At 65.3% G+C, this 56524-nt stretch carries 54 protein-coding genes (1 of these 54 cut by a window edge); 21 read left to right on the top strand and 33 right to left on the bottom strand.

Annotated elements, in window-relative coordinates; translation table 11 throughout:
* From U5768_RS14490 to U5768_RS14480, 3 genes are all read right to left on the bottom strand, one after another.
* A protein-coding gene (locus U5768_RS14490; protein WP_322031088.1) for a YqaE/Pmp3 family membrane protein crosses the window boundary here: on the bottom strand, nucleotides 1–139 show its 5' portion. It extends 56 nt beyond the left edge of the window; 139 of the gene's 195 nt are visible here — the first part of the coding sequence; its start codon is at nucleotides 137–139; the stop codon falls past the left edge of the window.
* Nucleotides 140–184: 45 nt separating this feature from the next.
* Nucleotides 185–379: a DUF1653 domain-containing protein gene (locus tag U5768_RS14485; RefSeq protein WP_322031087.1), complete on the bottom strand. Its 195-nt coding sequence runs from the start codon at nucleotides 377–379 to the stop codon at nucleotides 185–187.
* Between the two features lie 116 nt (nucleotides 380–495).
* The gene (locus U5768_RS14480) at nucleotides 496–1164 is read right to left on the bottom strand and encodes a TetR/AcrR family transcriptional regulator (protein WP_322031086.1); all 669 of its coding nucleotides are present in this window, start codon (nucleotides 1162–1164) and stop codon (nucleotides 496–498) included.
* Nucleotides 1165–1242: 78 nt separating this feature from the next.
* On the opposite strand from U5768_RS14480, the gene U5768_RS14475 reads away from it, so the two are divergent.
* Nucleotides 1243–1866, top strand: a complete 624-nt coding sequence (locus U5768_RS14475) for a glutathione binding-like protein (protein WP_322031085.1) — start codon at nucleotides 1243–1245, stop codon at nucleotides 1864–1866.
* A gap of 73 nt (nucleotides 1867–1939) precedes the next feature.
* Here the strand turns inward: U5768_RS14475 and U5768_RS14470 are convergent, their stop codons facing one another.
* Nucleotides 1940–2665: a GntR family transcriptional regulator gene (locus U5768_RS14470; protein ID WP_322031084.1), complete on the bottom strand. Its 726-nt coding sequence runs from the start codon at nucleotides 2663–2665 to the stop codon at nucleotides 1940–1942.
* Nucleotides 2666–2928: 263 nt separating this feature from the next.
* Between U5768_RS14470 and U5768_RS14465 the strand changes: the two genes are divergently transcribed.
* The 7 genes from U5768_RS14465 to U5768_RS14435 all read left to right on the top strand — a co-directional run bounded on the left by U5768_RS14465 (nucleotide 2929) and on the right by U5768_RS14435 (nucleotide 9807).
* On the top strand, nucleotides 2929–4170 hold the full coding sequence (locus U5768_RS14465) for a cyanate transporter (RefSeq protein ID WP_322031188.1): 1242 nt from the start codon (nucleotides 2929–2931) through the stop codon (nucleotides 4168–4170).
* A gap of 249 nt (nucleotides 4171–4419) precedes the next feature.
* On the top strand, nucleotides 4420–4755 hold the full coding sequence (locus U5768_RS14460; RefSeq protein ID WP_322031083.1) for a hypothetical protein: 336 nt from the start codon (nucleotides 4420–4422) through the stop codon (nucleotides 4753–4755).
* A gap of 363 nt (nucleotides 4756–5118) precedes the next feature.
* Complete coding sequence (locus U5768_RS14455) at nucleotides 5119–5778, top strand: NAD(P)H-dependent oxidoreductase (RefSeq protein ID WP_322031082.1); 660 nt, start codon at nucleotides 5119–5121, stop codon at nucleotides 5776–5778.
* A gap of 365 nt (nucleotides 5779–6143) precedes the next feature.
* Nucleotides 6144–6383 carry a transcriptional regulator gene (locus tag U5768_RS14450; protein WP_322031081.1) on the top strand — a complete coding sequence of 80 codons (240 nt, stop codon included), beginning with the start codon at nucleotides 6144–6146 and terminating at the stop codon, nucleotides 6381–6383.
* 64 nt (nucleotides 6384–6447) lie between these two features.
* Entirely contained in the window at nucleotides 6448–7368 is a 921-nt protein-coding gene (locus U5768_RS14445) for a ferritin-like domain-containing protein (RefSeq protein WP_322031080.1), read from the top strand.
* Nucleotides 7369–7424: 56 nt separating this feature from the next.
* Entirely contained in the window at nucleotides 7425–8879 is a 1455-nt protein-coding gene (gene iaaH / locus U5768_RS14440) for an indoleacetamide hydrolase (RefSeq protein WP_322031079.1), read from the top strand.
* A 160-nt stretch (nucleotides 8880–9039) separates the two neighbouring features.
* The gene (locus U5768_RS14435) at nucleotides 9040–9807 is read left to right on the top strand and encodes a CDP-diacylglycerol diphosphatase (protein WP_415913900.1); all 768 of its coding nucleotides are present in this window, start codon (nucleotides 9040–9042) and stop codon (nucleotides 9805–9807) included.
* A gap of 3 nt (nucleotides 9808–9810) precedes the next feature.
* Here the strand turns inward: U5768_RS14435 and U5768_RS14430 are convergent, their stop codons facing one another.
* Nucleotides 9811–10287 (bottom strand): MarR family transcriptional regulator, encoded by a 477-nt coding sequence (locus U5768_RS14430; RefSeq protein WP_322031078.1) that lies wholly within the window; start codon nucleotides 10285–10287, stop codon nucleotides 9811–9813.
* 96 nt (nucleotides 10288–10383) lie between these two features.
* On the opposite strand from U5768_RS14430, the gene U5768_RS14425 reads away from it, so the two are divergent.
* Nucleotides 10384–10860 carry a carboxymuconolactone decarboxylase family protein gene (locus tag U5768_RS14425; protein WP_322031077.1) on the top strand — a complete coding sequence of 159 codons (477 nt, stop codon included), beginning with the start codon at nucleotides 10384–10386 and terminating at the stop codon, nucleotides 10858–10860.
* 22 nt (nucleotides 10861–10882) lie between these two features.
* Here the strand turns inward: U5768_RS14425 and U5768_RS14420 are convergent, their stop codons facing one another.
* The 3 genes from U5768_RS14420 to galU form a co-directional block, all read right to left on the bottom strand.
* A complete protein-coding gene (locus U5768_RS14420; RefSeq protein WP_322031076.1) occupies nucleotides 10883–12211 on the bottom strand; it encodes an ATP-binding protein in 1329 nt (442 codons plus the stop codon).
* The gene (locus U5768_RS14415) at nucleotides 12208–12945 is read right to left on the bottom strand and encodes a response regulator (RefSeq protein WP_322031075.1); all 738 of its coding nucleotides are present in this window, start codon (nucleotides 12943–12945) and stop codon (nucleotides 12208–12210) included. The genes U5768_RS14420 and U5768_RS14415 overlap by 4 nt, the downstream gene beginning before the upstream one ends.
* Before the next feature lie 160 nt (nucleotides 12946–13105).
* Nucleotides 13106–14050, bottom strand: a complete 945-nt coding sequence (gene galU / locus U5768_RS14410; protein ID WP_322031074.1) for a UTP--glucose-1-phosphate uridylyltransferase GalU — start codon at nucleotides 14048–14050, stop codon at nucleotides 13106–13108.
* Nucleotides 14051–14296: 246 nt separating this feature from the next.
* Between galU and U5768_RS14405 the strand changes: the two genes are divergently transcribed.
* Both U5768_RS14405 and U5768_RS14400 read left to right on the top strand, forming a co-directional pair.
* Entirely contained in the window at nucleotides 14297–14854 is a 558-nt protein-coding gene (locus tag U5768_RS14405) for a carboxymuconolactone decarboxylase family protein (RefSeq protein WP_322031073.1), read from the top strand.
* A 36-nt stretch (nucleotides 14855–14890) separates the two neighbouring features.
* Complete coding sequence (locus U5768_RS14400) at nucleotides 14891–15736, top strand: helix-turn-helix transcriptional regulator (RefSeq protein WP_322031072.1); 846 nt, start codon at nucleotides 14891–14893, stop codon at nucleotides 15734–15736.
* 91 nt (nucleotides 15737–15827) lie between these two features.
* Here the strand turns inward: U5768_RS14400 and U5768_RS14395 are convergent, their stop codons facing one another.
* The 4 genes from U5768_RS14395 to U5768_RS14380 are packed head-to-tail and all read right to left on the bottom strand — an operon-like array spanning nucleotide 15828 to nucleotide 21498.
* Nucleotides 15828–17837 carry an acetyl/propionyl/methylcrotonyl-CoA carboxylase subunit alpha gene (locus U5768_RS14395; RefSeq protein WP_322031071.1) on the bottom strand — a complete coding sequence of 670 codons (2010 nt, stop codon included), beginning with the start codon at nucleotides 17835–17837 and terminating at the stop codon, nucleotides 15828–15830.
* A 39-nt stretch (nucleotides 17838–17876) separates the two neighbouring features.
* Nucleotides 17877–18665, bottom strand: coding sequence for an enoyl-CoA hydratase/isomerase family protein (locus tag U5768_RS14390; RefSeq protein WP_322031070.1), 789 nt, complete (start codon nucleotides 18663–18665; stop codon nucleotides 17877–17879).
* Between the two features lie 18 nt (nucleotides 18666–18683).
* On the bottom strand, nucleotides 18684–20291 hold the full coding sequence (locus tag U5768_RS14385) for a carboxyl transferase domain-containing protein (protein ID WP_322031069.1): 1608 nt from the start codon (nucleotides 20289–20291) through the stop codon (nucleotides 18684–18686).
* Nucleotides 20292–20316: 25 nt separating this feature from the next.
* A complete protein-coding gene (locus U5768_RS14380; RefSeq protein ID WP_322031068.1) occupies nucleotides 20317–21498 on the bottom strand; it encodes an isovaleryl-CoA dehydrogenase in 1182 nt (393 codons plus the stop codon).
* A 194-nt stretch (nucleotides 21499–21692) separates the two neighbouring features.
* Here U5768_RS14380 and U5768_RS14375 point away from each other — a divergent pair, with 194 nt between their 5' ends.
* The gene (locus U5768_RS14375) at nucleotides 21693–22418 is read left to right on the top strand and encodes a TetR/AcrR family transcriptional regulator (RefSeq protein ID WP_322031067.1); all 726 of its coding nucleotides are present in this window, start codon (nucleotides 21693–21695) and stop codon (nucleotides 22416–22418) included.
* 31 nt (nucleotides 22419–22449) lie between these two features.
* On the opposite strand, the gene U5768_RS14370 is transcribed toward U5768_RS14375, so the two are convergent.
* From U5768_RS14370 to U5768_RS14345, 6 genes are all read right to left on the bottom strand, one after another.
* A complete protein-coding gene (locus tag U5768_RS14370; RefSeq protein WP_322031066.1) occupies nucleotides 22450–23937 on the bottom strand; it encodes a chemotaxis protein CheW in 1488 nt (495 codons plus the stop codon).
* A complete protein-coding gene (locus tag U5768_RS14365) occupies nucleotides 23934–24473 on the bottom strand; it encodes a chemotaxis protein CheD (protein WP_322031065.1) in 540 nt (179 codons plus the stop codon). Before U5768_RS14365 ends, U5768_RS14370 begins: the two co-directional genes overlap by 4 nt.
* Nucleotides 24457–25299 carry a protein-glutamate O-methyltransferase CheR gene (locus U5768_RS14360; protein WP_322031064.1) on the bottom strand — a complete coding sequence of 281 codons (843 nt, stop codon included), beginning with the start codon at nucleotides 25297–25299 and terminating at the stop codon, nucleotides 24457–24459. Before U5768_RS14360 ends, U5768_RS14365 begins: the two co-directional genes overlap by 17 nt.
* Before the next feature lie 15 nt (nucleotides 25300–25314).
* On the bottom strand, nucleotides 25315–27012 hold the full coding sequence (locus tag U5768_RS14355) for a PAS domain-containing methyl-accepting chemotaxis protein (RefSeq protein WP_322031063.1): 1698 nt from the start codon (nucleotides 27010–27012) through the stop codon (nucleotides 25315–25317).
* A gap of 348 nt (nucleotides 27013–27360) precedes the next feature.
* On the bottom strand, nucleotides 27361–28803 hold the full coding sequence (locus U5768_RS14350; RefSeq protein WP_322031062.1) for a DUF3443 family protein: 1443 nt from the start codon (nucleotides 28801–28803) through the stop codon (nucleotides 27361–27363).
* A gap of 17 nt (nucleotides 28804–28820) precedes the next feature.
* Nucleotides 28821–29285 (bottom strand): DUF2844 domain-containing protein, encoded by a 465-nt coding sequence (locus U5768_RS14345; protein WP_322031061.1) that lies wholly within the window; start codon nucleotides 29283–29285, stop codon nucleotides 28821–28823.
* 398 nt (nucleotides 29286–29683) lie between these two features.
* Between U5768_RS14345 and U5768_RS14340 the strand changes: the two genes are divergently transcribed.
* Both U5768_RS14340 and U5768_RS14335 read left to right on the top strand, forming a co-directional pair.
* Complete coding sequence (locus tag U5768_RS14340) at nucleotides 29684–30082, top strand: hypothetical protein (RefSeq protein ID WP_322031060.1); 399 nt, start codon at nucleotides 29684–29686, stop codon at nucleotides 30080–30082.
* Nucleotides 30083–30109: 27 nt separating this feature from the next.
* Nucleotides 30110–30658 (top strand): glycine zipper family protein, encoded by a 549-nt coding sequence (locus tag U5768_RS14335; protein ID WP_322031059.1) that lies wholly within the window; start codon nucleotides 30110–30112, stop codon nucleotides 30656–30658.
* 88 nt (nucleotides 30659–30746) lie between these two features.
* Here the strand turns inward: U5768_RS14335 and U5768_RS14330 are convergent, their stop codons facing one another.
* Complete coding sequence (locus U5768_RS14330; protein WP_322031058.1) at nucleotides 30747–33917, bottom strand: transglycosylase domain-containing protein; 3171 nt, start codon at nucleotides 33915–33917, stop codon at nucleotides 30747–30749.
* A 225-nt stretch (nucleotides 33918–34142) separates the two neighbouring features.
* Between U5768_RS14330 and U5768_RS14325 the strand changes: the two genes are divergently transcribed.
* Complete coding sequence (locus tag U5768_RS14325; RefSeq protein ID WP_322031057.1) at nucleotides 34143–34475, top strand: hypothetical protein; 333 nt, start codon at nucleotides 34143–34145, stop codon at nucleotides 34473–34475.
* Nucleotides 34476–34765: 290 nt separating this feature from the next.
* A complete protein-coding gene (locus tag U5768_RS14320) occupies nucleotides 34766–35023 on the top strand; it encodes a hypothetical protein (RefSeq protein ID WP_322031186.1) in 258 nt (85 codons plus the stop codon).
* A gap of 38 nt (nucleotides 35024–35061) precedes the next feature.
* Here the strand turns inward: U5768_RS14320 and U5768_RS14315 are convergent, their stop codons facing one another.
* Nucleotides 35062–35796, bottom strand: coding sequence for a response regulator transcription factor (locus U5768_RS14315; RefSeq protein WP_322031056.1), 735 nt, complete (start codon nucleotides 35794–35796; stop codon nucleotides 35062–35064).
* Nucleotides 35797–36193: 397 nt separating this feature from the next.
* Here U5768_RS14315 and U5768_RS14310 point away from each other — a divergent pair, with 397 nt between their 5' ends.
* Together U5768_RS14310 and U5768_RS14305 are read left to right on the top strand one after the other, a co-directional pair.
* Complete coding sequence (locus U5768_RS14310) at nucleotides 36194–37495, top strand: MFS transporter (protein WP_322031055.1); 1302 nt, start codon at nucleotides 36194–36196, stop codon at nucleotides 37493–37495.
* Nucleotides 37496–37646: 151 nt separating this feature from the next.
* Complete coding sequence (locus U5768_RS14305) at nucleotides 37647–39107, top strand: MFS transporter (protein WP_322031054.1); 1461 nt, start codon at nucleotides 37647–37649, stop codon at nucleotides 39105–39107.
* A gap of 64 nt (nucleotides 39108–39171) precedes the next feature.
* Here U5768_RS14305 and U5768_RS14300 read toward each other — a convergent pair whose 3' ends face one another.
* The 3 genes from U5768_RS14300 to U5768_RS14290 form a co-directional block, all read right to left on the bottom strand.
* Nucleotides 39172–39441: a hypothetical protein gene (locus U5768_RS14300; RefSeq protein WP_322031053.1), complete on the bottom strand. Its 270-nt coding sequence runs from the start codon at nucleotides 39439–39441 to the stop codon at nucleotides 39172–39174.
* Between the two features lie 95 nt (nucleotides 39442–39536).
* A complete protein-coding gene (locus tag U5768_RS14295; protein ID WP_322031052.1) occupies nucleotides 39537–39968 on the bottom strand; it encodes a DoxX family protein in 432 nt (143 codons plus the stop codon).
* A 243-nt stretch (nucleotides 39969–40211) separates the two neighbouring features.
* On the bottom strand, nucleotides 40212–40373 hold the full coding sequence (locus U5768_RS14290; protein ID WP_165822769.1) for a hypothetical protein: 162 nt from the start codon (nucleotides 40371–40373) through the stop codon (nucleotides 40212–40214).
* A 198-nt stretch (nucleotides 40374–40571) separates the two neighbouring features.
* On the opposite strand from U5768_RS14290, the gene U5768_RS14285 reads away from it, so the two are divergent.
* Nucleotides 40572–41405, top strand: a complete 834-nt coding sequence (locus tag U5768_RS14285; protein ID WP_322031051.1) for a helix-turn-helix transcriptional regulator — start codon at nucleotides 40572–40574, stop codon at nucleotides 41403–41405.
* Nucleotides 41406–41551: 146 nt separating this feature from the next.
* On the opposite strand, the gene U5768_RS14280 is transcribed toward U5768_RS14285, so the two are convergent.
* Nucleotides 41552–42013, bottom strand: a complete 462-nt coding sequence (locus U5768_RS14280; protein ID WP_322031050.1) for a universal stress protein — start codon at nucleotides 42011–42013, stop codon at nucleotides 41552–41554.
* Nucleotides 42014–42754: 741 nt separating this feature from the next.
* Here U5768_RS14280 and flhD point away from each other — a divergent pair.
* Both flhD and flhC read left to right on the top strand, forming a co-directional pair.
* Nucleotides 42755–43075 carry a flagellar transcriptional regulator FlhD gene (gene flhD, locus U5768_RS14275; protein ID WP_028202636.1) on the top strand — a complete coding sequence of 107 codons (321 nt, stop codon included), beginning with the start codon at nucleotides 42755–42757 and terminating at the stop codon, nucleotides 43073–43075.
* A gap of 11 nt (nucleotides 43076–43086) precedes the next feature.
* Complete coding sequence (gene flhC, locus U5768_RS14270) at nucleotides 43087–43689, top strand: flagellar transcriptional regulator FlhC (RefSeq protein ID WP_322031049.1); 603 nt, start codon at nucleotides 43087–43089, stop codon at nucleotides 43687–43689.
* A gap of 132 nt (nucleotides 43690–43821) precedes the next feature.
* On the opposite strand, the gene U5768_RS14265 is transcribed toward flhC, so the two are convergent.
* The 9 genes from U5768_RS14265 to U5768_RS14225 form a co-directional block, all read right to left on the bottom strand.
* Nucleotides 43822–45147, bottom strand: a complete 1326-nt coding sequence (locus U5768_RS14265) for an Nramp family divalent metal transporter (protein WP_322031048.1) — start codon at nucleotides 45145–45147, stop codon at nucleotides 43822–43824.
* A 52-nt stretch (nucleotides 45148–45199) separates the two neighbouring features.
* Complete coding sequence (locus tag U5768_RS14260) at nucleotides 45200–46390, bottom strand: acyl-CoA dehydrogenase family protein (protein WP_322031047.1); 1191 nt, start codon at nucleotides 46388–46390, stop codon at nucleotides 45200–45202.
* Nucleotides 46391–46478: 88 nt separating this feature from the next.
* Nucleotides 46479–47135, bottom strand: a complete 657-nt coding sequence (locus U5768_RS14255; RefSeq protein ID WP_322031046.1) for a methionine ABC transporter permease — start codon at nucleotides 47133–47135, stop codon at nucleotides 46479–46481.
* On the bottom strand, nucleotides 47128–48243 hold the full coding sequence (locus U5768_RS14250) for a methionine ABC transporter ATP-binding protein (RefSeq protein ID WP_322031045.1): 1116 nt from the start codon (nucleotides 48241–48243) through the stop codon (nucleotides 47128–47130). The genes U5768_RS14255 and U5768_RS14250 overlap by 8 nt, the downstream gene beginning before the upstream one ends.
* A gap of 31 nt (nucleotides 48244–48274) precedes the next feature.
* The gene (locus tag U5768_RS14245) at nucleotides 48275–49123 is read right to left on the bottom strand and encodes a MetQ/NlpA family ABC transporter substrate-binding protein (RefSeq protein ID WP_322031044.1); all 849 of its coding nucleotides are present in this window, start codon (nucleotides 49121–49123) and stop codon (nucleotides 48275–48277) included.
* Nucleotides 49124–49329: 206 nt separating this feature from the next.
* Nucleotides 49330–50889: an efflux transporter outer membrane subunit gene (locus U5768_RS14240; RefSeq protein WP_322031043.1), complete on the bottom strand. Its 1560-nt coding sequence runs from the start codon at nucleotides 50887–50889 to the stop codon at nucleotides 49330–49332.
* Between the two features lie 23 nt (nucleotides 50890–50912).
* Nucleotides 50913–54098: an efflux RND transporter permease subunit gene (locus U5768_RS14235; protein ID WP_322031042.1), complete on the bottom strand. Its 3186-nt coding sequence runs from the start codon at nucleotides 54096–54098 to the stop codon at nucleotides 50913–50915.
* Between the two features lie 143 nt (nucleotides 54099–54241).
* Nucleotides 54242–55468, bottom strand: coding sequence for an efflux RND transporter periplasmic adaptor subunit (locus U5768_RS14230; RefSeq protein ID WP_322031041.1), 1227 nt, complete (start codon nucleotides 55466–55468; stop codon nucleotides 54242–54244).
* A gap of 69 nt (nucleotides 55469–55537) precedes the next feature.
* Nucleotides 55538–56431 (bottom strand): alpha/beta hydrolase, encoded by an 894-nt coding sequence (locus U5768_RS14225; RefSeq protein ID WP_322031040.1) that lies wholly within the window; start codon nucleotides 56429–56431, stop codon nucleotides 55538–55540.
* Nucleotides 56432–56524: the final 93 nt, after the last annotated feature.

The following is a 56524-nucleotide window of genomic DNA, read 5'->3' as shown; positions in this document are numbered from 1 at the left end:
GCGAGTACACCGCCCAGATCGCGGCGGGAATCCAGCCGATCAGCGTGATTTGAAGGATCAGGCAGACGATGCCCGCAACCGGACGCCCAATCGTGAAGAACAGGAGCCAGGGCAGGATCAGCGCAATCAGTAAACGCATTCGACGAAACCTCTAAAGCGTGGAAAAAGACGGGTGTGGAAAGGATCAGTTGACGGGCGCGAAGCGCGGCACGAGCGCGCCTTCGTATTCGACGAGTTCGAAGAACACCGTGGAGGGCCGCGTCCAGATCGTACCGCTCGCCGCGCGATACACGATCATCGTGACGGGAGGATCCGATTCGAGCGTCGCCTCGCATACCAGTTCGTAAATGCCACCCTTGTAGTGCCTGTAGCGCACCATCGTGTTCCCCTCTTCGAGTGCGCAGGCCGTCCCCGCGCGACTGCGCCAGTGTAGCAAGGGAAAACGGCGTGCGGCCCCGCTGCGCTGGACGTCGTCAAACAACGCGAAACGCGACATTACTTCGCGCGCCGGGCCGCCGCGCGCGCGTCGGACGCGGCTGGCGCCGACCCGCAAATGAGCGCGACGCCCGCCACCGCCATGGCGCGCAGCGAGGCCCGCGAATCGCCGGCCCGCGCGCGCAGCGCCGTGCTGTGCAGCAGCGCGGAGGCGAGCCGCGCGAGCACCGGCGCGTTCGCTTCGGGCGGCAGTTCGCCTTGCGCGAGCGCTGTGCGCAGGCGCCGCTCGAACGCCTTGTCGAAGCTGCGTAGACCGGCGGCAAGAAGCTCGCGTATCGCATCGTCGTTGACGGCTTCCACCGCCGCCGTGCCGATCAGCAGGCAGCCGCGCGCCGCCTCGTGCGGCGGCAGATACCAGTCGAGCGCGCGGTCGAATACGCACATCAGCGCATCGCGCAGCGGCAACGCGCTGTCCAGCGCGGCGTCCATCGCCGCGCGCCCTGCCTCCACGTACCGCTCCATGGTTTGCAGATAGAGCGCGTGCTTGTCGCCGAACGCGCCATAGAGGCTCGGCCGGTTCATGCCGGTCGCCTCGCTCAGGTCGTCGAGCGATGTGTTCGCATAGCCATTGCGCCAGAACGCATCGCGCGCGCGCGCAAGCGCCTCTTCCGGGTCGTAGGCGCGCGGGCGCCCACGCGGACGGCCTTCCTTTTTTGTACTGGATTGCATATAAATGTTGAACAGGTTATTTTTGTTCACTATAGTACAAAACTTCGACAAGCCAGAAAAACCGAACGGAGGATGACGATGGATTTGTATTTCGCCCCGCTGGCGTGCTCGCTCGCCACCCGCATCGCGCTCTACGAGGCAGGCGCGCAAGCGCGTTTCATTCAGGTCGATACACACACGAAACAGCTCGCCGAAGGCGGCGACTTCTTCGCCGTCAACGCGCTCGGCCAGGTGCCGGTTCTGCGCGAGGACGACGGCTGGACGCTCACCGAAAACTCGTCGGTGCTGCCGTGGGTGGCCGACCGCTTTCCCGAGGCGCGGCTCGCACCGCCAGCGGGCACGCGCGAACGCGCGCGCCTGCATCAGTGGCTGGGCTTTATCGGCACTGAACTGCATAAGGCCGTGTTCGTGCCGCTGCTCGCCGAGGACACCGACGAGGCGGTCAAGAACTATTCGCGCGAGAAAATTCCGCGCCGCTTCGATCTGCTCGCGCATCATCTCGAATCACGAACCTTCCTGCTCGACGCGTTCAGCGTGGCGGACGCCTACCTCGTGACCGTGCTGAACTGGGCGCCGTATGCGGGCATCGATGTGTCGCAATGGCCAGCCGTTGCGACCTATGCGCAACGCGTGCGCGAGCGGCCTGCCGTTGCACGGGCCTTCGCCGAGGAGTACGAAATATTCAGGCGCACGCGGCACTGAGGCATGACGAGCCGGGCATTTTCACGCCCGGCAAACGCTTTTTTGTTGTGCTTTTGACGAGGCTGGCGCGCGTTCAGCCGTTCGCGAGATCCGCGAACACCGCCTTGAGATCGCGGCCGGCACGCGCGCGCGCCTGCTGCACCACCCGCTCCTCCAGCTCGGCCAGATGCGCGCGCATCGTGGCGAGCGCCGCCGCGAGGTTTCCGGCCTCGAGCGCTTCGATGATCTGCGCATGCTCGTCGGGCGCGCACATCGACGCCTTCGACGGATCGAACAAGGCCTTGTAAAGCTCCGTTTTCGCGACCAGTTGCGCCAGCGCTTCCACGAGCGCCGCACCGCCCGCCTGCTCGGTCAGCAGCAGATGAAACTGCCCTGCCAGGCGCACCGCCTCGTCCACGCGCGCCTCGCGCAACGCCTTCTTTTCGCTGCGCACATGGGCCGCTAGCTTGCGCCGCATGGCGGCGTCGAGCGTGCCGCACAGGCTCACCATCACACCCGCTTCGGCCACCTGGCGCGCGCGGTACACGGCGCGTATGTCGTCCTCCGACGGCGACGGCACGAAAGCGCCGCGATTGGGTTCGAGCACGAGCTTGCCCTCGTAGCCGAGGCGCGCCAGCACCTTGCGCAGCGCGCCGCGCGTGCAGCCGAACGCCGCCGCGAGTTCGCGCTCCACCAGTTGCTGGCCCGGCGCGAGCTTGCCCTCCAGCAGCGCGGAAGAAATCGACGCATGGACATGCGCTTCGACATCGGTCGGTTCATCGATGTCGCGGGGCGAAGCGAGGCGGGAGGTTTGGGCCATGGAAAAACGCGCGCTATCTGGATCAGGTCGCTGGATCAGACCGAATTGTAGCGAGCGGCATGGCGAGGCGATATAGACGCGCGCCCATACTCGATCCCCCATGCCGGACATAGCGGCTCCAGCCTGATTGTTGACAATTATTTTGTATAATGGTCAACCATGCAGCAGTAAAAAGGTTGACCGCATTGAACCCTCAAAACCGTTCCGTTCGTTCCCGATCGCCGGCCGTCGAGACGACCAGCGTACTTGCGTGGTACGCCGCCATCGTCGCGATCGGCCTGAATCTGCGGCCGCTGCTCACCTCGATCAGCCCCCTCATGACGACCATTCGCAACGACACCGGTCTGAGCTTCTACGGCGCTTCGCTGCTCACGAGCCTGCCCGTCGTCGCGATGGGCCTCGGCGCGTTCGGCACCGGGCTGCTCGCGCGCAGGCTCGGCGAAACGCGCGGCGTCGCGCTCGGGCTCGCGGCCATTGCCGCGGCATGCGCGGCCCGCGCGTTCGCCACTAGCGGTGGCGCGCTCATGCTCACGGCGGCTGCGGCCGGCGCGGGCGTCGCGGCCATCCAGGCGCTGCTGCCCGCCGTCATGAAGCAGCGCTTCGCCGCACGGGTGCCGCTCGCCATGGGGCTGTTCTCGGCGTCGATCATGGGCGGCGGCGGCCTGGGCGCGAGCCTGAGCCCGCTTGTCGCGCGCGTCGCCGGTTCGTGGCATGCGGGGCTTGCGGTGTGGGCGCTGCCCGCGCTGGCCGCCCTCGCGATCTGGGGGGCGCTGAACGGCGGGATCGGCGGCGGGCAGCGCGCGCAGCAGGCCGCCGCCGCGCCCTCGCACGAACATGACCGCGCGGCGACGGTGCCGGTCTGGCGCAAGCGCCGGGCGTGGACGCTTGGCCTGCATTTCGGGCTCGTCAACGGCGGCTATACGAGTCTCGTCGCGTGGCTGCCCGCTTATTACCAGCAACACGGCGCGAGCGTCGAGGCCAGCGGCTCGCTGCTCGCCGCGATGACCGTGTTTCAGGCCGCGAGCGCGCTGCTTTTGCCGCTGGCCGCGGCAGCGTTCGCAGACAGGCGCCCGTGGCTCATTCTGGGCCTGTGCGCCCAGTTGGCCGGCGTGATCGGGCTCGCCGCCTGGCCCGAGGCTGCGCCGCTGGTGTGGGTCGCGGCGGCGGGCGCGGGGCTTGGCGGCGTGTTCTCGGTCACGCTCGTCACCGCGCTCGATCATTCGGCCGACCATCGCGTGGCCGCGCGCCTCGTCGCCTTCGTTCAGGGTCTGGGCTTCGTGATCGCGGCGCTCGCGCCCGTCGTGGCGGGGCGCGTGCGCGACATCACGGGCGGCTTTACGGGCGCGTGGATCATGCTCGCGGTATCGATCAGCGCGATGATCGTGCTCACGTTCGCCTTTTCGCCGCACAGCTACGGGCGGTGGCTTGGCGTCCATGGCCCGGCCGCGTCCGGCTCGGCGGCCGATGGAGCGGGGTCGCAGAAGCGGGCTGCGCTCGACGCCTGAGCCTGCGCTAAACGCCGGTCGGATTCCGCTCCGGCGCAAGCCCGGCGAGGCTCCCCGCAGGGCCGCGGCGCGCCCATGCAACAGATCGCCCGCAGCACGTCGTGAAACGTTTGCATAAGCGCCTGTATGAATGTACAGTGCGTGGCAGCCGGCCGTTCGTGCCCCCGGTCGCCGCGCCGGGTCATGCCGCCCCATCGCCTCTTGCTGCGTGGCGCGGCCCGGCCAGTACATCGAAACGGAGAACACGACGTGCGATTCTTCATCACGGGGACCTTGCTGGGCGTCCTCGCGTCCACCGCGCTCGCCGGGGAACACTACATCGAAATCTGGAATCCGCCGGAAGCGCGCACGCCCTCGGCGCATGCGGGCAATGCCGGCAAGAAGGCGGCGCATCGCGGCACGAAGCGCAAGCTCGCCTCCGCCGACAAACTCACCACCCGCAAGGTCGCCGAACCGGCAGTGCGCGCTCCCGCGCCCACGCTGCCCGCCACGCCGGGCGCCCCCGTGCGCACCGCGCCCGGCAACGGAACCCTGCCGGAAATTCCGCCGCAAATCGGCCCAGACGGCAACGTGCTCACAGTGTGAGCCGCGCGTAGCCGCACCAGATAACCCAAGGCCTCGCAGACTTCGAAGCGCCGCCCCTTTCCGTCTCCAGAAAAAAAACAGCCCCGTCACCGGAGAGGTGCGGGGCCGAATCCCATGTCAAGGAGATGTCATGGAGGAGACGGGTTCATCGTAGCCCGGCCCCGCCGCGCGCCCAACCAATGGTTTGGCATATGCATTTCGGGCCGCATGGCACTGCGCAACGTAGTGCTGCGGGCATATGGTTAGAACAAAAAGTCGTTTCGCGCAGCACGGCGCGCTCTCTAAGATGACCCTTTTGAGGTTTCATGGCTGGTTCGCGCCATAACGCTCGACCCACGCCTCATCGCATTTCAGGGAGTCGCCTTGAGCTTTTCCGATTCGCAACGCCGCCCGCTCGTGGTGGGCATTGGCGGCACTACGCGCGCCGCTTCGTCGACCGAGCGCGCGCTCGCTTTCGCGCTGCGCGGCGCCGAAGAAGCCGGCGCGCGTACGCAATTGTTCGGCGGCACGTTCCTGCACACGCTGCCACACTATGCGCCCGAAGCCGCCACTCGCACCGACGCGCAACTCGAACTGATCGAAGCCGTGCGCGCCGCCGACGCCGTCGTCATCGCGACGCCCGGCTATCACGGCGGCGTATCCGGGCTCGTGAAGAACGCGCTCGACACGCTCGAAGAACTGCGCGCCGACCACCGCCCTTACCTGGACGGCCGCGCCGTGGGCTGCATCGTCACGGCCTACGGCTGGCAGGCCGCGGGCTCGGTGCTGACCTCGCTGCGTTCGATCGTGCACGCGCTGCGCGGCTGGCCTACGCCGTTCGGCGCGGGCATCAACACGCTCGAAACGCGCTTCGAGAGCGCGCAGCAGTGCTCCGACGCGAAAGTCGCCGAACAGCTTGCCACGGTCGGCCGTCAGGCGGCGCAGTTCGCGCTTGCGTTCGGCGGCCAGGGCCAGCCCGCGACGGCGTTCGCGAACGCCGCGAACGCGACCCGCACCGAAAAGCGCCTGAGCCTCGCTGTCTGACGCACGCCACGATTTCCCCTGCCTGCCCGCACGCCGCCTCACACGCCGCCGCCGCGCGTGCGGGGCGGGAAACGTTCCCTGGCCCACATTGCCAGCGTCGCGCGATGCGCCTCGCGTGCGCCATCCCACAGACTGCGCCTTGCGCCCGGTTCACATTGAAGCCGGATTCTCCCCTCGCCTCATCCCGATCATGCTGCTGACCGTTCCAGGCCACACGTGATTTGCTTGCGACGAAAGATTGGTTCCATCGGCCTGCGGCGGCCCGTACGCTGGTCCGTGCCGGCGCAATGTATGGACAGCGAAACATACGCGTCACGCAGAGAGAATCCGACCGAATCAGCAGTCGATCAGCAGGAAGCGCGGTCATGCACACACTATTACGCTACAAAGGCTACGTCGTCGCCCCCAGCGCGCAGCAGCTCCCGAACGGACTCTTCGCCGCCAATCTCACCATTGGCACGCAGACGGACGCGCAACCGGGTTTGCAACCGGGTTGGCAACATTCCTTCGACGAACTCGATTACTTCTTCGAAGAACGGCACGCGCTCGCCTACGCGTGCCGCTGGGCGCGCATGTGGATCGAGCAGCAGCGCCGCTGCGCGTGAGCGCGCCCCCTTCCTTACTGTTGTGACAGAATAGGAGTCATACCCCGTTCATCTCTAGACGCTCATGTCCGATACCCTGACGCATCCGGACGAAGGCGCAGCCTTCATGTCCGAGCAGGACACCGCGCTGCGGCGCTGGACTCACGCCACGCCAGGGCCCATCAAGATCGGATCGGACGAACATCGCAAGATGTTCTGCCGCATGCTGCTCGACACCCACGATCCCTACCGCCCCGCGGTGCTCGACTGGCCAAAGCTCGAGCCCGACGCGCTCCGGCGCCTCACGTCGCTGCCGATCTGGGACATCGCCGTGCAGACCGAGGGCCGCGCCTCGATTCGCGTGCAGACTTACGCCCAAACACTGCGCGACCCGCTGCTACGCGAAGCGATCGAAATGGACGCCGCCGAGGAGGCGCGCCACAAGGTCGTGCTCTCGCACCTCGTGCAGGCCTATGGCATCGAACTTGCGCCGGAACCTCCGTATCCGCCGCCCAAAAAGTCGGAATGGGCGTGGATGTTCACCGGTTATAGCGAATGTATCGACAGCTTCTTCGCGTTCGGCCTGTTTCGCTCCGCGCAGCGCTCGGGCTTTTTTCCCGCAGACCTCGTCGATACCTTCGAGCCCGTGATTCAGGAAGAGGCGCGCCATATCCTCTTCTTCGTGAACTGGGTGACGTGGTATCGCAAGACCATGCCATGGTGGCGCAGGCCGTGGCACGCCGTGCGCGTCGCCGCAATCTGGTTCATGCTGGTGTGGGAGCGGCTCGCCATCGCGCGAGGCATCGACGCCGAGGGCCACGCGCGCGACTCGAACTTCCTGCCCGCGAACCGCGAGGTGCTGGGCGACTCGCTCGAACCGCGCGAGTTGATCGAACTCTGCCTCGCGGAAAACGACGCGCGCATGAGCGGCTACGACGCGCGCCTGTTGCGGCCGACGCTCGTCCCCGCGCTCGCACGCTTCGCGCTGCGCCTCTTGAAGAAGTAGCGCCAAGGTAACGCCGTTGCCGGCATGGCCGCATGGCCGCACGAGGAGATCGCTGCATGACCTGGACTGTCGACCAGCAACTGGAACTGAGCGCGACGCAAGCCGTCGAGGCCATCCACGCGGGGCAACTGAAAGCCGCCGACTACGTGGCGACGCTGCTCGCGCGCGCGGAAGCGCTCTCCAATCTCAATGCGTTCACCGTGCTCGACGTGGAAGGCGCGCTCGCCGCCGCGCAACGCATCGACGCGCTCGGCGCAAGCGAGCGCGCGCGGCTGCCGCTCGCGGGCCTGCCCGTGATCGTGAAGGACAACATCAATACGCGCGGCCTGCAGACCTCGGCGGGCACGCCCGCGCTCGAAGATTTCCTGCCCGCGCGTCACGCACCTTCGGTGCAACGTCTTGTCGATGCCGGCGCGATCCTGCTCGGCAAGGCCAACATGCACGAACTGGCGTTCGGCATCACCAGCACGAACCTCGCGCCGCATGCGGGACCGGTGCGCAACCCCTGGGACCCCGAACGAATTCCCGGCGGCTCGTCGGGCGGCACGGCGGCCGCCATTGCGGCGCGCATCGTGCCCGCCGGACTCGGCACCGACACCGGGGGCTCCACGCGCATTCCCGCCGCGCTATGCGGCATTGTCGGCTTGCGCCCGAGCGTGGGCGACGGCGGCACGCAACGCCGCTATCACGATCCGCTCGCCGTCGTGCCGATCAGCCATACGCGCGACACGGTCGGGCCGATGGGCCGTACCGTAGCCGATGTCGCGCTGCTCGACGCCGTGATCACGGGGCACGGTCCGCTCTCGCAGGCCGCCGTGACGAATCTGCGCATCGGCCTGCCCGCGCCGCTCTGGGAAGGGCTCGAAGCCGCGCTCGAAGACGTCGCGCGCGCCGCGCTCGCGACGCTCGAAGCCGCTGGAGTCACGTTCGTGCCGGTCGAAATGAGCGAACTGCTCGCGCTGAACGACCGCGTGAGTTACGCAATCGCGCTGCACGAACCTATCGAAGATCTCGCCGCATGGCTCGCGGCGAACCACACGGGCGCACAGAGCGTGGCCGCCGTGGCCGCGCGTATTGCGAGCCCCGACGTGCGCGCGGCCTACGACGCCGTGCTCGCCGATGCGCGCGGCGGCGACTACCACGCCGCGATGACGGTATGGCGGCCGCGTCTGCAGCAGCTTTATGCGCAGACCTTCTCGGCGGGCGGTCTCGACGCGCTGCTCTTTCCCACGACGCGGCTCGCCGCCGTGCCGATCGACGAGCTGAACGGGTCGTCGCGCGTGTCGATCGACGGTGCGGCACCGATCGACGAGATGGAGGCTTATCTGCGCAACACCGATCCCGCGAGCAACGCCGGCATTCCGGGCCTGGCGCTTCCGGCTGGCCTGATCGACGCTCGCTTGCCGGTCGGGCTCGAACTCGACGGGCCGGCCGGCGGCGACCGAAGGCTGCTCGCGATCGGCCTTGCGTTCGAAGCGATTCTGGGAACGCTGAGCGCCCCGGAGATTTGAGCACAGGCATCGGCAACCGGGGCAACCGCGCGAGAGCAAGGGTCACGGGCATTGCGCTACACTGCGCGCTGACTTTTTGTCACCCCGTGCGCCGCGGCGCATCCGATCGACCGAACCCCGACACCTCGTGCCAATACGATCCTTGCGCGTTGCCCCTTTCATGCGGATGTCCCGGCTTGCCGCCGCCACGGCGGCAGTCGTTGCGCTCGCCACCACCGGCGCCTGCGTGCGCCTCTCCGCGGTCGACTCCAACGGCCTCTGGAAAGTCGTCGGCGGCCAGTGCGTGCCGAACATGCGCGACAAGGGCCAGCCCGGCCCCTGCACGACCGTCGACTTCCACAAGCGCTATGCCGTGCTCAAGGACATCGCGGGACGCGCGCAATATCTCCTGATTCCCACCGACCGCGTGGCCGGCATCGAAAGCCCCGAGATTCTTTACGGCGGCGCGCCGGAATACTGGGTAGGGGCGTGGGGCGCGGGGCGCTTCGTCGAGGCGAAATTGGGCATGCCGCTCGCCGCCAATCAACTCGGCGCCGAAATCAATTCCTCCGAGCGACGCACGCAGAATCAACTGCATATTCACGTCGATTGCATGCGCCCCGACATGACGAAAGCGCTCGCGCCGTATGGCGATATCGCGCCGGGCACGTGGCGCTGGACCACGCTCGACGGCTCGCGCTACCGCATCACGCGCGTGACGAGCCTCTCGGACGGCAACAACCCCTTTCGCGTGGTCGAGCGCGCTCTCGGGCCTAAACAGACCATGGCCATGCAGACGATACTCGTGACCGCCGCAGGCCCCGACGCGCAGCGCGACGGCTGGCTCGTCGTGAACAGCGGGCTCGACGTCGATGGCGGAACCGGCACGGCGGAAGGCCTGCTCGATCATTCGTGCAGCCTCACGCAAGCGAAAAGCGCGGCGAACTAGCGCCTAGCCCGCGTCGTCCTCGCGCGCGACGCTCACCAGCCAGCGCCGTATCACCTGCTCTTCTTCGGCCGTGAAGCCCGCGGCCATGCGCGCTTCCAGCTTCTTCACGCGCGCGCGGCACTGCTTGAGCAGCGCTTCGCCGTCGCCCGTCACGTCGATCTGCTGAATGCGCCCGTGCACCGCGTGCGGACGGCGCGCAATCGCGCCGCCGCGTTCGAGATTCGCGACGATCACGCTCACCGTTTGCGGCGTGAGCGCGGCGAGCCTCGCGAGATCGGCGCCCGAGATGCCAGGGTAGGCGGCCAGCAGGGTCAGCACGACGAACTGCGGTGGCGTGACGCCGAGATCGTCGAGCGCGCGCTCCATGCGCAAACGGTGCGCCGCGCCCGCCTGGCGCAGCAGGTAGCCGAAATAGCCCGCCTCGCCGCGCTTGCCCTCGCCCACTTCCGGAATGACGCTCGCTTGCGCGCCCCTGTTCATAGCCGGGTCTTTCTTCGCTGTCTTGCGCATGATGTCAGAGTTCGAATATTATGTTCGTGCTCTGATATTAACCGCCAAACATCGCGAGGTCCAGTCATGCCCAGCGCTTCTCCCCGCATTGCCTACGAAACTTTCGTGCGCGAGGCCGCCCCCGTGGCCGCCGCGCTCTCGGCCATGAGCAAGGCCGTCGACGCCTCCGGGCTCGAAAAGCCGCTCACCGAACTGCTGAAAATCCGCGCCTCGCAAATCAACGGTTGCGCGTTCTGCATTCAGTACCACCTCAATATCGCCCGCGAAAAAGCCGTGCCGGGCGTGAAGCTCGATCTTGTGGCCGTGTGGCACGAGGCGCCGCAATTCTTCAGCGAGCGCGAACGCGCAGCGCTCGCTTATACCGAAGCGCTGAGCGCGAAACTCCATGAAGGCGTGAGCGATGCGCTTTACGACGAAGTGGCGCGCCAATTTCCAGGCGAGCAGATGGCCTTCCTGACCGCTGCCGTGGCGAACATCAATGCGTGGAACCGCATTGCCGTGGCGCTGCGCTTTGCGCCACCGGTGCGCGACGAAGCGGGCTGAGGAAGTTCGCGCAACGCGCGTATCAGCCGTGCGCGACGCGAAAGTCAAGCTGCACGAGCAACCCGCCATCGGCATGGTTCCCGACGCTGCATTGACCGCCGTTGTCGCGCACGAGCCGCGCGACGATGGCCAGCCCGAGGCCGCAGTGGCCTTCGCCGCCACGCGCCGCGTTCAGGCGTACGAACGGTCTCATGGCGGTCGCAATCCGTTCCGGCTCGATGCCCGCGCCGTGATCGCGCACGCGTAGGCGGTACGATCCGTTTTCAATCGCCGTCGAGATTTCGACCGGTGGCGCGCCATACTCGAGCGCGTTATCGACCAGATTCGTGACGAGCCGGTCCAGCGTGACCTGCGGCAGCTCGAAACGCGGACCGGCCCGCAAATCGAGCGCGAATAGCGGGCCGTTGCCGCCTTCGATTTCATCAGGATTCCCAAACTGGCTTTGCAAAAAGCCATCGACGCTCACTAGCTTGCCCGCATCGGGCGACTGCTGCGCGAACTCCAGAAACTGCTGGACGATGTGGGTGAGCGAATCGACGTCGCGCAGCATGCCGTTGCGCTCCGACTCATCGGCCATCAGCGTCGCGCGCAGTTTGAGCCGCGTAAGCGGCGTCTTGAGATCGTGCGCGATGCCGCTCAGCATCACCACGCGGTCGTCTTCGGCTTCGTTCACGCAGCGCATCATGTCGTTGAACGACGCGCTCACGTCGCGCAGTTCGCGCGGCCCTCGGCCTTCGAGCGGCGCAATGCGCTCGCCCGTGCCGAACCGGCGCGCCGCCTGCGCGAGACCCGCGAGCGGCTTCTGGATCTGCCAGGCAGCAAGGAAAGAGAGCGTGAGCGCCGCCAGCAGCATCGAAATCCCTTCGATGACAAAATGCGGCGGCGGCGGAATATCGACCGGCACGACGACCCATGCCGTGCTGCCGGGAAAGCGCACCCACAGTTGCGGCGGGCGCGCCTCATCCACGGCGAACGTCGTGCCGGGCGGCAATTGTTCGCGGAGATGGCGCGTCAAATCGACTAGCGGCCGCTGCGTAGGTTCGTGCAGATGCACGTCCGTGGGCACGTTCCACACCGGCACGCGGTGCACGCGCAGCACGTCGCTCAGGTCGCGCTCCTTCGGCGGTTCGAGCGCACCGCCGGGATGCACCGGAGGAAGCAGCGTGCCGCCGCCCGCGTGCTCTTCGCTCGCCACGCGCAGCGCGAGCAGCACGCCGCGCGCGAAACCATCGACCTCATGGCGCGGCGGCTGGCGCGCAAGCAGCAAAAACCAGCCGAGCTGCATGGAAAGCAAAACCGCCGCCGAGAGCAACGCCATGCGGCCGAACAGCGTATTCAACGGACTTCTCACTGAATGGCTGCGCCGTGCGCCTCCGAATAATTCGCCGGATCGGGCACGAATATATAGCCTTTGCCGCGCACCGTCTGAATGTGGCGCGGATTCGACGGGTCCGTCTCGATCACGCGGCGCAAGCGCCAGATCGGCACGTCGAGGCTGCGTTCGTGAAACTCGCGCTCGTCGCGATGCACGATATCGTGGATCAGCGTGCGCGAAAGCACTTTGTACGGGTGCGTGGCGAAGACTTTCAGCAACGCGAATTCGCTTTCTCTAAGCGGAATTTGCGTGTCGGCGCAGGAAAGCGTGCGCATCGTGAAGTCGAGTTCGAAGTCGCCGAACCGGTAGCGACGCCGCGCTTCCGGCGCGCTGGCCGTAGATGGACCGCGCCGCCGCAAGATGTTCTGGATGCGCACGAGCAGTTCGTGCGGATCGAAGGGTTTGGGCAAATAGTCGTCCGCGCCGAGCGAAAGCCCGCGAATGCGGTCGCCCACCGCGCCGCGCGCCGTGACGAAAATAACCGGAATATCGTCGCCGGCCGCGCGCAAGGCCGCAATGGCCTCGAGGCCATCGGTTTCCGGCATCATGATGTCCAGCACCACAATGGACGGACGCTCGCGCTCGAGGCGGCGCTGGAGGTGGACGCCGTCGTGCAGCACGGCGGTATCGAAATTATGCGAGCGCAAGAAGCGGCTCAGCAGGTCGCGCACGACGGGATCGTCGTCGACAATGAGGACGCTTGGGTTCATCCCGCGATTTTAAAGCAGCGAGGCGGCCGGAACCTTGCGCCGTTTCTTACCGTTCCTTTCCTCGCATCGCCCTTGAAAAAGGGCGGAATCGCCGCCGCGAGGCTCGCGAATCTCGCGAATCTCGCGAATCGTTCAATTGTCCTATGCAACGGGGCATGGTTCAGTGCGCGAGTCTGCGCGCACCAGCAACCGGCTGGCTCAGCAGCGAACCTGTCGTCCATGCGCCCAGTTGCGCCGCGCCCATACGCTCGCGCAGCCACGCGTCGAAAGTCTCCCGCAATTCCGGATGCCGCAAGGCGAAGTCGACCGTCGCCTGCACATAGCCGAGCTTGGTGCCGCAGTCGTAACGCTTGCCGACGAACTCGTAGGCCAGCACCTGCTCCTCTTCGCGCATCGAGTGAATGGCGGGCGTGAGTTGAATTTCGCCGTTCGCGTCCGGTTTCAACGCGCGCAAATGCTCGAAGATACTCGGCATAAGCACGTAACGCCCGGCCACGCCGAACCTCGACGGCGCCAGTTCCGGCGTAGGTTTTTCAACGATGCGGGTCACGCTGATCACGCGCTCGTCCCAATGTCGGCCGTCGATCACGCCATAACTCGTCGACTCGCACGACTCGAATTCTTCAATGGCGAGCACCGAGGAATCGTAATGACTGAATATATGGACCATTTGCGCGAGAACCGGGGGCTTGCCGTCGAGCAGATCGTCGGCGAGCACGACCGCAAACGGTTCGTCGCCAATGAGCTTTTCCGCGCACAGCACGGCGTGCCCTAAACCGAGCGGTTCGGCTTGCCGAACGTACACGCATTCGACATTGGCCGGCTTGATGCCCTCCACGAGTTCGACGAGATTTTGCCTGCCGCGCGCCCTCAGTACATGTTCGACTTCATAGGACCTGTCGAAATGATCTTCAATGACGCGTTTTCCACGGCCCGTCACAAAGATCAGTTCCGTAATGCCTGCGCCGATCGCTTCTTCAACGGCATATTGAATGAGCGGTTTGTCGATAACCGGCAGCATTTCTTTCGGACTCGCCTTCGTCGCGGGCAGAAAGCTCGTATCGATTCCCGCCACCGGGAACACAGCTTTACGAACACCAAGCATGATGACCTCACGTCTGGTAGAGAGAAGCATCGAGACCACAGCAAGATTTATAATCCGACCCCGCAGAGATAGGTCTGCTAAAAGCCAGACACCATGATCGCATTGTTTTTTGCTGCATATGCATCGGCACGCAATTCCCGCGCCGCACGGCGATTACATGGCATGTAATTGGCGAACCGCGCCGCCGCTTCTACTCTTTGCCTGTCGCGCCGCCAATCGGGCGGCGCTCAACAACGAGGAGTCAGCATGTCCATCTACACCCAGTACACGATCGAGTCCGCGCCCGCCCAATCGCAACCCGCCCTTCAGCAACTGCAGCAGACGTTCGGCATGATCCCGAACATCGCGGCGAAAATGGCCGCTTCGCCGGTGCTGATCAGCGGCTTTCTCAGCGTGTTTCAGCGTGTGCATTCGAGCAGCCTGACCGAGCCGCAGATCCAGACATTGCTGCTGACCAACGCGGTCACGAATGCATCGGAATGGCCCGTGGCGTTTCATACGGCGCTGGCCTTGAAGGAAGGCGTGAGTCCCGCCGATGTCGAAGCGATGCGCCACGGCCGCGCGCCCACGGATGCGCAACTAGCCGCGCTATCCATGCTTGCGCGCACGCTGATCGAAAAGCGCGGCCGCATCTGCGGCGAAGATCAACAGCGCTTTCTCGATGCGGGTTTCAGCGCCGAGCAAACGCTGGAAGTGATTGCGGTCGTCGCCGCATCGACCATCACGAACTACGCGGCGAGCGTCACGCATCCGGCGCTCGAAGCGCAGTTCGAGCAATACGCGTGGCGTGCGCGTGCGGCGTAAGTCCGCTATCGTCGCCCACATCAACCCGGAGAACCGATGAGCCCCACGCCCGCCGCCCCCAATGCGCAGCAAAACGACCTTGGCTCCCTGCTGCGCTATTGGCGGGATGCGCGTGGCGTGAGTCAACTCGATTTGTCGCTGGACGCGGGAATCTCCCAGCGGCAGATCAGCTTTATCGAAAGCGGGCGCAGCGTACCGGGCCGCGACACGCTGCTAGCCCTCGCGCAGACGCTCGAAGTACCCCTGCGCGAGCGCAACGCCCTCCTGCTCGCGGCGGGATATGCGCCGGTTTATTCGGAAGCCCCGTGGAACGCGCAGGAAATGCAGCACGTCGTGCGCGCGCTGGAGCGTGTTATTCGACAGCATGATCCGTTTCCGGCCATCGTCATGGACCGGCACTGGAACGTGCTGATGACCAACGACGCCGCGCCGCGCTTCTTCGGCCGCTTCATCGATATGGCGGCGCGCGAAGGCCGGCGCAACATGCTGCATTTGATGTTCGATCCGAAGGGCATGCGCCCCTTTCTCGCGGACTGGGAGAATGTGTCGCGCAGCCTGCTGCAACGGGTCTATCGCGAAGCGGTGGGCCGCGTGATCGACGACGAAACACGCGCGCTGCTCGACGAATTGCTCGCGTACCCCGGCGTACCGCGCGACTGGAAAGCGCATCGCGGATCGACCGGCACGCCCACGCTGCCCGTCATTCCACTGAGTTTCATCAGCGACGGCCGCGTGCTTCGCTATTTTTCGATGGTGACGAGCGTGGGCACGCCGCAAAACGTCGCCGCGCAGGAATTGCGCCTCGAATGCATGTTCCCCGCCGACGACGAGACCGAAGCGCAACATCGGGAACTGCTCGCGGCGCAGGCTAAGGAGCGTTGAGGGATTACCAGGCGCCCCCCCAGGCGCACGCGCGAAAAAAAAGGCGCTCCGCCGCGGCGGAGCGCCCCAGGGCAAAACGCTTCACGCCGCTTCAGGCGGCTTCGAGCACGAGCAATTGCGCACCGTCGGCCACCTGATCGCCTACGCCGTACAATACTTCGGTGACCTTACCAGCCGCCGGCGCGCCGATCGTGTGTTCCATCTTCATCGCTTCCATGACGATGAGCGGCGCGCCCTTCTCGACCACGGCGCCCGGCTCCACCAGCACCGCGATCACCTTGCCCGGCATGGGCGCGGTCAGGCGGCCCTCGCCGTGCTCCGCGTCGGCGGCGTGCGCAAGGAGGTTCTGCCATTCGAACGCCATCGCCGTGCCGAGGCAGAAAACATGAAACACGTCGCCGTCGATGAATACGCGACCCGTCACGCGTTTGTCGCCGATAGTCGCGCCGTATTCGTCCGCGCCCTCCCCGCGCCACCACGTATAGCGCGCTTCGTGCCCCGCGTAGCCGAGCGTCTCTTCGCCGCCGTCGTGCGTATGCGCCACCGTGAACGCGGTATCGCTTTCAATGTCTCTCCAGGAGAGCGATTGGGCGAAGCCGCTATTCAGGCGCCAATGCGAAAGCGACTGCCACGGCGAAGCGCCATGCGCCGCGCCGCCCTCGCGGCCGAGGAGCGCCGCGCACGCGAGCGCAAGCGCTTCGCGAACCGGCTTCTGCTGCGGTGAAAAGAGCGCGTCGTGGTGACGCTCGATCAGGCCCGTGTCGAGATCGGCTTTGGCAAACGGCTCGCAGGTCACGAGCCGGTGCAAAAACTCCACGTTCGTATGCGGTCCCACCACCTCACACGCTTCGAGCGCCCGCTCCATGCGCGCCAGCGCGTCCTCTCGCGTCGCGCCGTGCACGATCAGTTTGGCGATCATCGGATCGTAGAACGGCGTGATGGTGTCGCCTTCGCGTACGCCGCTGTCGATGCGCACGTTCGCGCGCTGGCCCGCTTCGCCGAGACGGAACTCGACGCCTTCCGGCATGCGCAAATGCTTCAGCGTGCCCGTGGACGGCAGGAAACCTCGCGCCGGGTTTTCCGCGTAAATGCGCGCCTCCAGTGCATGGCCCGTGATCGAAAGCTGCGACTGTTCGAGCGGCAGCGGCTCGCCCGCGGCCACGCGCAATTGCCATTCAACGAGATCGAGGCCCGTGACCATCTCCGTGACGGGGTGCTCGACCTGCAGCCGCGTATTCATCTCCATGAAGTAGAAGTCGGCACCCGTCATGATGAATTCGACCGTGCCCGCGCCCACGTAATGCACGGCGCGCGCGGCCGCCACGGCAGCCTCGCCCATGGCCCGGCGCACGTTGTCTTCGAGGCCCGGCGCGGGCGCTTCTTCGAGGACTTTCTGGTGACGGCGCTGCACCGAGCAATCGCGGTCGAGCAGGTAGACCGCGCCGCCCTGCCTGTCGGCAAACACCTGCACTTCGACGTGGCGCGGGCGCGTGAGGTACTTCTCGATCAGCACCCGGTCGTTGCCGAAGCTGCTGGCCGCCTCGCGTTTGCACGAGGCCAGCGCCGCTGCGAAGTCTTCGCTGCGCTCGACCACTCGCATGCCCTTGCCGCCGCCGCCCGCGCTCGCCTTGAGCAGAACGGGGTAGCCCATCGCGTCGGCTTCGCGCTGAAGCAGCGCGGGGTCCTGGTCGTCGCCGTGGTAGCCCGGCACGAGCGGCACGGCCGCCGTATGCATCAGCGCTTTCGCGGCCGCCTTCGAGCCCATGGCGGCAATCGCCTCGACCGGCGGCCCGATGAAGACGATGCCCGCCGCTTCGCACGCGTGGGCGAAATCTTCGTTCTCCGAAAGAAAGCCGTAGCCGGGGTGAATGGCTTGCGCACCCGTGGCGCGCGCCGCCTCGATAATGCGCTCGATACGCAGATAACTTTGCGCCGCGGCCGCTTCGCCGATATGCACGGCTTCGTCGCAGGCCGCGACGTGCTTGGCGTTCGCGTCGGCGTCCGAATACACGGCCACGCTCTTCACGCCAAGCCGCCTGCAAGTAGCCGCCACCCGGCATGCAATTTCGCCGCGGTTGGCGATCAGGATTTTGTTGAACATGTGCTGTCCTCGCTTCGTTCCCTGCTTCTTGCCTGCTCTTTATTGATCGCGCCAGCGCGGCGTGCGCTTTTCCAGGAACGACGACACGCCGTCGCGTCCTTCCTCGCTTGCGCGAATACGTGCAATGCGAACGGCGGTGTCTTCGATCAACGCGTTATCGATCGTTTGGCCCGCTACATCCTGCACGAGTTGCTTGCACTCGCGCACGGCGTTCGGACTGTTCGCGCAAAGCGTTTCGGCAATGCGTTGCACAGTCGAATCGAGTGCTGCCGCGCTCACGGCTTCGCTCACGAGACCGAGCCGCTGCGCGGTGGCGCAATCGAAGGCTTCGGCGGTTACGAAGTAGCGGCGCGACGCCTGCTCGCCGAGCGCGCGAATCACGTAAGGCGCGATCGTGGCGGGCATAAGACCGAGGCGCGCTTCGGAAAGGCAGAAGTGCGCGGTTTCCACGGCCACCACGATGTCCGCCGCGCACACGAGGCCCATGCCGCCCGCGTAGGCGTCGCCATGCACGCGCGCGACGACCGGCTTCGGGCAGCGATAGACAGCCGATAACATTTGCGCGAGACGCATGGCGTCGGCGCGATTTTCCTCGTCGGAATAGCCGGCCATCTTGCGCATCCAGTTCAGGTCCGCGCCCGCGCAAAAGGCCTTGCCGTTGCCGGCGAGCACGATCGCGCGCACGTCATCGCGCGCGCCGAGCGCGGTGAATGCGGCCGTGACGTCTGCGATCATCGCCTCGTTGAACGCGTTGCGCACGTCGGGCCGATTGAGCGTGACCGTCGCCACGTGTCCGACAATTTCAACAGTGAGCGTTTCGTATGGCATTGTCTGGTCCTCGATGCGTCACATGCGGAACACGCCGAAGCGCGTATCTTCGATAGGCGCATTCATCGTGGCGGAAAGGCCGAGGCCGAGCACGTCGCGCGTTTGCGCCGGGTCGATCACGCCGTCGTCCCACAGGCGCGCGCTCGCGTAATACGGATGGCCCTGCAGTTCGTACTGGTCGCGAATCGGCTGCTTGAACGCATTTTCTTCTTCGGCGCTCCACGTGCCGCCCTTCGCTTCGATGCCGTCGCGACGCACCGTCGCAAGCACGGATGCGGCCTGCTCGCCGCCCATTACCGAAATGCGCGCGTTCGGCCACATCCACAGGAAGCGCGGCGAATACGCGCGGCCGCACATGCCGTAGTTGCCTGCGCCAAATGAGCCGCCGATGATGACCGTGAATTTCGGCACTTTTGCCGTGGCCACTGCCGTCACCATCTTCGCGCCGTTGCGCGCAATGCCTTCGTTCTCGTACTTGCGGCCCACCATGAAGCCCGTGATGTTCTGCAGGAACACCAGCGGAATCTTGCGCTGGCAGCACAGCTCAATGAAGTGCGAACCCTTCAACGCCGATTCGGAGAACAAAATACCGTTGTTCGCGATGATCCCCACCGGGTGGCCCCAGATGTGCGCGAAGCCGGTCACGAGCGTGGTGCCGTAGCGCGCCTTGAATTCGTCGAAAGCCGAGTCGTCGACGATGCGGGCGATCACCTCGCGCACGTCGAAAGGCTTGCGCGTATCCACGGGAATCACACCATAGAGGCTTTTCGCATCGAAGCGCGGCGGCAACGGTTCGCGCAGCACCACGGGCGGCGTTTTCGTGCGGTTCAGATTGCCGACGATCGAGCGCGCAATTGCGAGCGCGTGCGCGTCGTTCTGCGCGAGATGGTCGACCACGCCGGAAAGACGCGTATGCACGTCGCCGCCGCCCAGGTCTTCGGCGCTCACTTCCTCGCCCGTCGCCGCCTTCACGAGCGGCGGGCCGCCGAGGAAAATCGTGCCCTGGTTCTTCACGATGATCGACTCGTCGCTCATGGCCGGCACATACGCGCCGCCCGCCGTACACGAGCCCATCACCACGGCAATCTGCGGAATACCCTGCGCCGAAAGATTCGCCTGGTTATAGAAGATGCGGCCGAAGTGATCGCGATCCGGAAACACTTCATCCTGATTCGGTAGATTCGCACCGCCCGAATCGACGAGATACACGCACGGCAACCGGTTTTCCTGCGCGATTTCCTGCGCGCGCACGTGCTTCTTCACCGTGACGGGATAGTACGTGCCGCCCTTCACCGTGGCGTCATTGCAGACGATCACGCATTCTTGCCCCGCAATGCGGCCAATGCCCGTGATGATGCCCGCGCCGGGCGCGTCGTCGTTGTACATGCCGTAAGCCGCGAGCTGCGAAAGCTCCAGAAACGGCGTGCCCGGATCGAGCAGTTGCGCGATGCGATCGCGCGGCAGCAGCTTGCCGCGCGAGAGGTGCTTGTCGCGCGCGGCCTGGCCGCCGCCAAGCGTTAGCTTCTGGATCTTCTCGCGCAGGTCCGCGACGAGCGCTTCGAGCGCCGCGGTATTGGCCTTGAAGTCCTCCGAACGCGGATTGAGCTTCGATTCAATGATCGGCATCTCGTGCTTCCTCAATCACTTAGGATTACATCGTTTCTGCGAACAGTTCGCGGCCGATCAGCATGCGGCGAATCTCGCTCGTGCCCGCGCCGATTTCGTAGAGCTTCGCGTCGCGCCAGAGACGCCCGACGGGATACTCGTTGATATAGCCATTGCCACCCAGAATCTGAATGGCTTCGCCCGCCATCCACGTGGCCTTTTCGGCGGTGTAGAGAATTACGCCCGCGCAGTCCTTGCGCACCTGGCGCACGTGGTCTTTGCCGAGCGTGTCGAGCTGACGGCCCACCGCGTAGAGATACGCGCGGCACGCCTGGTAGGTCGTGTAGAGGTCGGCGACCTTGCCCTGAATGAGCTGGAATTCGCCGATGGGCTGACCGAACTGCTTGCGGTCGTGAATGTACGGCACCACGGCGTCCATGACCGCGGCCATGATGCCGGTGGGGCCGCCCGCGAGCACGGCGCGCTCGTAGTCGAGGCCGCTCATCAGCACCTTCACGCCGCCGTTGAGCTGGCCGAGGACGTTCTCTTCAGGCACTTCCACGTCCTGGAACACGAGTTCGCCCGTATGCGAGCCGCGCATCCCCAGCTTGTCCAGCTTCTGCGCAACCGAAAATCCCTTCATGCCCTTCTCGACGATGAACGCCGTCATGCCGCGCGAGCCCGCTTCAGGATCGGTTTTCGCGTAGACGACGAGCGTGTCGCAATCCGGGCCGTTGGTGATCCACATCTTCGTGCCGTTGAGCACGTAGCGGTCGCCTTTCTTTTCGGCGCGCAGCTTCATGCTCACGACGTCCGAGCCCGCATTGGGCTCGCTCATGGCGAGCGCCCCGACGTGTTCGCCGGAAACGAGCTTCGGCAGGTACTTGCGCTTTTGCGCCTCGGTGCCGTTGCGGTGGATCTGGTTCACGCACAGGTTCGAATGCGCGCCGTACGAGAGGCCGACCGAGGCGGATGCGCGCGAAATTTCCTCCATCGCGACCATATGCGCCGTGTAGCCCATGTTCGCGCCGCCGTACTCCTCCGAAACCGTCATGCCGAGCACGCCCAGGTCGCCGAACTTGCGCCACAGGTCCATCGGGAACTGGTCGGTGCGGTCGATTTCGCCCGCGCGCGGCGCGATTTCCTTCGCCGCGAAGCCTGCAATGCTGTCGCGCAGCATTTCGACTTCTTCGCCAAGCGGGAACTGCAAACCGGGTACGTTGCTCATGTGTGTCTCCAGAGAATCTCGGTCCGGGCGGTGCTTCGCCCCATGGACGCACATTTCACGCCAGATTTACGTAAGCGTCAATAGGTATTTCTGAGTGATGCTCAAGTCCTGTCGAAGCGTAAATTTCCTTGTTCCATGGCGTTTCTTTCGTGGATAATGAATTCTACTTTGACGCAAATTGAATCAGGCTCAATATGCAAGCCGTCGCCCAGAAAGCCGTCCTGCCCGCGTCGCGCCGCCAGCCGGCCGGTCGCAAGTCGCAGCAGCGCGTGCGCGAAATCCTGCAGGCGGGGCGCGATGTGTTCTCGGAAAAAGGGTACGCACGCGCCACGACCGCCGAAATCGCGCAGCGCCTGGGCGTGTCCGAGGCGACGGTGTTCAGCTACTTTCGGGGCAAGCGGGAGTTGTGTGCGCGCGTAATCGGCGACTGGTACGACGAATCGATCGCCGCGATCGAAGGCGGCCTGCCGCGCGACGGCACGGTGCGCCAGCAGTTTGCATTCATCGTGCGCATGCATCTGCAGTTGATGCTGGAAAGCGGCACGGGCATCTGCGAACTGGTGCTTTCGGAGGGCCGCACGCGGCATCACGATCTGAGCGAAGCGCTCACGGAAATGCAGCGCCGCTATACGGCGCCGCTCATGCGCGTGCTCGCGCGCGGCCAGGAGAACGGGCAGATCCGCAACGATCTGCCGCTGCGGCTGCTGCGTTCGCTGGTATTCGGCCCCATGGAGCACGTGCTGTGGGACGCGACGCTCGCCAACCGCCGCACGGACATCGACGCCACGGCCGAGCGCCTCGTCGACGCGCTCTGGTCGGCCCTCCAGCCGCCCAACCTCGAACTCGCCGCGCTCGCGCAGTTCAGTCAGGATGTGAGCGAAGCCGTGCGCCGGCTCGAACGCGAACGCGCCGCGCGCTAGTCGGTGCGCTTCCGTGCGCCTCCGCTAACGATCAAGCCGCCGCTTCCTCGGCCACGCGCGCGCATAGCGAGGCGGGGTCGAGCAGCATCAGCGTGCCCTTGCCCGGCAGTTCCACGGCTTCGCGCATGTCGTTGTGCGCGCGCGTGCCTTCGCTGCGCGTGAATGCCGGCGGCAAGGTAAGCTGCGCCGCGCTCGTCAGCGTCACGATATCCTCGACCGAATCGACAAGCAGTCCGTATTTTTCGCGCTCGTATTCGACGATCAGAACCTTCGCACGCGCGAGATCCTCATACGGCGGCATGCCATACATCGCGCGCACGTCGATCACGGTCACGAGCACGCCGCGCAGGTTGAGCATGCCGCGCACGACGCCGGGCAGCCCCGGCGTATGCACGATGTCGTCGCGATAGTCGATCACCTCGCGCAACTGGGCGATGCGCACGCCGATCAACTGGCCGATGCGGAACGTGACGAACGTTTGCCGCGTGCCTGCCCCGCGTTTTTGCGCCGCCTGCGCGAGCGCGTTGCGATACAGATCGCGATGACCCGCCGCCAGCGCCACCACGCGCTCGTTGGCGAACAACGCGTCCGCGTTCATGAGCAGCACGCCCGGGCCGTCTTCGGCCGCCAGATAGCCCGCGAACAGCGAGCGCTGCGCATTGCCGCCATAGGCCGGCATGGGCAGCAGGTCTTCCTCGCGGTATGCAACGATGCTCGCCACTTCGTCCACCAGCACGCCGAAATGCAGGTCGTGGCGATGAAGCACGATAATGCGCCGCTCGTCCACGCGCGCCGGCTCGCCGCTCGCGGGCGTGAAGCCGAGAAGCGCGCTGAAATCGAGCACCGGAAGCGTCGCGCCGCGCAGGTTCAGCATGCCGATGCAAACCTCGCTGGCCAGCGGCGACTGCTGCAAGGCCGGCACGCGGATGATTTCCTGAATCGCGTCCATCGGCAGCGCGAGCGCCGTCGCGCCCACCTTGAACGACACGTTCTGGCGGCGCTGCCCCTGGTGCGCACGCCGCTCGGCCGCGCGCGGCGCCGCCTGCGCGAACTGCGGCATGTCGCGCAAGCTGAGCAGCACCGCGGGCGCGAGCACCTGCAAAATGCGCTCGCCGCCGTCGAGCTTGAGCACCGCGCCGATCGCCATAGGCGGGCTGCCCTCGGGCACGTCGAGCGTGATCACCTGCTCGCGCGGCACGCGCAGAATTTCGCCCGTCGCGTCGAATAGCAGCCCCACGCGAACGCCGCCCGATTCGACGATGGCGACCTTGCGCGCCGCGCTCGTACTCTCCGCGCCCAGGCGCAACAACTGCCGCAGATCGAATACGGGAATCAACGTGCCGCGCAGGTTAAAAAGCCCGAGCAGATACGGCGGCGCTAGCGGGATCGCGGCCAGCGTGCCGGGCGGATTGACGACTTCCTGCAAGGCTGCCACGGGCAGCGCCAGTTCGGTGCCTGCCAGATGGAACGAGCCGTACAACTCGACGTTCGGACCGGCTGCAAGGGTGCGTAGCGTCATCTTGCGGCTCCCGGTTCCGGCGATTGCGCTTGCCGCTCGGGCGAGCGCGAAAAATGGCGTACCGCGTAGTGATGCAGTTCGCAGTCGATAGTCAACTGGCGTCCGCACTCGCCGCCCACATCGACGTGCACGAGTTTCAGGCGCGCATCCGTCAGCATCTGGCGCGCGATGCGAACGTTCAGTTCTCCGATCGGTTCGTGTATCGTCGTGCGGTGATGCATCATGTTCGCGCCGCCCGCGAGCACGGCTTCGATATCGCCCTCGCGCGCCTCGTCCGCGTGCATCATGGCTAGCAGCTTCGGCAACGCCTCGATCACATACTTTGCGCCGTTGCCGGCCTGCGATGCACCGCAGGCCCGCGCGCCGCCGGCAGGCTCGGGCAGCAGACAATGCGCGAGCCCGTAAGTCGCACGCGAGCGCCACAGCAGACCGATGCCCACGCACGACCCCAGCGTCGCGCGCAGGATCTTCGCTTCCTCGCCGCTGCTCACGGCGATTTCGCACATTCGCACCTGCACGTCACGCTGGATGCTCATGCTCACGTTCCTCGTTGCGATAGATGAGCGGCTGCTCGAAGGCGAAGCCCGCCGCCATGCGGCTCAACGATTCGGACTCGCCCACGATCAGCACGGCGCCCGGCCGCATCGCCCGCCGAACGTTGGCGAGCACGGCCTTCTGGCCCTCGGGATCGAAATAGATCAGCACGTTGCGCAACAACACGATATCGAACTGGCCCAGATCGCGCGGCACGTGGTAGAGGTTGTGGCGGCGAAAGCTCACGTGCGTGCGCAAAGCCTCGCTCACGCTGATACCCGCCGCGTCGCCGCGGAAATACCGCTGCACGAGTTCGGGCCGCTGCTGGCGCAGGTTTTCCATGCTGCGGCCGGCGTAGTGGCCAGCGCGCGCGTTCGCAAGAATGCCGTCCGAGATATCGGTCCCGAGAATCGCGTAGCGCAGTGAAGGATGCAGCAAGCGGAATTCCTCGCACAGCATGGCCGTCGTCCACGCTTCCTCGCCGCTCGACGCCGCCGCCGACCACACGCGCAAGGGCTCGCCCGTTCGCTTCGCCACCCACCCCGGCAGGAACTCGCCCGCGAGATACTCCCAGATGCGCGGCGTCCGGAAGAACGATGTTTCGTTCGTCGTCACGAGGTCGATGAAATCGCGCACTTCGTCCGCGCTGCCGTCGAGCACGCGCAAATAGTCGCGATAGCCGGGCAACCCGAGCGTCATGATGCGGCGGCGCAAGCGGCCCTTGAGCATGGTCCACTTGCGCTCGTTCATTGCGATGCCGGTATGGCGGCGCACCTGCTCGAACAGCGCGTTACGCACCGACAGTTCGGCATCCTGATCGATATCCACTGCAACCTCCAGACATCACACCACGAAACGCGCGACCGTCGTGTCGAGACCCAGCGCCCCGCCCTTGAGCGACGCCGCCGCGCGCGCAATGGTGTCGCACGCGCCCGCCGACTTCTCCGTTTCTTCGGCTACCTGCTGAATCGCGGCGCTCACCTCGCGGGCCGCGACGAGTTGCTCGTCCGCGCCGCATGAAATTTCCGAAATCGCCTGGGTCGTGCGGCTCACACCGGCCACGATCTTCTCGAACGCCTCGCCCGCCTGCTTCGAAATTTCGCTGCCCTGGGCGACGCGCTTCACCGACTCGTTGATGAGCTTCGAGATTTCCTTCGTCGCCTGCGAAGAGCGTTCAGCGAGCTTGCGCACTTCGTCGGCGACCACGGAGAAGCCGAGGCCGTGCTCGCCCGCGCGCGCCGCCTCGATCGCCGCGTTGAACGCGAGCAGATTGGTCTGGCTGGCGATCTCGCCAATGACCTTGATGATCTCGCCGATATCCTCCGACGAGCGGTTGATCAGCTCCATGGCCTCGATCGAGCGCGTCACGGCCTTCGCGCCGCGTTCCGCTTCCTGCTGTGTGTCCTTGGCGAGCTGGTCAGCGCCGCGCGAATTGTCGGCGATCGAGTTGATGGACGCCGTGAGTTCCTCGATCGACGCGTTCATTTCCTCGACCGTCGCGCCGAGCAACTGCGCGCCGCTCGCCACGGTGTCCGCGCGCGCCGCGATGTCCTGCGAAGAGTCCTTGAACGTGCCCGCCGATTCGACCACCTTGCCGATCACGCTCGCGAGGTCGCTCATCATGCCCTTGATGCCGCCGGCCAACTGGTCGATCGGCTCCTCGCCGTGCACCTCGATGTCGCCCGTCAGGTCGCCCGCGGCGGCACGGCTCACCACGCCCAGCAGTTTCTCGACCTTGCGCTGATCGTCTTGCGCGCGGCGCTGCACGCTCTCTTCGAGTTCGACCTGGGCGGTCACGTCGTTGGCGAATTTGATGACCTTGTAGAGCCGGCCATTCACGTCGAAGATCGGATTGTAGGTCGCCTGGATCCAGACCACGCGGCCGCCCCTCGCGATGCGCTTGTAACGCCCGGTGTCGAACTCGCCGCGATTGAGCTTGGCCCAGAACTCGCGATATTCGGGGCTCGCCGCGTACGCCTCCTCGCAAAACAAACGGTGATGCTTGCCGAGAATTTCTTCGAGACGATAGCCCAGCGTATCGAGGAAATTCTGGTTCGCATGCAGCACAATGCCGCCCGTGTCGAACTCGATCACGGCCTGGGCCTTGTCGATGGCGCGCAGCCGCCCTTCGTATTCCGCGTGCTGCTGCTTCACGGCGGTGATGTCGGTGGCGAACTTGATGACCTTGTAAGGGCGGCCGTTATCGTCGATCACCGGGTTGTACGATGCGTTGATCCAGATCTCGCGGCCGCCGCGCCCTACGCGCCGGTATTCGCCGCGATCGAACTCGCCGCGGCCAAGCCGTTCCCAGAACTGCCGGTATTCTTCTGTGCGAACATAATCAGGATCACAAAATATCCTGTGGTGCTTGCCGCGCACTTCATCGAGCGTATAGCCGAGCGTCGCGAGGAAATTTTCGTTGGCGTAAAGAATGGTGCCTTGAAGGTCGAATTCAATTACCGCCTGTACGCGATTCAATGCCGCATTGACCGCGCTTAGTTCGCGCAATTCGATCTGACGATCCGGCGTCGATTGTTCCATGGTCTTGCCCTCAATTGGTTGCGCTTTCGATGCACATCGGATTGCGGTGTCGCGCCGTCAGGGTCGGGCGATTTCTCTCTGGGTTCTTATGGTGCGCTCGTCGCGCCTGAATGCTGCATCTCTTACCCTTGCGTTAACGGCTCACTATTTGGCGAACTTGACCAGGGGTTTCCGCTAAGGCAAACGTTTTCTTTTCGGAGAGCGATTCAGACCTTGATTAATGAAAAATGGTAATAAAAATGCCATTTCCCGCCATTGGCATTGAAAACGTTTTAGGCGGATTCAATTGATATTCCGGAAATAAAAAAAGCGCACTTTACAGTGCGCTTTCGTTTGCCGGGTTGCCGCTCAAGGCTGGCGATTCATATAGGCCACATAGGGGCCGCTTCCACCGCCTGCGGAGCGCGCGCCGTCGATCCCGTAGTAGACCCGCCGCCCAAGAAAGAACGGCAAGCCGAGATCGACCGTTTGAGCCATATAAGCCGTGAGGTTGTTGAAGGCGAAGTTACTCGAAGCGAGTAGCGCGAACGCATTGCCGATGTTCACCGTCACGTTTTCGCTCGCGCCGGTCGCGTCGTTCAGCACGACATTGCGTGTCCAGTTGCCCGGCGGCGCGAAGAATCCGTTGTATTGCACGATCGAACTGTCATCGAAGAAGGTGGCATTCGATCCCGAATCGATGAATCCCGTCACCGCCGTCGAACCGCTGTACTTCGCGACAAAGTTGCCGTAACTGTCCGTGGCAAGGACCGTCGCGCCAGTGCCGCTCAGCAGGTTGTTCGCCTGGGTGTCGATGCCGAACGTGAGCGTGCCGACCACCGCGCTCGCGCCTTGTGACGGAACCGCGGGCATGTCGACAATGACGCCGTTGTTGTCGACCGGGAACCGCGCCACGGGATTGATGACCTGCCGGGCGAGCGGCATGGCAACGGGCGTGCCCGGGTTCGTATCGGCGTAATAATAGCCTTCCACCACCGATGCCGCGCAGGCCGGACCGCAATCGTAGCGCGCGTTGCCGATGCCGAGGATGCCGTTCGCGCCCAGCACGGCAGGCGAATTGAGCGCCGTGTTCCACACGCAGGCATCCGGCGTTCCGGACACGATGGCCGGATCGCTCATCACCTGGATCGGCACGGCGGCGGCGACCTCCTGCGAGAGCTTGACGTCGGCGTTGCGCAAGCTGCCCCATGTGTGGCCGGAGCCGAACGCGGCGCATACGGCAACCCGGTTGCCGCTGCCCGCATCGGTCTGCACGGGCAGTGCGGCGAGCGTCGCGGAAGGAATCGCCGAGGCGTAGAGGCGCAGGCCGAACGAACCGGTGTCGAGCAACACGTTGTCGATCGTAGCGCAGCTAGCCTGCGCGCCGCTGTTCGGCTGGCAGATCGTCACGCTCACGAGCGGGAAATTGCGCACTCTCGTCGCCGATGAAATGCGCACGGGCACGGTGTTGCCCGCATCGGCGGTTGCCCCGCCGCTGGCGCCCGAACCCGAACCCGAGCCCGAGCCGGACGAACCCGATGCGCCCGAGCCGGAATCAGCCGCTCCCGAGGCCGGGGAGGGCGCGGAGGCTGGCGAGGGTGCAGACGCGGCCGAAGCACCCGAAGCCGCCGAACCCGAGGCCCCGGATCCGCTGCCGCTCCCGCCCGCCTGCCCAGCGCCGCTCGTACCGCCCGTCGAGCCTGAGGCCGGTTTTGCGGGCGCGACGCTGTCGCCGCCTCCTCCACCACCGCCGCCGCACGCGGTCAGTGCAAAGCTCAGGATGAGCGCCGATATCCATGTGAGTCTTTTCATTGCGTCTCCCCGTTGCCTTACTGGATCTGTTCCGTGCTCATGCCTTGCGGCAGCGCCCGCGGCAGCCAGGCCCGCCCCGTTAGCGCGCCCATGTGGCCGCCCGATTCCACGACGAGATCGTCCTCGCGCAGCGCGACCGGTCCATAGCCGCCGCCGCGTGCCGCCTGGGCGCCAGCGAGTCCTTTCTGCCACGCGGGGAAATAGCTGCCGAGCAGCGTTTCGAGCGACACGACGCGCGGCCCGCGCCACGAGACAGCGAAAACGACGCCTGTCGCGTCAAGGTATTCGCGGACCGTCGTGCCGTTGGCGAGGGTCGAGGTATTGACGGTCCAGGACGCGGCGGCGGGCTTGCCGGCAGCGAGAACACGGGCGTCGGGCGCGCTGTTCACACCCGCATAGGTAGGCTTTCCTCCCAGCGCGGCCCACGCCGGCGACGCAGCCAGCAGCGACATTGCGACAAGACAAGTAAGATTTTTCTTCAAGTCGTAGTCCTTATTAATTCCGTGGAGCGAGCGCACAGGGCGCTCTATGGTGGTACGGCGCAAAAAGTCTATGTCAATCTAACGAAAGGCTTCGGGCCAGAAAATCGAAATGGCTTTTCGATTTGGTGGTTGCCCAGGGGAGCCGTTTCTATGACGTATCGATATCCAATTGTTACAAGCGGCTGCGCGCGTTTTCGCCAGGCGGGACCCGCGAAGCCCGCCGTGGCGCGCCGTACGTGCCCCGGGCCGCGCTTGCGCCCTAACACTTGCCCACGCGTTGTAACAACTCGAAAAATCGGTGCAATTCGCGTAATTGCATTGATTCGGCCAATGTCATAGCGTTTGATAATTGGCTGGCGTGCGCCGTTGCCCCAGCCTGCCCGTTCTGGAGATCGTGTGTGAGAAGGTCGAAACTGTTTCTCGGGGCCGCCGCGGCCGCGCTTGCCGGCGTGTGCGGCGTAGCACAGGCGGCGCATGTCGGCGTGTATTTCGGCGCCGGTGTGCCGTATTACTATCCGGTCGCGCCCGCACCCTATTACTATGCGCCGGCGCCCGTCATCGTCGCGCCGCCGCAACCGCAGGCGCCCGATTACATCGAGCAGGGGCAAGCCGGCGCCCCGGCGATGGACCCGCAGCAAGGGCCCGCCGATGCCCCGCCCGGCGATGCCGCGGGCGGCCAGCAGGAAAACGCCGACACCTGGTATTACTGCGACGAGTCCAGGACCTACTATCCCTATGTAAAGCAATGTTCGTCGGGCTGGCGCGCGGTCCCCGCCCAGCCGGCGCCTTCGAACTGAACACACCTTGACGATATCGAGCCGCACATGAAATACGCGTATCTCGCGCTACTCGCCACAGCAGGACTGCTGAGCGCGTGCGCCGTAACGCCGACGGGGCCGAGCGTGATGGCGCTCCCCGGCACGGGCAAGACCTTCGACCAGTTCCGCGCCGACGATGCGAACTGCCGCCAGTTCGCCTTCCAGCAGGTAGGCGGCGTCACCGCGAACCAGGCGGCAACGGGCGCGGGCGTGGGCAGCGCCGTGGTGGGCACTGCGCTCGGCGCGGCCGCGGGCGCCGCGTTCGGCGGCGGCCAGGGCGCGGCCATTGGTGCGGGTGCGGGCCTGCTCGCGGGCAGCGCGGTCGGCATGGGCAGCTCCCAGAATTCCGCGTGGGACGTGCAGCGCCGCTACGACTATGCCTATCTGCAATGCATGTACGCCACCGGCAACCGCATTCCGGCGCCCGGCAACATGACGATGTCGCAGCCCCAGCAATATCAGGCGCCGCAGCAGCAGTTCCAGAACGCGCCGCCGCCGCGCTATATGCCGCCGCCTCCCCCGGGGTCGCCGCCTCCGCCGCCAAGTGGATATTGAAGCGGACATTGACCGCATAAAGCAAAACGCGAGGCTCGGCGCATCTGCGCCAGCCTCGCGTTTTAATCTGGATTCCGAATAACCCGGATCAGTGTGCGCTCAGTTCCAGCGCTTTGCCGTTCCACACGACACGGCGCATTTCGCCCGATTGCGGGTCGATGAGCGTCATCTGCTGCGCGGCGTGCACGGGATCGGGCTTCACGTCGCCGTCCGTTCCCGTTCTCGATTCGAGCAGCGGCTGCAACACCGGCGCGAGCGACTTCAGCAGTTGCACGGAGAGCGCACTCGTGAACGTGTAGCGCGCGGCATACGGCTCATGCACCCATGCCGTGAGCGTGCCGTAGAAGCGGTTGCCGATCACGAACACGAAGGTCGCGCTGCGGTTCACCTTGCGCGATTCGATGAGTCGCGCACCCGGCGCGTACACGTTAAAGCGCTGGTCGCCGGTGCCGGTCTTGCCGTAGACCGCCAGCGTCTTGCCGTCGGGCAGCGTCATGCCGTCGGCGAGCCGCTTGGCCGTGCCGCCTTCCACCACCGACGTCAGCAACTCGCGCACTACCTGCGAAATTTCCGGCGAAATCAGCGGCTGCGGCTGCGTGGATGCATGCACGAAGTGCGTCTCGTAAGGCGTGCCGCGCGCGAAGTCGAGCGACTCGAAGCTATGCGTGGGCAGCTTTTCGCCGTTGCTCGATATGAGGCCGATCAGTTGTGCGAGCGCCGCGGGCCGGTCGCCCGACGCACCGATCGCCGCGCCATACGAAGGCGTGATGCTGTCGAACGGATAACCCACCGCGCGCCAGGACTTGCCGATCGCCTCATACGCGCGCAACTCGATCATGTGGCGAATGCGCCGGTTCTGGGTGGCGTGATACTTCGTCTTGAAGAGCCACGAGTAGGTATAGAGCCGCGTGTCGCGGCTCGCCTGCTGCACCTGCGCGAGCGTCGCATCCGGGTGCTCGCGCAGGTAATTCAGCAACCACAGTTCGAGCGGATGAATGCCCGCAATATAGCCGCGATCGTTGAGGTTGAATTTGTCGATTGCGTACTTCTCGTAGTAGTGCGCAAGATCTTCGTCGTCGAGCCACTGGAACTTCGTGTTCTTGAGTTGCGCGCGCATCTGTGCGTCGAACCACGGCAACTTGCCATCGGGCTTCACGCTGCGCAGCACGGTCGCAATGCGCGCCGGCCCCTTGCGCGTGTGCTGAAGCAGAATCGCCAGCGCTTCGTCGTTGCTCTTGCCCGCGTAGCGCGTGTAGAAGCGCTTCATGTAGACCTGGCTTTCGCCATCGGCGAACTGCGTGAGGAAGCGCGTGCGCACGACCGGATCGTCGAGCCATTGCGCGGGCGGCCCCGAAGTCTGGATCATCTCGTAGTGAACGATGTCGCGCATGAGCCGCACGAACACCAGATTCACCGAATGCTGGAACGCGCGGTGCACGGTGAGAATTTGCGCGTTGTCGCTCGATTCGAAATTGTTGAAGCTCTGCGCGCCGCCGCCCGTGTAGAACGTCTCGCCAGGATTCGCCGAGTATTTTCGCTCGACGGCCGCTTCAAGCATGGAATGCAGCGAGCGGTCGGACGTCTTCGAAAGATAGTCGATCGCCCAACGCGTAAGCGCATCGCCCGGATCGACTTGCGGCAGCATCGCGCGCAACGACTTCGCGTCGTCGGCGGCGTAGCGCGCGTGCAGCGCACTCACGATCTGCAGATACGTCACGAGCGTGCGCAGCTTCGCGGTCGATCCCAGATTCAGGCGCGCGCCCGAATTGATGTCGAACGGCTGGTTCACGCTGTCCGTCTGCACGCGCACGAGGTTCTCGCCGTTGCTGCGCTCGAACAGCGTGAAGCTATAGGCGATCTTCGAGGGATCGTCGGATGGGCGCAGCATCTCGAAGCCCACCAGGCCCGCCTGGCGCGCGCCGTCCTTCGTCGCGGCGTCCGCGAGGCGGTCGCTCACAGCCTGCTGCACGCTGTCGTCCAGCGTCGCCGTCGCGGTGAGGTCGAGGCGGTCGAGGTCGTAAAGCGTAGTGAGTCCGAGTGCCTGCATGAGCTGGGTGCGCAGCGTCAACACCGCCTTGCGGTCCACGAACGAAACCGGCGCGCGCCGCGACGGCTTCGAGCGGTCGAGCGAAAGCTGCGTGGCGAGGGCGGCGTCGCGCAGCGCGGGCGTGATCACGCCGCCGGCGCCGAGCAGACGGATATAACTGTCGGTCAGTTTCGCGAGGGCGTCGTTGTTCTTTTGCAGAAAGTACGACGGCGCGCGCTGGGCGATCAGCAGCGAGAGCACCTGGCGGAACGCCAGCGCCTGAGCATCGAGCGTCTCGGGCGTGAGCGGGGCGCGCAGGATGCGATTGACGTCGCGGAAATCGCGCCCATACCAGGCGGCGAGGCCGTCGCCGAGACCGCTGACTTCGCCCACGCCGGCCTTGGCGGAAAGCGGCACCGAATTCAGGTAATGCACGAGAATCTGCTGGCGCGCAGGCATGGTCTGCGGGCCGTCCAGGTAAGCGCGCAGCGACGCGGATGCGATCTGGCGCAGCTTCTCCGGCGGCGTGGAGGTGCGGCCGCCCGACGAGTGCCGGAACTTCTCGATCTGCGTGGCCAGCGTGCTGCCGCCCGGCGTTTGCTGATGCCGGTTCACGAGGCGCGCGCCCTGATCGACGAGCGCGTGGCTAAAACGCCCCCAGTCGATGGCCGGATTGCGGTTCGGCTGGTCCTGGGCGAGCAGGTATTTGTCTTCGATGAACAGCAGCGAGTCGCGCACCACGGGCGGCACCGCGTCGAAATTGTCGTAAGCGCGCTGCGGATAACGCGTATGGAAAAGCGTGGCGCCCGAAGCGTCGCGCAGCACGATCCCGGCCTGATCCTTTTCTTCGAAAGGGAGGAAAAGCCCCTGGTCCGCCACGGCGATCATGCGGTCTGAATCGCGCGCCTGCGCCGCGATCGTGAAACCGCGTTCCGCCAGCCGGTTTTCGAAGGTGGGCAACTGGGCATAACCGAGCCGCACGTCGTACGGCCCGTTCGTGGTGGGAAAGCGGATGCTGTGGCTCGGACCGCTTTCCACGGTAAAGCCGATGTCGCGCGTGAGTTCGGAGAGGTAGCGCGCCTGAAGACGAGACGTGTCGATTTCGATCTGTACGATGCGCGCGATGATGACGAGGGCGGCCAGAAACGCGACGATGAAACCCCACTTGACCCACCGGAAGAGTGAGCCAGCGCCAGCGACGCGAACAGGAAAGCGTACCGATGGGCGGTTCATACGTATTCTCCTGACATCACGTCAGATTTCCAGACGGCACCCCTCAGATAGTCTATCTCGCTCCGCAAGTTCCTGGGTGCCGGTATGTAGGGCTCCGCACGCACGTCGCACCGCTGCAACACCTATGCCCGATGCGTGACCGTTTTGCGGCAATTCGCGAGCGCATCGTGGCACGGGACATGCTCCCGATATAATGGTTGGTTATTTCGTTCGATACGGAGAAATATGAAAAAGCTCGCCGTGCCTCTCGCCTTTTCGCTCACGCTCGGCGCGTGCGCGTGGTTTCAGAGCAATCCGGACTCGGGTCAGCCGGTCATCGATTCCACAACCACCCGGTCGGTTCAGGACGTGATCTCGTGTCTGACCGTGGAAGCCCAGCGCCACAACGCAAGCTTTACCACCACGCCGTTGCCGCAAGGCAAGATGCTGGAGTTCGCAGACTCGAACGTCATCAAGGTCCGCACGGACAACGGCGCGACCACCTACCGCTATTACGCCGGCAAACGCCACGCCTCGAATCTGTGGATCGAGGGCGCGAGCAAAACCTGCGCGCCTTGAACGCCTGACGGGCCGCTTTCGTTGCGGCCTCCGCGATGTGTGCGGGTTGAAAGCGCGCTTGAAAGTCCGATTGAAAGCCCGATTGAAAGCGTTTTCGCGGATTTTCGTGCGGCTGGGCGGCCTTCCATTACAGCCTTTTACATTCATGCGCGCCGTGTAGCGCGATGACACATTTTCGCCGGCCGTTTTAAGAATCGCTTAAGTCTTCCTGCGCATCATCGCTTCACCCGGAAGAAACGAACATAGAAACGAACGCAGCAGGAGGTTCCGTGAAACAGCAAGATCCGCAGATCCAGGCGACGAGTCCGGTCGACAGCGAGGCAAAGCCCGCTCGCCGCACCTTGTTGCGCCGGTTGCTGAGCCACCACGAGCTTGCGACGCTTTTGTTGCTGCTGCATGCGCCCATCGATGCGAGCGCCAAACCTGAGATCCCCATGCTCCAGGAAGCCGGCCTCGTGGAGCAGGTGCAGGACAGCGCGGGCGATGCACGCATCCGCCTCACGTCGGAAGGCAATGCCGTGCTGCAAGGGCTCGGTCTGGGGCGCTGAGGTTATCGAACCGCCTGATCCGATCGCCGCGCCACGCCTCAAGCCGATTCGAATTCCGCGCCTTCGGCGGCGAGCGCCTCGTTTTCGTCCTGCAAACGCAGTAGCCGGTAACCGCTCTTGTAAACCGGCTGCAACCGGAAGCCGTTCGGCGTCTCGATCTCCAGCAGCAAGCGCAGCCGCGACACGTGGCTGTCTATCGTGCGCGTCAGCGTATGCAACTCGCGTCCCCACACCATCGCGTAAATATGATCGCGCGAAAGCACGCGCCCGACGTTCGAGAAGAACAGCGCGGCAAGACGGTATTGCGTGGTCGAGAGCAGCACGGGTTTGCCGTGCACGCTGACCGCCTGACGCCGCATGTCGAAATGATAGGGACCGGCGTCGATCGTCAAGTTCTCGTAACGGTCGGGAAACGCGCGGCGCAGCAGCGCATTCACGCGCGCGCGCAGCACGGAAGGGCAGACCGGCAAGCTCACATAGTCGTCCGCGCCCACAGAAAAGGCTCGCACCACGCTTTCGTCGGAGGCGTCCTCGGAAACGAACAGCACCGGAATCTGGCTGCCGTTCACCGCCCGCAATGTTCTCAGCAGTTCCGTGCCGGCGATTTGCGAGCCCTGCCAGTCGAGCACGAGCATGTCGACGGTCGATGCGGCCAGCGTCCTGGCAAGCAACAGCGCATCGCTGAACGGCATGCACGCGTGACCGCATTGCGTGAGCACGCGCTCGAGCTGCTGACGGTGGTCAGCGTCGCGCTGAAAAATCGCGATGCGCATGGTGGGCCCCTTGATCTTCGAATATTGGATTGGAGCGGGCGATTTTGTGGATATGTGCAAAATCTGCCCATCGGACGAGTCTGAAATCCAGGCGATCCCAGCGCTTTCCGACAGCGGCGCATGCGCGCTCTGACGGACCGAGGCCGGGCGCAGCGGGCGCGCCTCTTTTCGGCAAGGGGCTTCCTGTAGAATCGCGCTCTGGCCTGAAGTCGTCGGCACGTCCGCCCACCCGCGCGGACGCGCTGTTGCCGTGCCCCACCCTTGCGCCCGCTTACCCGACGACCGCCGCCCCCGCGCCACGCGCGCACCAGGCAAATTCGGCCATCACGAACGTCCATACGCGTTCTTCACGCGCTACGTACAACGTCGTACATAACAACACCCTGGTTTTTCGGAAATGCAAGCAACAGACATTGGCGTGCGCACGCCTGCCGCTGCGCGCGCGCTCACCCGCGGCGACTACAAGACGCTCGGGCTCGCCGCGCTGGGCGGCGCCCTCGAGTTCTACGACTTCATCATCTTCGTGTTCTTCGCGCCGGCTATCGGCCAGTTGTTCTTCCCCGCAACGATTCCCGACTGGCTGCGCCAGCTCCAGACTTTCGGCATTTTCGCGGCCGGCTATCTCGCGCGGCCGCTCGGCGGCATCGTCATGGCGCACTTCGGCGACCTGCTCGGCCGCAAGCGCATGTTCACGCTCTCCGTGCTGCTGATGGCGCTGCCCACGCTCGCCATGGGCTGCCTGCCCACCTATGCGACGATCGGCGTGCTGGCCCCCGTGCTGCTGCTCGCGCTGCGCGTGCTGCAAGGCGCGGCCGTGGGCGGCGAGGTGCCGGGCGCGTGGGTGTTCGTCTCCGAGCACGTGCCGCGCCGCCATATCGGCTATGCGTGCGGCACGCTCACGGCGGGCCTCACGTTCGGCATCCTGCTCGGATCGCTGATCGCGGCAGCCGTCAACCATCATTACGCGCCGGGCGACATCGCCGCGTATGCTTGGCGCATTCCGTTCCTGATCGGCGGGCTGTTCGGCATGTTTTCGGTGTATCTGCGCCAGTGGCTGCACGAAACGCCCGTGTTCGCGGAGATGAAAGCGCGCAAGTCGCTAGCCGGCGAAATTCCGCTCAAGGCCGTCCTGCGCGACCACGGCCGCGCCGTGATCGTCTCGATGCTGCTCACGTGGATGCTGTCGGCCGCCATCGTCGTCGTGATCCTCATGACGCCGCCGCTGTTGCAGAAGCAGTTCCATCTCGACGCCACCACGGCGCTGCTCGCCAACTGCGTGGCGACGCTCTTCCTGACCGTGGGCTGCGTAAGCGCGGGCGCGCTCGCGGACCGTTTCGGCGCGCGCCGCGTGCTGGCCATCGGCGGCGTCGCGCTAGCGATTTCGTACTATGTGCTGTTCCGCCAGGTCGCCGTGGACACCTCGATGCTCATGCCGCTCTACGCGCTCTGCGGGCTGCTGGTGGGCACGATCGGCGCGGTGCCGTATGTGATGGTGAATGCGTTCCCGCCCGTGGTGCGCTTCTCGGGCATCTCGTTTTCGTACAACGTGGCGTACGCCGTGTTCGGCGGCCTCACGCCGATCGTCGTCGCGCTGCTGATGAAGTCCGCGCCGCTCGCGCCGGCTTATTACGTCGCCGCGATCTGCGCGCTCGGCGCGCTCACGACGCTGTTCTTCAAGGACCCGCAGCGGGAGCAGTAAGTGCTTCTCCATGCGCTCCGAACACATTCAGGGCGCATGCCGCCGGGCCGGACCCGGGCCGGCCCGATTCGCCGGCGGTTTCGACGATTCACCCGCGACGGTTCACGTCGCGCTGAAACGTCGAAGCCGGCGAGCGTCCTACCATGGGCGCATGAATACCTCACACCCCACCCCCGTCCACTTCACGCCCGCGCTCACGCGTATCGTCGCGACCGTCAGCGTCGGGTTCGTCGTCACGCAGCTCGACGTCACCATCGTCAATATCGCGCTCGCGCGCATCGCAAGCGATCTCCATGCGAACGTCGCGGGCCTGCAATGGATCGTCGACGCCTACACGCTCGCCTTCGCCGTGCTGATGCTCTCGGGCGGCGTACTAGGCGACCGCTACGGCGCGCGACGCCTCTACGCCGCCGGCCTCGTCGTGTTCGCGCTCGCCTCGCTGGCCTGCGGGCTCGCCGCCAATCCGGTCATGCTGATCGCCTCCCGCGCGGTGCAGGGCGCGGGCGCGGCGGCCATGCTGCCCAACTCGCTCGCGCTGCTCAACGAAGCGTGCCGCCACGACCGCGGGCTCAGAGCGCGCGCGGTGGGCTTCTGGACCGCAGCGGGCGCCATTTCCATCGCCGCGGGTCCCGTGGCGGGCGGGCTGCTGATCGCGGCGTTCGGCTGGCGCAGCATTTTTCTCGTCAACCTGCCGCTGTGCGCGGCCGGCCTTTGGGCGACGCTCGCCTGGATTCCCGCGCCGCGCCGTCATGCGAACGATCCCGAGACGTCCGCCGTGCGCAGCCTCGACGTGCCCGGCCAGCTACTCGCCGTCGTGGCGCTCACCGCCTTTACGGGCGCCGTGATCGAATGGCGGCCGCTCGGCTTCATGCACTGGGCCGTGGCGGGCGGCTTCGCACTCGCGCTCGTGGCGGGGTTTGCGTTCGTCGCGCTCGAAGCGCGCACACGCGACCCCATGGTGCCGCTCGCCATGCTGCGCAACCGCACGTTCAGCGCGGCGGTGCTGTTCGGGATCTGCGTGAATCTCACCTATTACGGCACCGTGTTCGTGCTCGCGCTTTATCTCCAGCATGCACGGGGCGAGACGCCGCTGCAGGCGGGCCTCGCGTTCATTCCGCTCACTGGCGGCTTCCTGCTTTCGAATATCGTGAGCGGCCATGTGGTGGCGCATTACGGCACGCGCCGGCCGATGATCGTCGGCGCGCTAATAGCCGGTGCGGGCTACGCGCTGCTGATCGGCGTGGGCGCCACGACGCCGCTTGCCTTCGTCATGCTCGCCTTCCTGCTGATTCCCTCGGGCATGGGTCTCGCCGTGCCCGCGATGACCACTGCCGTGCTTTCCTCGGTCGAACCGGACCGCGCCGGCACGGCCTCGGCGCTGCTCAACACGGCGCGCCAGGCAGGCGGTGCGGTGGGCGTGGCGGCGTTCGGCGCGCTCGCGGGCGGCGGGGCGGCAGCGGAGGTGGTGGCCGGCCTGCGCGCGGAAACGGCGGTCTCGGCCGCGCTCCTGCTCACGGCGGCCGGCCTTGCGTGGTTCGTGAGGACCGATCCGGCGCATGCGGGCGCGCGCCGCGCCGCGCCGACGCGAATGAACGAACCGGAATCGCCCTGATATTTTTTGCGGTTTTCCACGCCCGCTCTCATGGCGAACCGCGGTGGAAACCGCGGCGCCAGCCCTACAGCGAAGCCTCCTGAATCGCGCCGGAGTCGATTGCGCGCGCGATCAAGCCATCGTTTTGCGCCTTGCGGATGGCGTGCGCGATCAGTTCGGCGGGCTCCTCGAGTTCCGCCTTGAGCGCACCGAGGAGGCCGGTGCCGTCGAGAATCACCAGCGTCTTCGCGGTATCCGCATAGCTGATGAACACGCGCCGCGTGCCGTCTTCGGCAAGGCTCGCGCAAAGCTGCTCGGTCTTGCCCGCCACATTGAAGTCGAAGTTTTGTATCAAGGCCTGCTCCCTTTACACCCGGTTGCCCGGTGGTTGTCATTCACTCGCTGTCATTCACTCGCTGTCATTCACTCGCGCCTCGCGAGGCGAAGGCGTCAGCCTCGCAGACCGCCGCGCGGCGCTCGCATGCCATCGACGGAAGCACGTCCCGCGCCCGTCACGCTCAGCAGCAGGAAGCCGCCCGCGATCGCCACGTTTTTCCAGAAGTGAATGACCGCGTCCTGTTGCGCCGCGGCCTGCGTCACGTTCCAGAAGTCATGGCCGAGTATCGCCGTGACGATAGCGTACACGGCCAGCAGGAACGCAACAGCGCGCGTGCGCACGCCCAGCACGAGCGCAATGCCGCCGAGCAGTTCGATGGCGGTCGCCACGATCGCGCCATACGAGGCATACGGCACGCCCTTCGAGTGCAGATAGCTGACGAACCCCGCGTATCCCAGCAGCTTCATGGCACCGCCCCAGAGAAACAGAATGGCGAGCGCGATGCGACCGATGAAGATGATGAAGGAATCGGCGGGACGGGTCATGAAGGGCTCCGGTATGCAATACCGGAATGACCGCGAGGCGCACGGTCAGTTCCCTCGGCGTCGCGCAGGAAGGGCAGACGAGGCAGCTCGCAGAATGGCGCACCGTGCCCCCAGGCGTAACAAACTAGCCGGCAAATTGATTTGGATTGCCAGGTAATTCAGCTAATACTGCGCAGGCCGCCTTGCTCGCGATGGGCCTGATCGATCGGTGCTCGAACATTACCCGCCGCCGCGCTGGCACGCTCAATGCTTATGCCGCATGCCGTGCGGCCGATGCGCATCGAGCCAGCGAGTGAGGCGCGCTTCGAGCGTGCCTCTGCTGCGGCGCGACACGGCCCACATAGCCGCACACACCAGCAGCATGACGCCTGGTCCGAGCAGATAAGCAGCGACGGTTTCCCTCATGGCAGACTCCTCAGAGCGACGCCACAACCCGTGAGACTTTTCATTCTAGGCGATAGCGCCGGCCAGGGTAAACGGTCATCCACGAATGCAGCAGGGGCATAAACCCAAGGTTTTCATATATCCATTGTCGGCGGGGCCAGCCATTTCTTTACCTCATACGTAATCGCGTCGCCCACGCGTTTCGCTAGAATCGGCGACATGAACACGCTCGCGTCCCTTCTCCCCGCCGCGCCATCCGGCGCCGCGCGCCGCAGTGTCGGCGAAATGCTGCGCGACTGGCGCACGCGCCGGCGCATGAGCCAGTTGCTGCTCGCCACCGAAGCCGAAATTTCGACGCGCCATCTGAGCTTCGTCGAGTCGGGCCGGGCGCTGCCCAGCCGCGAGATGGTCATGCATCTGGCCGAGCAACTCGACGTGCCGCTGCGCGAACGCAACGCGCTACTCGTGGCGGCGGGCTATGCGCCGCTCTACCGCGAGCGCGCCCTGGACGACCCGCAGCTCGCCGCCGCGCGCGAGGCGGTCGATCTCGTGCTGCGCGGTCACGAGCCGTATCCCGCCGTGGCGGTGGATCGCCACTGGAATATCGTCGCCACGAATGGCGCGTTCGCGCCGCTCATCGGCGACGCTTCGCCCGCGCTGCTCGCCGCGCCCATCAATGCGCTGCGGCTTTCGCTACATCCCGAGGGCGTGGCGCCGCGCATCGTCAACTGGCACGCGTGGCGCGCGCATCTGCTCACGCGTTTGCAACGCCAGATCGATGCGAGCGGCGACCCCGCACTCGCCGCGTTGCATGAGGAACTCGCGGCGTATCCCACTCCGCCGGACGCCGCGAGCGCGAACGTCGTCGAGCCGCTGGCGCATTACATCGCCGTGCCGCTACGCGTGCGCACGGTGCTCGGCGAACTTGCGTTCTACAGTACGACCACCGTGTTCGGCACACCGGTCGACATCACGCTTTCCGAACTGGCGATCGAAGCCTTCTTTCCCGCCGATCCGCAAACAGCGCAGGCATTACGCGATCACGCGCCTTGAAACAGGCCTCGCTCGTGAACCGAGCGGAAATAACGCCTTCCAGATTTACGCGCACGCATCAAACGCAGGTACGCGGCCGACGACTTCCCACGCCGATTTTTGCCGAACCCAGCGCCCGACCGGCGGCTTAGGTTGGCGGCTTTTTTTCAAGCCGCCGCTTTCGCCGGCTCCGGGTCCGGCGCGGTAACGACCAGCACGCTGCACGACACGCGGTCGAGCAGCAGGCGGTCGTCGCGCCCGTCCCACCAGCGCTTGAACGGACCGCGCCGATGGTGGGCCAGCACGATGAGATCGGGCAGGAGTTCCGCGCAGTAGCTCGCAATCACCTCGATCGGCCGGCCCACCACGAAGTGTCCCGTTGCCGTGAGCCCCTTGTCCTGCAGGCACGCCACGCCGTCGCGCAGAATCTCCCGCGCCGCTTCTTCCGCGGCTTCGAACGGCACGGCCGAGGCGATGTCCGTGCCCCATTGCAGCGGGGCCTGGTCGAGCACGGCCAGCAAATGCGTCTGCGCGTGGCATTCGCGCGCAAGCTCCGCGCCCTCGCGCAAAGCCCGACGGCCTTCGCGCGTGGCGTCGTAACACAGCAGAATTCTGTTGAACAAGGCCATGATCCTTCTCCCCCGATAATTCCCGGCGCCGGGCTAGCGACCGCGCCGTACCCGAACAGCCGCATTCATCATGCCAGCCATATCACGTCATGACATAAATGGCGCCGCCGTCCTCATCTGCCGGTGCCGCTCCGCGCGCCTCGCAAACGTTTGAAAGGCGCGATCTCCGCGCACTATTCCATTTGCATATATCGGCAAAAACCCGCGTCCTTTCGTGCCGTCGGGACTCGTAACATCCCAGTTACACATTGCCCTGTTACAGGGCATCAGGGTCGAAACACCTGTTACATCTAAATCGTCATAGGTATTAATCCGCAGATGCGTATTTTTTACCTGTCAACGTAACTCCTTTCAAAACGTTTATTCGAGCGAGCGGGTGTTTTCCGCGCCGCCATGATTCGTTGCGCATGCATCGACAGGCTCGCAAAAACCCTGATAAACCAAGGCCATGCGGCCGGTTGTCGCGATCAGGCGAAGGCGCTTGCCGCTTGCCGAAAGCCGCTTTTCAAACTGCAGCAAAACTTACCGAAAATAATTTACAACAGTACGATTATTTTTGATCCGAGGGATTGCATTCTGAGATAAGCCCTCATACAATTCACTCCAAGGTTGTTACGAGATGTAACAACCTGTATCAAAGAGTCGGATCGAGCCAAAGAGCGAAGATCGACCACAAGACCAGAAAAGATACAACGGCGAAAAAGCCGGGGGGTTAAATTCGGGGCTTCGGAAACTAGAGAAATGGACCGTAGCAGCGAGACGCTGGAATCTATCCGCGAAATTAATTTGTCGTATCTGATGCTCGCACAGCGCATGCTGCGCGAGGACAAGCCGGTCGGGATGTTCCGACTGGGACTGTCGTCGGAACTGGCCGATCTGCTTGGCGCTCTGTCGCTCGCGCAGATCGTCAGGTTGGCCTCTTCCGACCAACTTCTCTGTTTTTTCCGCTTCGACGATCATGCGATGCTGTCCGCGCTCACGCAGACCTCAAAGCATGCCGACGTGGCGGCTACCCATGCGGCCATCCTGCTTGCGGGACAGCCGGCTGGCCAATTCGCCTGAGGGTGACGTCCATGACCACGCGACGCAGCCTCACCGAAGACGCTCAGGAAGTATTCCGCGCGATCGCACTGATCGAGTTGGGCGCGCGCATGCAGGTGCTCGAAAGCGAACTTACGCTCTCGCGCGACCGCATGATCCGCCTGTATCGCGAGATCCGTGGCGTGTCGCCACCCAAAGGTATGCTGCCGTTCTCGGCGGACTGGTACATGACGTGGCTGGCCAACATCCACGCCTCGCTGTTCTATAACACGTACCTGTTCCTCAAGAACGAAGCGCGTTGCTCGCATCTCGACGCGCTCACCAAGGGGTTCCGGCTGTATCTGGAACACTGCCGCCACAGCGGGGCCGAGCCGGCGCTCGACCTCACGCGTGCGTGGACCCTGGTGCGGTTTTTCGATGCCGATATTCTGCAGATGACGCCTTGCTGCCGTTGCGGCGGCAAATTCGTCGCGCATCGCCACGACCTTCAGCACAACGTCGTGTGCGGCGCATGCCAGCCTCCATCGCGAGCCGGCAAGACGAAAAAGGCGGCTGCAGCGCGACGGGGCGCCGAGCAGACCGAGAGCGACCTTCCGGCAGTGGTAACGTCGGATGGCATTGCCGAGGCTGCATAAGCGTAGGAGAGCAGATCCGGCTCAACCGGACGAGAGACCAAGACGCGAAACCGTCCGATGCCTGAGCGCATCGGACGGCGAAGCGCTTTCCAATGCCGCCTTTCCTGGCGCGCCTGTTACATCTTCCCCGCTTTAATTTCCGCTGAACGTCTGCCAGACGAGCCACAGGTTCGCCGCCGTGATCACGGCGAACAGAAACCACGCCAGCGCGCGCGTGGGGAGCCGGTTCGCGAACTCGCCCATCAGCGCACGGTCGTTCGTCATGCGGATGAGCGGCCAGAGCGCGAACGGCAGTTGCAGGCTCAACACCACCTGGCTTGCCACCAGCAGCTTGCTCACCGCGCCGTTGCCGAGCAGCGCCACGCCCGCGAAAGCGGGAATCAGCGCGAGCACGCGCGTGATCAGCCGCCGCTGGTAACACGGAATCTTCATCTGCAGGAAGCCTTCCATGATGACCTGGCCCGCCACGGTGCCCGTGAACGTCGAGCTTTGCCCCGAAGCGAGCAGCGTGATCGCGAACAGCACGGCTGCCGCGCCCGTGCCGACGATCGGCGCGAGCAGCTTGTAGGCCTGTTCAATATCGGTGACCTGGGTATGGCCGTTGGCGTGAAACGCCGCCGCGGCCAGAATCAGGATGGCCGCGTTGATGAGAAGCGCGATCAGCAGCGAGACGATCGTGTCGAGGCGCGAAAGACCGATGGCCTGCTTCAGGCTGGCCGGGTCGCGCTTGACGGCGCGCGTCTGCACGATCGACGAATGCAGGTAGAGGTTGTGCGGCATGACGGTCGCGCCGAGAATGCCGATCGCCAGATACAGCGGCTCCACGGAAGATATGGCGTGCAGCGACGGCACCGCGCCCGCGAACACCGAGGGCCAGTGCGGCTTCACGAGCGCGAGCTGGATCACGTAGCCAAGACCGATGGTGGCAATGAGCCCGGCCATGATCGCTTCGAGCGAGCGAAAGTTCTTGCCCTTCAGGCCGAGCACGATGAGCGTGTCGAACGCGGTGAGCGCCACGCCCACCATCAGAGAGACGCCTAGCAGCAGATGAAAGGCGAGCGCGCCGCCCAGCACCTCGGCCAGATCGCACGCGATGATCGACAGCTCCGCGAGCACCCACTGGCCAAGCGCGACGGGCCGCGAATAGCGTTCGCGCGAAAGCTCGGCAAGATCGCGTTGCGTGACGATGCCAAGGCGCATCGACAGGCATTGCAGCGCGATGGCCGCGAGGCTCGACAGCACGACCACGAACAGAAGGCTGTAACCGTAGCGCGAACCCGCCTCGATGTCGGTGGCCCAGTTGCCGGGGTCCATATACCCGATCGAGACCAGCAAGCCGGGACCCGCGAATTGCCAGAACTTCTTCCAGAACGGCGCGCGCGGCGAAACTTCGATGCTGCCCTGCACTTCGGACGGGCAAAAAGGCGCCGTGGCCGTGGTCGGTAGTCGGAACTCCAACGGTTCGATCCTCAAGGGTTGACGCGTCGCGGCCCATGCCGCGTTCGGGCCCTCAAGTGTACAGCGTCGGCTGCGGCGCTTCTCTCAAGAGCGTAAAGCGCCCCACGTCGCGCAAACGGTAGTCGAGCGGATCGTGCAGCGTGTGCACACGCGCGTTGCGCCAGAAGCGGTCGAGCGCCAGCGCCGCGCCCGTGGCGCGCGCGCCGCACGCCTCGAAAAGCTGCTCGCCGCCGTGGAGCGCGGCGCGGTGCGCAACGATCTTCGCCTCGGAAATCGCCAGCGATAGTTCGGCGCGCGTGGCCGCGTTCAAGGCGTCGCCCTCGTCCCACGCGGCGTCGAGCAGCGTGCCCGCGCGATCCGCGAGCACTGCCGCCGCGAGCGACTGCACGCGCATCTCGCCAAAACGCTGCTGGAGGAACGGGTCGTCGGCCACGTGCTGCACGCCCGCATTGACCCACGGGCGGCCGTTCGCAAGCACGTAAGCACGCGCTTCTTCGAGCGCGCCCTCGGCGAGGCCCACGAAGAGATTCGTCAGGACACCCTGGGAAACCAGCGTACGCAGCGTGGCGCGCGGCGTATCGGGGCGCTCGAGCACTTCGCCGGCGCGCACTTCCACGTTCTCGAACGACACCGTGCCGCTATCGGTCTGGCGCTGGCCGATCGGGTCCCAGTCGTCGTGCACCGCGATCCCGGCGCGCGTAGTCGGCACGACCGCGAATACCGGGCTGCCCGTGGCGGGATCGTGCGCGCTCACAGTCATCATCTGCGATCCGTAGGTGCCCGAACAAAATCCCTTCTTGCCATGCAGGCGCCAGCCGCCCGCCTTGTCGGGCTGCGCGACGAGCCGCGTGTCGATGGGATTCACCGCATTGCCCCACCACCAGCGATGTTCGACCGTGCCTTGCAGCCACTTTTCGCGCTGCACGGCATTGCCCCACAACTCCACGCTCGCCACCTGCAAACACTGGAAGCCAAGCAGATGCGCAAGCGCGCTGTCGACGCGCGCGAGCGCGCGGATCGTCGCGTAGATGTCGCTCCAGCGCACGCCATCCTTGCCGAACTGGCCGCCGAATTCGCGCGGCACCGCGAGCGTGAGCAGCCCGGCATCGGCAATGCGCTGCTTTTCGGGCCCCGCGTGGCCGCCCGCGAGATCGCGTTGCGCCGCGTTCGCGCGCAGCGCTTCGAGCAGCGCCGTAAAGCGCGTGTCCTGTTCTTGCCCGCGTGGGCGCCGTGCTCCGTTCATGCTCATGTTTTCCGAATGAGATGCCAATAAAAGCGAAGCGCGCAGCAAGAGGCTGCGCGCGCGTCAGATCGATCGACTTGCGCCTCTCTCAAGTTCGCCGCAAAAGACGCCGCACCAGCACGTCGCCCGCAAACTGCACGGCCGCGACAATCGCGATCAGCAGCACGATTACGGTGACCATGACCGTCGTGTCGAAGCGCTGATAGCCGTAGCGGATCGCGAGATCGCCAAGACCGCCCGCGCCCACGGCGCCCGCCATGGCCGAAGAACCGATCATTGCCACCACGGTGATAGTAAATCCGCCGAGCATTCCGGGCAGCGCCTCGGGCAGCAGCACATGCCACACAATATGGCGGCGCTGCGCGCCCATGGCCTGGGCCGCCTCGATCAAGCCGCGATCGACTTCGCGCAAGCTCACTTCGGCCACGCGCGCGAAAAAAGGAATGGCCGCGATAGAGAGCGGCACAACGGCAGCCCATACGCCGATGGTCGTGCCCACGAGAAAACGCGTGAGCGGCAGCAACGCCACGAGCAGGATGATGAACGGCGTGGAGCGAAACGCATTGACGAGCGCGCCCAGCGTCGTATTGAGCGCGGGCCGCTCCAGGATGCCGCCGCGCGCGGTCGTGACGAGCAGCAGCGCGACCGGAATACCAATCAGGAGTGCGAATATCGCCGATACGCCGACCATCAACAACGTGTCGCGTATGCCTTCGAGCAGTTCGGTAATCCACACATCAGACATAGCCCAGCACCTCCACACGGCTCGCATACCCGCGCGCGCGTTCGGCGAGCGACGCGGCTTCGGCGGCGCTCTGCACCGGCGCGGAAACCACCAGCCGCCCTTGCGCGCGCCCCTGAATCCGCTCGATGCCGCCGTGCACGAACCGCACGCCCTGCGCGCCGAACGCCTGCGCGAGCGTGACGAGTTCGGGCTCCTGCGCCGCTTCGCCCGTGAAGCGCACGTCGAACAGCGCGTGCGCGCTCGTTCGCGGCGAGGCGTGAATGCGCGCCGCCAGATCGTCGGGCAACTCGTGGCCGGGCGTATGCAGCAACGCGCGCGTCGCCTCATGCTGAGGATTCCCGAACACTCGCCAGACCGGCCCTTGCTCGACCACCTCGCCGCGTTCGATCACCGCGACCGTATCGCACACGTCGCGTATCACCTCCATCTCGTGCGTGATGAGGACGATGGTGACGCCCAGGCGCCGGTTGATGTCGCGCAGCAGCGCGAGAATGGCCCGCGTGGTTTCCGGGTCGAGCGCCGAAGTCGCTTCGTCGCACAGCAGGATGTCGGGCTCGTGTACGAGCGCGCGCGCAATGCCCACCCGCTGCTTCTGGCCGCCCGAAAGGCGCGCGGGCCACGCGTCGCGGCGCTCGCTCAAGCCCACGAGTTCGAGCAGGGCGTTCACGCGCGCCTCGATGGCCGCTTTCGGCACGCCCGCGATTTTCAGCGGCAGCGCGATGTTGTCGTGCACGGTCTTGGCGGAAAGCAGGTTGAAGTGCTGAAACACCATGCCGATGCGCCGCCGCAGCGCCACCAGCGCGCGCTCGTCGAGTGCGCCCACGTCCACGCCGTTCACGCGCACGCCACCGCTCGTGGGCTTTTCGAGCCCGTTCACGAGCCGCAGCAGCGTGGACTTGCCCGCGCCGCTGCGCCCGATGATGCCGAACACCTCGCCGCGCGCCACCTGCAAGTCGACGCCCGCGAGCGCCGCGGGTGCGCCCGCCGCGTAGGTCTTGCCGACGTTTTCGAACACCACCGCCGGCGCCGACGCATCGGCATGGCGCGCCGCCTCGCCCGCCGCCGGCCCCGCTTCGATGAAGCGCGCCGCCCCGAACCATTTCATCATCGCTGCTCCTCGTGCGTGAATTGCGCGCGCGTTACCACGCGACGGCGTAAAGGTTGCCGAAGGCCTTGTCGAGTTCCTTGCGCACGGCCGGCGAATGCTGGTAGATGTCGATGAACTTGCGAATGCGCGGATCGTTCACGCTTTCGGGCCGCACGACGAACTGGATCGCGAACGCCTTGTTTTCCACGCCGTCGAAGAGCAGCGCGCTATTCGGATCAATAGTGCCCGCGAGCTTGATGAAGCTCGGGTAGCCCTGCGCGAGATCGACATCGTCGAGCGAGCGGGCGAGTTGCGACGCTTCTAGCTGAACGATCTTGAGGTGTTTCGGGTTGGCAACGATGTCGAGCGTCGTGGCGCGATAATCCACGCCCGGCTTGAGCGTGATGAGGCCCGCGCGCTGCAGCAGCAACAGACCGCGCCCGCCGTTCACGGGATCGTTCGCGATGGCGACCGTCGCGCCATCCCTTAGGTCTTCGAAACGTTTTACCTTCTTCGAATACAGGCCGATCTTCATGATCGTGCCCGGCGCAATGGCGACGAACCTGTAGCCGCCCTGCTTTTCGGCGTTTTCCAGAAATGGCGTGTGCTGGAAGTAGTTGACGTCGATATCCTTGTTCGCCAATGCGGCGTTAGGCGTGTTCCAGTCGGTGAATTCGATGATTTTTACGTCCACGCCCTGGGCTTTCGCCTCGCGCGCGGCCTCCTGGAGCGCGGGCGTTTGCGGCGTGGTGGCAATGCCGATCTTGAGCGTGGGCGTGTCTGCGTATGCGCCCGCCGTGGTGGCCGCAAGCGTCACGGCGAGCGCCGTCAGCAGCCCAAACCACGGAAAAACGCGCTGAAAGGAAGAATGGCGCCCCACGGCGCGCACGGCACGGATCATCGCGTTCCTCGAATGGAAGTTGGATTTCGTTCAATGAGGAGCGACGCGATGAAGGCCCATCGCGTTGGCTCCAGATGGGTCCAGATGATGATAGGGGCGTGGCGCGGCCGGGTCTACGAAGCGATTGCGCAAAGGAAATCGCCGCCTGCGATATGCACAGGCGGCGAGCTTTACACGCGGGTTTGATGCGCGGATTAGCGCTAAGACTAACGCGAGGCGAGCGGCGCGGGAGGCGGCGGCGCGCCTTCGCCGGGCTTCGCGTCGCCCCAGCCGCCGCCAAGCGCGCGGATCAGGTTCACGGTGGCCACGGCCTGCGAGCCCTGCAGATGGCTGGCCTGCAGTTGCGACACGAGCACCGTGCGTTCGCTGTCGATCACGTTCAGATAGCTCACTTCGCCCTCCTCGTACTGCGTGCGCGAAAGATGCGCCGACTGCTGCGAAGCGCTCACCGCGTCGTTCTGCTCGCGAATCTGGTCGTCGAGCAGGCGCAGGTCGGAAAGGTTGTCCTCGACCTCGCGGAAGGCCACGAGCACCTGTTGCCGGTATTGCGCGACATCCTCTTCATACTTCGCGCGCGACTGGGCGAGATTCGCCTTGCGCCGGCCGCCGTCGAAAAGCGGCAGTGTGAGCGCCGTGCCCGCGAGCGGCCCGAGCAGGAACGCGCGGCTCGACCACATGAAGAGGTCGCCGAGCGTGGCCGATTCGAAGCCCGCCGCACCCGTGATGTTGAGCTGCGGGAAGAACGCCGACTTCGCAAGACCCACGCGCGCGTTCGCAGCGGCCATCGCACGCTCTGCGGCGGCGACGTCGGGGCGGCGCTCCAGCAGCGTGGAAGGCAAGCCCGGCGGCACTTGCACGATCACGGGCGCAAGCGGCGTTTCGGGGAACGCGAAATCCGCGGGCGCCTTGCCGAGCAGAATCGCGAGGCTGTGCTCCGAGGCCGCGCGCTGACGCGCGACGCCCACCGCATCGGCACGTGCGCTCGCGAGTTCGTTGCGCGCCTGCGCTACGTCCAGCGCGCTGATGTCGCCTTCCTTGAAGCGCCGCTCGACGAGCTTGAGCGCGTCCTCGCGCAGCGACACCGTGCGGCGGTACAGATCGATATCCGAATCGAACTGGCGCAACTGGAAGTAGTTCTGCGCGACATCGGCCTGCAAGGCGAGCTGCACTGAGAGGAACAAGGCCTCGCTTTGCTGCGCGTCCGCCTGCGCGGCGTGGACGTTCGAACTCACGCGGCCAAACAGGTCGACCTCATAGCTCGCCGTGGCCTGCGCGCGCCACAGCGTTTGCGCGGGCACATTCTGGTTCTGCGGCAGATACAGCGAAGCCGGCGAGGCGCGCTCGTACGTGGGGCCGAAGCCCGCGTCGATCGACGGGAACCACGAGGCGCGCGCGGCTTGCGTCACGGCGCGCGCCTGCTGCACGCGCGCGGCGGCCGCCTTGAGGTCCTGGTTCGCTTCGAGCGCCTGCTGTTCGAGCGTGTCGAGCGTCGGGTCGCCGAACACCGTCCACCATTCGCCGCGATGGGCGGCGTCGGCGGGCTGCGCGGGCGTCCATGTGCCCACGTCGTGCGGATTCGCGCTCTGCGTTTGCTGCGGCGCTTCCTTGTAAGCGGCGGGCACGGCGGCGTCGGGCACCTTGTACGTCGGTTCGACCGAGCACGCCGCGAGCCACGCGAAGAGCGCGACGCTCGCCGCGATTCTCGCCAGACGCCACGCTCCCGGCTCAGCGGTCCCGCCATGGCGCAAACTTGATTCGTTAGTCATGTTAATCATTCTCCCTTGGCGCATCAGGCATCCACCATCGACTGAGGCTTGCGCGCATTGTCCTTCTGCGCGACGTGAATCTTGCCGCCCGCGAGCGTGCGCAGCACCACGTAGAACACCGGCGTGAGCAGCAGACCGAACGCGGTCACGCCCAGCATGCCGAAGAACACGGCCACGCCCATCGCATGACGCATTTCCGAACCCGCGCCGCTGGAGAGCACGAGCGGCACCACGCCCATGATGAAAGCGATGGACGTCATCAGGATCGGACGCAGACGCAGGCGGCTCGCCTCGATGGCGGCCGTGAGCGGCGTGTGCCCGTCGTGTTCAAGCTCGCGCGCAAACTCGACAATCAGAATCGCGTTCTTCGAAGCCAGCCCCACCAGCACCATCAAACCGATCTGCGTGAAGATGTTGTTGTCGCCCTGCGTGAGCCATACGCCGGTCAGCGCACACAGCACGCTCATCGGCACGATCAGGATCACCGCGAGCGGCAGCGTCAGGCTCTCGTACAACGCCGCCAGCACGAGGAACACGAGCAGCACGCTGATCGGAAACACCCACACGCCCGCATTCCCCGCCAGCACCTGCTGGTACGTGAGGTCGGTCCATTCGAACTTCACGCCGCGCGGCAGCACTTCATGCGCGATGCGCTCCGCCGCCGCCTGCGCCTGACCCGACGAGTAGCCGGGCGCGGGGCCGCCGTTAATGTCCGCCGCGGTATAGCAGTTGTAGCGCACCACCATTTCGGGGCCGTACGTGGGCGTGACCGTGACGAGCGACGAGAGCGGCACCATTTCGCCAGCCGCGTTACGCGTCTTCAGTTGCAGGATGTCGTCGGCCCTCTGGCGGAACGGCGCATCGGCCTGCACGCGCACCTGATACACGCGCCCGAAGCGATTGAAGTCGTTCACGTAGAGCGAGCCGAGATAGATCTGCATCGTGTCGAACACGTCCGTGACGGGCACGCCAAGCTGCTTCGCCTTTGTGCGGTCGAGATCGACGTTCAGTTGCGGGACGTTGATCTGATAGTTGGTGAACGTCGGACCCAGCTCCGGCGTTTGCGCCGCGCGCTTCACGAAGTCCTGCGTCGCGCGGTTGAGCGCCTCATAGCCGAGCGCACCGTGGTCCTCCAGTTGCATCTTGAAGCCGCCGAGCGTGCCGAGGCCGAGCACCGGCGGCGGCGGGAACACGGCGATAAACGAGTCCTTGATACTCGCGTACTGCTGGTTCAACGCACCCGCAATCGCCCCCGCCGAAAGCGCCTTGCCCTTGCGCTCCTTGAACGGCTTGAGCGTGACGAACACGATGCCCGCGCTCGAACTATTGGTGAAGCCGTTGACCGACAGGCCCGGGAACGCCACGGCGCTTTCCACGCCGGGCTGCTTGAGCGCAATGGCGCTCATGTCGCGAATCACGTTCTCGGTGCGGTCGAGCGCGGCGCCATTGGGCAGTTGCGCGAACGCGATCAGATACTCCTTGTCCTGCGCGGGCACGAAGCCGCCCGGCACCACGCGCGCCATCAGCACCGTTGCCGCGATCAGCACCACATACACGGCAAGCATCGCGCCCTTGTGGCGCAGCACGCCGTTCACGCCGCGCCCATAGCTTTCCGAGCCGCGTTGGAACACGCGGTTGAAGCGGCGGAAAAAGCCGCCCAGCACGAAGTTCATCGCGCGCGTGAGCCAGTCTTCCTTCTCGCCGTGACCGCGCAGCAGCAGCGCCGAAAGCGCGGGCGAAAGCGTGAGCGAATTGAACGCCGAGATCACCGTGGAGATGGCGATGGTCATCGCGAACTGCTTGTAGAACTGCCCCGTAAGACCGCTCATGAATGCGAGCGGCACGAACACGGCGACGAGCGTGAGCGCAATCGCGATGATCGGCCCGCTCACTTCCTGCATGGCCTTGTAGGTCGCGTCGCGCGCGGACAAGCCGCTCGCGATGTTGCGCTCGACGTTTTCCACCACCACGATGGCGTCGTCCACCACGATACCGATGGCGAGCACCATGCCGAACAGAGACAGCGCGTTGATCGAGAATCCGAACGCGAGCAGGAGCGAGAACGTCCCCACGATAGACACCGGCACCGCAATCAACGGAATGATCGAGGCACGCCACGTCTGCAGGAACACGATCACCACGATCACGACGAGTGCGATCGCTTCGAGCAACGTATGCACGACCGCTTCGATACTGGAGCGCACGAACTGCGTGGGGTCGTAGACGATGCGGTAATCCACGCCCGCCGGCATGTCCTGCTTGAGTTCCTTCATCGCCGCGCGCACCTGGTCCGAAATCGCGAGCGAGTTCGCGCCCGGCGCCTGGTTGATGGCGAGCGCAACGGCCGGCTTGTTGTCGAGCAGCGAGCGCAGGCCGTATTCCGAAGCGGCAAGCTCGATACGCGCGATATCGCGCAGGTACGTCACGCCGCCATCCGGGTTCGTCTTGACGATGATGTTGCCGAACTCGCTTTCCGTGCGCAGACGGCCGCGTGCGTTCACGCTCAACTGAAACGGCGTGCCGGGCACGCTGGGCGACGCGCCGATCACGCCCGCCGCCACCTGCACGTTCTGCTCGCGAATCGCGTTGACCACGTCGTTCGCCGTGAGATTGCGCTGCGCCACCTTCTGCGGATCGAGCCAGATGCGCATGGCATAATCGCCCGAGCCCCACAACTGCACCTCGCCCACGCCCGGGATGTTCGAAAGACGATCCTTCACGTTGAGCAGCGCGTAATTGCGCAGGTACGTCATGTCGTAACGGTTGTCCGGCGAGATCAGGTGCACCACCATCGTCAGCGTGGGCGAGCTTTTGATAGTCGTGATGCCGAGGCGCTGCACGTCTTCCGGCAGGCGCGGCAACGCCTGGTTCACGCGGTTCTGCACGAGTTGCGTGGCCTTGTCCGGGTCGGTGCCGAGGCGGAACGTGACCGTGAGCGTGAGATTGCCGTCGCTATTGGCCTGCGACTGCATGTACAGCATGTTCTCGACGCCGTTGATCTGTTCTTCCAGCGGCGCGGCCACGGCTTCGGCAATCACCTTCGGATTGGCGCCCGGATATTGCGCGTGGACCACCACAGAAGGCGGCACGACCTCGGGGTACTCGGAGATCGGCAACTGGAACAGCGCGATCACGCCGGCCAGCAGGATCAGCACGGACAGCACGCCCGCGAAGATCGGCCGGTCGATGAAGAATTTCGATATGTTCATGGGTTGCTCTTTTTCATGACGCTCAATTTGGCGCGAATCCTTGAGGCGAAGCCTTGAGGCGAATTCTTTACGCGAATTCTTTACGCTTAGTGATCCTTATCGACGGCGAGGCGCATGCGGCAATCGCATACGCCCGCCGCTCGTCAGGACGTCCTGGCTACCTTCGCGCCGGAGTTCGCTGCCGCGTTGGCCGAATCGCTAGAACCGGCGTCGGGGTCGCCGTTCATCGGCACCATATGCGAGCGCACGGCCTCGCCGGGGCGCACGCGCTGCGTGCCGTTCACCACCACACGGTCGCCCGCCTTCAGGCCGCCCAGAATCACGCGCAGGTTGCCCTGCTGGCCGCCGGTTTGCACGGTGCGGTATGCGATCTTGCCGCTGTTGTCCACGACGTACACAAACTTCTTGTCCTGGTCCGTGCCGATGGCCGCATCGTCCACGAGCAGCGCGGGATGCGGGGCGCTGCCGCCCACCTTGATGCGCGCGTAAAGTCCCGGCACCAGCGCGCCGTCGGCGTTGTCGAAACGCGCGCGCACGCGGATCGTGCCCGAAGTAGTGTCGAGACGGTTGTCCACCGACTCGATCGTGCCCGTGCGCGAGTAGCCCGACTCGTTCGCAAGGCCCAGTTCGACAGGCACCTTCGAGCCATCCTTCATGCGGCTAATGTAGTCGAGATAGGTTTGCTCGTCGGCGTCGAATTCGGCATAGATGGGCGAAACGGAAACGAGCGTCGTGAGCGGCGCGGCGCTCGCGCCCGCCGAAACGACGTTGCCCACCGTGATCTCGGCGCGCGACACGCGCCCCGCAACCGGCGCGACGATGCGCGTATAGCCGAGGTTGATCTGCGCGGCTTCGAGCGCGGCCTGCGCCGCCTTGAGGTTCGCGTTCGCTTCGCGCGAGGCGTTCTGCTTCTCGTCGTAATCGCGCCTGGCGATGGCGTTGTCGCCGATGAGGCGCTGCGCGCGCTCCCAGTCGCTCTGCGCGTAGCCCGTGCGCGCCTGCGCGGCGGCAAGCTGTGCCGCGGCCTGATCGACGGCGGCCTGGTACGGGCGCGGATCGATCACGAAAAGCGTTTCGCCCCGCTTGACAAGTGCGCCGTCACGGAAATTCACGGAGACGATCGTGCCCGAAACCTGCGGGCGTATCTCCACTTTCTCGACGGCCGCCATGCGGCCCGAGTAGCTCTGCCAGTCGGTGATGGTGCGATTGAGCACCGCCGCGACATCGACCTCGGGTGCGGGCGGCGCCTCCGCCGCAACGGCGGGATGCGCGTCGAGGCGGATAGCCCCGAGCGTGCCCAGGCCCGCGACCACGAGCACGGCGATGACCGCCAGCGCGATACGGGTTCGGGATTGCGAAAAGAGTGACATGTCGGACTCCAGAAATAATGGTTGATTGTTCTTCACTGGTTCGGCAGCACCGCCGCAAGGGCGCTTCGCTTATGACGCGCCCGCGTCGAAGCAACATTGGAAAAACCGCACGGCTTCGCTGAGCGCGGCCGGATGCGCCGCGAGGTTCGCGTGCGAGACGCTCGGATAGCGCACCACCTGGGTGCGCACGCCCGCGTCGATCAGGCGGCTCGCGTACTTCTCCGCCTCGATATGCAGCACGTCGTTCTGCGCGGTCACGATGAGCGTGGGCGGCAAGCCGCCAAGGCGCAGCGATTCGAGCGGCGCAGCATACGGATGCATGCGCTGCGCCGCATCGGGCAGATACGCGCGATAACACGCCGCGCATTCGCTCGCGGTGATATCGGAGCCAAGACGCGCCTCGTCGCCCAGACGCGTGAGGCTCGGGTCCAGCATCGGCGCGAACAACGCCTGCGCCGCGAGCTTCACGTCGCCGCGATCGCGTCCCATGAAGGCGAGCACGTTGGCGATCTGGCCGCCCGCGTCGTGCCCCGCCGCGATCACGCGCTTCGGGTTGCCGCCGAACGCGCGAGCCCGCGTGAGCGCCCACAACGCCGCGCGGTGCGCATCTTCGGGCGCGGCGGGAAACGGGTGCTTTGGTGCAAGCGAATACCCCACGCTCACGACGAGCGCCGGTAAGTGCTCTGCGAGAAACCGCCCTATCGCGTCCGCTTCGTCGATGGACCCCCGCACAAATCCGCCGCCGTGGAAATACAGCAACACCGGCAGTCCGTTCGCGGCCTCGGGGCGATACAGGCGCAGCGCAATCTGCTGCGCGTAGCCTTCGATCGCCACGTCGGTCGTGAGCAGCGCGCGCACGTGACCGGGCCCGGCGGACGCGGCAAGCGGGAAGACCACGGGTGCTTCTACCTGCGGCGCTTCCTCCGCGGAGATCCAGGACGTCGGGCGTTTAAATACATCCATGACAAATCGGCGCAATGCGCGAGAGTAGATTCGAGTGAAACGAATTGTGGGTTCGGCAGACTTGCAAATAAATGCCTATAATCCGGCAACACA

The organism is Paraburkholderia sp. J76, from assembly GCF_905220295.1.
Classification (GTDB): Bacteria; Pseudomonadota; Gammaproteobacteria; order Burkholderiales; family Burkholderiaceae; genus Paraburkholderia.
The sequence above is the reverse complement of the archived record's forward strand: the minus strand, read 5'-3'. Positions and strand labels throughout refer to the sequence as shown.

Coding starts and splice junctions, on each gene's coding strand:
- U5768_RS14385 (WP_322031069.1), bottom strand. CDS start 20,291: ATGCCGATCATTGAATCGAAGCTCAATCCGCGTTCGGAGGACTTCAAG.
- U5768_RS14370 (WP_322031066.1), bottom strand. CDS start 23,937: ATGACGCTACGCACCCTTGCAGCCGGTCCGAACGTCGAGTTGTACGGC.
- U5768_RS14305 (WP_322031054.1), top strand. CDS start 37,647: ATGAATACCTCACACCCCACCCCCGTCCACTTCACGCCCGCGCTCACG.
- U5768_RS14285 (WP_322031051.1), top strand. CDS start 40,572: ATGAACACGCTCGCGTCCCTTCTCCCCGCCGCGCCATCCGGCGCCGCG.
- U5768_RS14430 (WP_322031078.1), bottom strand. CDS start 10,287: ATGAACAGGGGCGCGCAAGCGAGCGTCATTCCGGAAGTGGGCGAGGGC.
- U5768_RS14280 (WP_322031050.1), bottom strand. CDS start 42,013: ATGGCCTTGTTCAACAGAATTCTGCTGTGTTACGACGCCACGCGCGAA.
- U5768_RS14325 (WP_322031057.1), top strand. CDS start 34,143: ATGAAAAAGCTCGCCGTGCCTCTCGCCTTTTCGCTCACGCTCGGCGCG.
- U5768_RS14390 (WP_322031070.1), bottom strand. CDS start 18,665: ATGCCATACGAAACGCTCACTGTTGAAATTGTCGGACACGTGGCGACG.
- U5768_RS14425 (WP_322031077.1), top strand. CDS start 10,384: ATGCCCAGCGCTTCTCCCCGCATTGCCTACGAAACTTTCGTGCGCGAG.
- U5768_RS14290 (WP_165822769.1), bottom strand. CDS start 40,373: ATGAGGGAAACCGTCGCTGCTTATCTGCTCGGACCAGGCGTCATGCTG.
- U5768_RS14335 (WP_322031059.1), top strand. CDS start 30,110: ATGAAATACGCGTATCTCGCGCTACTCGCCACAGCAGGACTGCTGAGC.
- U5768_RS14445 (WP_322031080.1), top strand. CDS start 6,448: ATGTCCGATACCCTGACGCATCCGGACGAAGGCGCAGCCTTCATGTCC.
- galU (WP_322031074.1), bottom strand. CDS start 14,050: ATGCTTGGTGTTCGTAAAGCTGTGTTCCCGGTGGCGGGAATCGATACG.
- U5768_RS14435 (WP_415913900.1), top strand. CDS start 9,040: ATGCGGATGTCCCGGCTTGCCGCCGCCACGGCGGCAGTCGTTGCGCTC.
- U5768_RS14485 (WP_322031087.1), bottom strand. CDS start 379: ATGGTGCGCTACAGGCACTACAAGGGTGGCATTTACGAACTGGTATGC.
- U5768_RS14475 (WP_322031085.1), top strand. CDS start 1,243: ATGGATTTGTATTTCGCCCCGCTGGCGTGCTCGCTCGCCACCCGCATC.
- U5768_RS14250 (WP_322031045.1), bottom strand. CDS start 48,243: ATGATGAAATGGTTCGGGGCGGCGCGCTTCATCGAAGCGGGGCCGGCG.
- U5768_RS14405 (WP_322031073.1), top strand. CDS start 14,297: ATGTCCATCTACACCCAGTACACGATCGAGTCCGCGCCCGCCCAATCG.
- U5768_RS14350 (WP_322031062.1), bottom strand. CDS start 28,803: ATGAAAAGACTCACATGGATATCGGCGCTCATCCTGAGCTTTGCACTG.
- U5768_RS14480 (WP_322031086.1), bottom strand. CDS start 1,164: ATGCAATCCAGTACAAAAAAGGAAGGCCGTCCGCGTGGGCGCCCGCGC.
- U5768_RS14260 (WP_322031047.1), bottom strand. CDS start 46,390: ATGAACGGAGCACGGCGCCCACGCGGGCAAGAACAGGACACGCGCTTT.
- U5768_RS14375 (WP_322031067.1), top strand. CDS start 21,693: ATGCAAGCCGTCGCCCAGAAAGCCGTCCTGCCCGCGTCGCGCCGCCAG.
- flhC (WP_322031049.1), top strand. CDS start 43,087: ATGACCACGCGACGCAGCCTCACCGAAGACGCTCAGGAAGTATTCCGC.
- U5768_RS14395 (WP_322031071.1), bottom strand. CDS start 17,837: ATGTTCAACAAAATCCTGATCGCCAACCGCGGCGAAATTGCATGCCGG.
- U5768_RS14235 (WP_322031042.1), bottom strand. CDS start 54,098: ATGAACATATCGAAATTCTTCATCGACCGGCCGATCTTCGCGGGCGTG.
- U5768_RS14240 (WP_322031043.1), bottom strand. CDS start 50,889: ATGACTAACGAATCAAGTTTGCGCCATGGCGGGACCGCTGAGCCGGGA.
- U5768_RS14365 (WP_322031065.1), bottom strand. CDS start 24,473: ATGAGCATCCAGCGTGACGTGCAGGTGCGAATGTGCGAAATCGCCGTG.
- iaaH (WP_322031079.1), top strand. CDS start 7,425: ATGACCTGGACTGTCGACCAGCAACTGGAACTGAGCGCGACGCAAGCC.
- U5768_RS14400 (WP_322031072.1), top strand. CDS start 14,891: ATGAGCCCCACGCCCGCCGCCCCCAATGCGCAGCAAAACGACCTTGGC.
- U5768_RS14330 (WP_322031058.1), bottom strand. CDS start 33,917: ATGAACCGCCCATCGGTACGCTTTCCTGTTCGCGTCGCTGGCGCTGGC.
- U5768_RS14310 (WP_322031055.1), top strand. CDS start 36,194: ATGCAAGCAACAGACATTGGCGTGCGCACGCCTGCCGCTGCGCGCGCG.
- U5768_RS14230 (WP_322031041.1), bottom strand. CDS start 55,468: ATGTCACTCTTTTCGCAATCCCGAACCCGTATCGCGCTGGCGGTCATC.
- U5768_RS14415 (WP_322031075.1), bottom strand. CDS start 12,945: ATGAACCCAAGCGTCCTCATTGTCGACGACGATCCCGTCGTGCGCGAC.
- U5768_RS14225 (WP_322031040.1), bottom strand. CDS start 56,431: ATGGATGTATTTAAACGCCCGACGTCCTGGATCTCCGCGGAGGAAGCG.
- U5768_RS14245 (WP_322031044.1), bottom strand. CDS start 49,123: ATGATCCGTGCCGTGCGCGCCGTGGGGCGCCATTCTTCCTTTCAGCGC.
- U5768_RS14295 (WP_322031052.1), bottom strand. CDS start 39,968: ATGACCCGTCCCGCCGATTCCTTCATCATCTTCATCGGTCGCATCGCG.
- U5768_RS14470 (WP_322031084.1), bottom strand. CDS start 2,665: ATGGCCCAAACCTCCCGCCTCGCTTCGCCCCGCGACATCGATGAACCG.
- flhD (WP_028202636.1), top strand. CDS start 42,755: ATGGACCGTAGCAGCGAGACGCTGGAATCTATCCGCGAAATTAATTTG.
- U5768_RS14355 (WP_322031063.1), bottom strand. CDS start 27,012: ATGGAACAATCGACGCCGGATCGTCAGATCGAATTGCGCGAACTAAGC.
- U5768_RS14255 (WP_322031046.1), bottom strand. CDS start 47,135: ATGTCTGATGTGTGGATTACCGAACTGCTCGAAGGCATACGCGACACG.
- U5768_RS14315 (WP_322031056.1), bottom strand. CDS start 35,796: ATGCGCATCGCGATTTTTCAGCGCGACGCTGACCACCGTCAGCAGCTC.
- U5768_RS14450 (WP_322031081.1), top strand. CDS start 6,144: ATGCACACACTATTACGCTACAAAGGCTACGTCGTCGCCCCCAGCGCG.
- U5768_RS14380 (WP_322031068.1), bottom strand. CDS start 21,498: ATGAGCAACGTACCCGGTTTGCAGTTCCCGCTTGGCGAAGAAGTCGAA.